This window comes from Salinicola sp. MIT1003 (assembly GCF_001858555.1).
Classification (GTDB): Bacteria; Pseudomonadota; Gammaproteobacteria; order Pseudomonadales; family Halomonadaceae; genus Salinicola; species Salinicola salarius.
On the sequence record NZ_MCAP01000059.1, the window covers coordinates 1 to 57,671 of the forward strand.

The 57,671-nt window shown below is 63.9% G+C and carries 49 protein-coding genes (1 of these 49 running past the window's edge); 16 read left to right on the forward strand and 33 right to left on the reverse strand.

What is annotated here, in order from left to right:
* Positions 1–315 precede the first annotated feature (315 nt).
* The 4 genes from BC443_RS16695 to BC443_RS16710 all read left to right on the forward strand — a co-directional run bounded on the left by BC443_RS16695 (position 316) and on the right by BC443_RS16710 (position 3,751).
* On the forward strand, positions 316–1,203 hold the full coding sequence (locus BC443_RS16695; RefSeq protein ID WP_071232978.1) for a sensor domain-containing diguanylate cyclase: 888 nt from the start codon (positions 316–318) through the stop codon (positions 1,201–1,203).
* Positions 1,204–1,416: 213 nt separating this feature from the next.
* Positions 1,417–2,049: a hypothetical protein gene (locus BC443_RS16700; protein WP_071232979.1), complete on the forward strand. Its 633-nt coding sequence runs from the start codon at positions 1,417–1,419 to the stop codon at positions 2,047–2,049.
* Positions 2,046–2,792 (forward strand): DUF3307 domain-containing protein, encoded by a 747-nt coding sequence (locus tag BC443_RS16705; protein ID WP_071232980.1) that lies wholly within the window; start codon positions 2,046–2,048, stop codon positions 2,790–2,792. The genes BC443_RS16700 and BC443_RS16705 overlap by 4 nt, the downstream gene beginning before the upstream one ends.
* A complete protein-coding gene (locus BC443_RS16710) occupies positions 2,789–3,751 on the forward strand; it encodes an N-acetylmuramoyl-L-alanine amidase (RefSeq protein WP_247643317.1) in 963 nt (320 codons plus the stop codon). The genes BC443_RS16705 and BC443_RS16710 overlap by 4 nt, the downstream gene beginning before the upstream one ends.
* Here BC443_RS16710 and BC443_RS16715 read toward each other — a convergent pair.
* The gene (locus BC443_RS16715) at positions 3,733–4,251 is read right to left on the reverse strand and encodes an XRE family transcriptional regulator (RefSeq protein ID WP_244179832.1); all 519 of its coding nucleotides are present in this window, start codon (positions 4,249–4,251) and stop codon (positions 3,733–3,735) included. The genes BC443_RS16710 and BC443_RS16715 overlap by 19 nt on opposite strands.
* A gap of 219 nt (positions 4,252–4,470) precedes the next feature.
* Here BC443_RS16715 and BC443_RS16720 point away from each other — a divergent pair, with 219 nt between their 5' ends.
* Positions 4,471–5,661: a benzoate/H(+) symporter BenE family transporter gene (locus BC443_RS16720; RefSeq protein ID WP_071232983.1), complete on the forward strand. Its 1,191-nt coding sequence runs from the start codon at positions 4,471–4,473 to the stop codon at positions 5,659–5,661.
* A gap of 88 nt (positions 5,662–5,749) precedes the next feature.
* On the opposite strand, the gene BC443_RS16725 is transcribed toward BC443_RS16720, so the two are convergent.
* Positions 5,750–6,172, reverse strand: a complete 423-nt coding sequence (locus tag BC443_RS16725; RefSeq protein WP_071232984.1) for a hypothetical protein — start codon at positions 6,170–6,172, stop codon at positions 5,750–5,752.
* A 134-nt stretch (positions 6,173–6,306) separates the two neighbouring features.
* A complete protein-coding gene (locus tag BC443_RS16730; RefSeq protein ID WP_208625334.1) occupies positions 6,307–6,912 on the reverse strand; it encodes a Yip1 family protein in 606 nt (201 codons plus the stop codon).
* A gap of 324 nt (positions 6,913–7,236) precedes the next feature.
* Between BC443_RS16730 and BC443_RS16735 the strand changes: the two genes are divergently transcribed.
* Both BC443_RS16735 and BC443_RS16740 read left to right on the forward strand, forming a co-directional pair.
* Positions 7,237–8,946 carry a proline--tRNA ligase gene (locus BC443_RS16735; RefSeq protein ID WP_071232985.1) on the forward strand — a complete coding sequence of 570 codons (1,710 nt, stop codon included), beginning with the start codon at positions 7,237–7,239 and terminating at the stop codon, positions 8,944–8,946.
* Between the two features lie 11 nt (positions 8,947–8,957).
* Complete coding sequence (locus BC443_RS16740; protein WP_247643318.1) at positions 8,958–9,590, forward strand: transglycosylase SLT domain-containing protein; 633 nt, start codon at positions 8,958–8,960, stop codon at positions 9,588–9,590.
* Positions 9,591–9,783: 193 nt separating this feature from the next.
* Here the strand turns inward: BC443_RS16740 and BC443_RS16745 are convergent, their stop codons facing one another.
* Both BC443_RS16745 and rfaH read right to left on the reverse strand, forming a co-directional pair.
* Positions 9,784–10,299 carry a peptidylprolyl isomerase gene (locus BC443_RS16745; protein WP_071232986.1) on the reverse strand — a complete coding sequence of 172 codons (516 nt, stop codon included), beginning with the start codon at positions 10,297–10,299 and terminating at the stop codon, positions 9,784–9,786.
* A 100-nt stretch (positions 10,300–10,399) separates the two neighbouring features.
* Positions 10,400–10,933: a transcription/translation regulatory transformer protein RfaH gene (gene rfaH / locus BC443_RS16750; protein WP_071232987.1), complete on the reverse strand. Its 534-nt coding sequence runs from the start codon at positions 10,931–10,933 to the stop codon at positions 10,400–10,402.
* Between the two features lie 405 nt (positions 10,934–11,338).
* Between rfaH and BC443_RS16755 the strand changes: the two genes are divergently transcribed.
* Entirely contained in the window at positions 11,339–12,793 is a 1,455-nt protein-coding gene (locus tag BC443_RS16755; protein ID WP_071232988.1) for an MFS transporter, read from the forward strand.
* Between the two features lie 47 nt (positions 12,794–12,840).
* On the opposite strand, the gene BC443_RS16760 is transcribed toward BC443_RS16755, so the two are convergent.
* Positions 12,841–14,661 carry an SEC-C domain-containing protein gene (locus BC443_RS16760; RefSeq protein WP_071232989.1) on the reverse strand — a complete coding sequence of 607 codons (1,821 nt, stop codon included), beginning with the start codon at positions 14,659–14,661 and terminating at the stop codon, positions 12,841–12,843.
* A gap of 238 nt (positions 14,662–14,899) precedes the next feature.
* On the opposite strand from BC443_RS16760, the gene BC443_RS16765 reads away from it, so the two are divergent.
* Genes BC443_RS16765 through BC443_RS16775 form a run of 3 tightly spaced genes read left to right on the forward strand, consistent with a single transcriptional unit; the run spans position 14,900 to position 19,873 of the window.
* Positions 14,900–16,813 (forward strand): hypothetical protein, encoded by a 1,914-nt coding sequence (locus BC443_RS16765; RefSeq protein ID WP_071232990.1) that lies wholly within the window; start codon positions 14,900–14,902, stop codon positions 16,811–16,813.
* Positions 16,814–16,856: 43 nt separating this feature from the next.
* Entirely contained in the window at positions 16,857–18,902 is a 2,046-nt protein-coding gene (locus BC443_RS16770; RefSeq protein WP_071232991.1) for a DNA topoisomerase III, read from the forward strand.
* Positions 18,899–19,873 carry a 2-dehydropantoate 2-reductase gene (locus BC443_RS16775; RefSeq protein ID WP_083387490.1) on the forward strand — a complete coding sequence of 325 codons (975 nt, stop codon included), beginning with the start codon at positions 18,899–18,901 and terminating at the stop codon, positions 19,871–19,873. The genes BC443_RS16770 and BC443_RS16775 overlap by 4 nt, the downstream gene beginning before the upstream one ends.
* Before the next feature lie 79 nt (positions 19,874–19,952).
* Here BC443_RS16775 and BC443_RS16780 read toward each other — a convergent pair whose 3' ends face one another.
* The 9 genes from BC443_RS16780 to cysM all read right to left on the reverse strand — a co-directional run bounded on the left by BC443_RS16780 (position 19,953) and on the right by cysM (position 32,181).
* Positions 19,953–21,380, reverse strand: a complete 1,428-nt coding sequence (locus BC443_RS16780) for a sugar porter family MFS transporter (protein ID WP_071232992.1) — start codon at positions 21,378–21,380, stop codon at positions 19,953–19,955.
* Positions 21,381–21,461: 81 nt separating this feature from the next.
* Entirely contained in the window at positions 21,462–22,148 is a 687-nt protein-coding gene (locus tag BC443_RS16785; protein WP_071232994.1) for a nucleoside/nucleotide kinase family protein, read from the reverse strand.
* 208 nt (positions 22,149–22,356) lie between these two features.
* Complete coding sequence (locus BC443_RS16790) at positions 22,357–22,665, reverse strand: chaperone modulator CbpM (protein WP_071232996.1); 309 nt, start codon at positions 22,663–22,665, stop codon at positions 22,357–22,359.
* Entirely contained in the window at positions 22,662–23,723 is a 1,062-nt protein-coding gene (locus BC443_RS16795; protein ID WP_071232998.1) for a DnaJ C-terminal domain-containing protein, read from the reverse strand. Before BC443_RS16795 ends, BC443_RS16790 begins: the two co-directional genes overlap by 4 nt.
* A 147-nt stretch (positions 23,724–23,870) precedes the next feature.
* Complete coding sequence (ppc, locus tag BC443_RS16800) at positions 23,871–26,558, reverse strand: phosphoenolpyruvate carboxylase (protein WP_071232999.1); 2,688 nt, start codon at positions 26,556–26,558, stop codon at positions 23,871–23,873.
* A 164-nt stretch (positions 26,559–26,722) separates the two neighbouring features.
* Complete coding sequence (gene mazG, locus BC443_RS16805; RefSeq protein WP_071233001.1) at positions 26,723–27,598, reverse strand: nucleoside triphosphate pyrophosphohydrolase; 876 nt, start codon at positions 27,596–27,598, stop codon at positions 26,723–26,725.
* Entirely contained in the window at positions 27,595–29,856 is a 2,262-nt protein-coding gene (gene relA, locus BC443_RS16810; RefSeq protein WP_071233002.1) for a GTP diphosphokinase, read from the reverse strand. Before relA ends, mazG begins: the two co-directional genes overlap by 4 nt.
* Position 29,857: 1 nt before the next feature.
* On the reverse strand, positions 29,858–31,282 hold the full coding sequence (gene rlmD / locus BC443_RS16815) for a 23S rRNA (uracil(1939)-C(5))-methyltransferase RlmD (RefSeq protein ID WP_071233003.1): 1,425 nt from the start codon (positions 31,280–31,282) through the stop codon (positions 29,858–29,860).
* Between the two features lie 2 nt (positions 31,283–31,284).
* On the reverse strand, positions 31,285–32,181 hold the full coding sequence (gene cysM, locus BC443_RS16820; protein ID WP_071233004.1) for a cysteine synthase CysM: 897 nt from the start codon (positions 32,179–32,181) through the stop codon (positions 31,285–31,287).
* A gap of 296 nt (positions 32,182–32,477) precedes the next feature.
* Here cysM and BC443_RS16825 point away from each other — a divergent pair, with 296 nt between their 5' ends.
* A complete protein-coding gene (locus BC443_RS16825; RefSeq protein ID WP_071233006.1) occupies positions 32,478–34,976 on the forward strand; it encodes a response regulator in 2,499 nt (832 codons plus the stop codon).
* A gap of 5 nt (positions 34,977–34,981) precedes the next feature.
* On the opposite strand, the gene pdxJ is transcribed toward BC443_RS16825, so the two are convergent.
* From pdxJ to BC443_RS16870, 9 genes are all read right to left on the reverse strand, one after another.
* Positions 34,982–35,785: a pyridoxine 5'-phosphate synthase gene (gene pdxJ, locus BC443_RS16830; protein ID WP_071233008.1), complete on the reverse strand. Its 804-nt coding sequence runs from the start codon at positions 35,783–35,785 to the stop codon at positions 34,982–34,984.
* A gap of 76 nt (positions 35,786–35,861) precedes the next feature.
* The gene (recO, locus tag BC443_RS16835) at positions 35,862–36,575 is read right to left on the reverse strand and encodes a DNA repair protein RecO (protein WP_071233010.1); all 714 of its coding nucleotides are present in this window, start codon (positions 36,573–36,575) and stop codon (positions 35,862–35,864) included.
* A gap of 5 nt (positions 36,576–36,580) precedes the next feature.
* Positions 36,581–37,480 carry a GTPase Era gene (gene era / locus BC443_RS16840; protein ID WP_071233012.1) on the reverse strand — a complete coding sequence of 300 codons (900 nt, stop codon included), beginning with the start codon at positions 37,478–37,480 and terminating at the stop codon, positions 36,581–36,583.
* Complete coding sequence (gene rnc / locus BC443_RS16845; protein WP_071233014.1) at positions 37,477–38,172, reverse strand: ribonuclease III; 696 nt, start codon at positions 38,170–38,172, stop codon at positions 37,477–37,479. Before rnc ends, era begins: the two co-directional genes overlap by 4 nt.
* Before the next feature lie 186 nt (positions 38,173–38,358).
* Positions 38,359–39,147 carry a signal peptidase I gene (lepB, locus tag BC443_RS16850; RefSeq protein ID WP_071233016.1) on the reverse strand — a complete coding sequence of 263 codons (789 nt, stop codon included), beginning with the start codon at positions 39,145–39,147 and terminating at the stop codon, positions 38,359–38,361.
* Between the two features lie 12 nt (positions 39,148–39,159).
* Positions 39,160–40,977 carry a translation elongation factor 4 gene (gene lepA, locus BC443_RS16855; protein WP_071233021.1) on the reverse strand — a complete coding sequence of 606 codons (1,818 nt, stop codon included), beginning with the start codon at positions 40,975–40,977 and terminating at the stop codon, positions 39,160–39,162.
* A 341-nt stretch (positions 40,978–41,318) separates the two neighbouring features.
* On the reverse strand, positions 41,319–42,734 hold the full coding sequence (locus BC443_RS16860; RefSeq protein ID WP_071233023.1) for a DegQ family serine endoprotease: 1,416 nt from the start codon (positions 42,732–42,734) through the stop codon (positions 41,319–41,321).
* 534 nt (positions 42,735–43,268) lie between these two features.
* Positions 43,269–44,330, reverse strand: coding sequence for a MucB/RseB C-terminal domain-containing protein (locus BC443_RS16865; RefSeq protein ID WP_071233024.1), 1,062 nt, complete (start codon positions 44,328–44,330; stop codon positions 43,269–43,271).
* Positions 44,330–45,118 carry a sigma-E factor negative regulatory protein gene (locus tag BC443_RS16870; RefSeq protein WP_083387491.1) on the reverse strand — a complete coding sequence of 263 codons (789 nt, stop codon included), beginning with the start codon at positions 45,116–45,118 and terminating at the stop codon, positions 44,330–44,332. The genes BC443_RS16865 and BC443_RS16870 overlap by 1 nt, the downstream gene beginning before the upstream one ends.
* A 35-nt stretch (positions 45,119–45,153) precedes the next feature.
* Here BC443_RS16870 and BC443_RS18725 point away from each other — a divergent pair, with 35 nt between their 5' ends.
* Positions 45,154–45,411 (forward strand): hypothetical protein, encoded by a 258-nt coding sequence (locus tag BC443_RS18725; protein ID WP_139284362.1) that lies wholly within the window; start codon positions 45,154–45,156, stop codon positions 45,409–45,411.
* On the opposite strand, the gene rpoE is transcribed toward BC443_RS18725, so the two are convergent.
* Entirely contained in the window at positions 45,398–46,003 is a 606-nt protein-coding gene (gene rpoE / locus BC443_RS16875) for an RNA polymerase sigma factor RpoE (RefSeq protein WP_071233026.1), read from the reverse strand. The genes BC443_RS18725 and rpoE overlap by 14 nt on opposite strands.
* Before the next feature lie 347 nt (positions 46,004–46,350).
* Here rpoE and BC443_RS16880 point away from each other — a divergent pair, with 347 nt between their 5' ends.
* Positions 46,351–47,433 carry a 3-deoxy-7-phosphoheptulonate synthase gene (locus BC443_RS16880; RefSeq protein WP_071233028.1) on the forward strand — a complete coding sequence of 361 codons (1,083 nt, stop codon included), beginning with the start codon at positions 46,351–46,353 and terminating at the stop codon, positions 47,431–47,433.
* Positions 47,434–47,525: 92 nt separating this feature from the next.
* Here BC443_RS16880 and dinG read toward each other — a convergent pair whose 3' ends face one another.
* Together dinG and rhlB are read right to left on the reverse strand one after the other, a co-directional pair.
* Positions 47,526–49,679, reverse strand: coding sequence for an ATP-dependent DNA helicase DinG (gene dinG / locus BC443_RS16885; protein ID WP_071233029.1), 2,154 nt, complete (start codon positions 49,677–49,679; stop codon positions 47,526–47,528).
* A gap of 103 nt (positions 49,680–49,782) precedes the next feature.
* Positions 49,783–51,072, reverse strand: a complete 1,290-nt coding sequence (rhlB, locus tag BC443_RS16890; protein ID WP_071233031.1) for an ATP-dependent RNA helicase RhlB — start codon at positions 51,070–51,072, stop codon at positions 49,783–49,785.
* Positions 51,073–51,457: 385 nt separating this feature from the next.
* On the opposite strand from rhlB, the gene BC443_RS16895 reads away from it, so the two are divergent.
* Both BC443_RS16895 and xthA read left to right on the forward strand, forming a co-directional pair.
* Positions 51,458–51,709, forward strand: coding sequence for a hypothetical protein (locus BC443_RS16895; RefSeq protein ID WP_071233032.1), 252 nt, complete (start codon positions 51,458–51,460; stop codon positions 51,707–51,709).
* Entirely contained in the window at positions 51,709–52,527 is an 819-nt protein-coding gene (xthA, locus tag BC443_RS16900; protein ID WP_071233033.1) for an exodeoxyribonuclease III, read from the forward strand. Before BC443_RS16895 ends, xthA begins: the two co-directional genes overlap by 1 nt.
* A gap of 295 nt (positions 52,528–52,822) precedes the next feature.
* On the opposite strand, the gene BC443_RS16905 is transcribed toward xthA, so the two are convergent.
* The 6 genes in view from BC443_RS16905 to BC443_RS16930 are tightly spaced (at most 11 nt apart) and all read right to left on the reverse strand, a layout consistent with a single transcriptional unit that may run on beyond the window.
* Positions 52,823–54,028, reverse strand: a complete 1,206-nt coding sequence (locus BC443_RS16905) for a hypothetical protein (protein ID WP_071233034.1) — start codon at positions 54,026–54,028, stop codon at positions 52,823–52,825.
* Between the two features lie 11 nt (positions 54,029–54,039).
* Positions 54,040–54,810 (reverse strand): energy transducer TonB, encoded by a 771-nt coding sequence (locus BC443_RS16910; RefSeq protein WP_071233035.1) that lies wholly within the window; start codon positions 54,808–54,810, stop codon positions 54,040–54,042.
* Positions 54,810–55,217, reverse strand: coding sequence for a biopolymer transporter ExbD (locus BC443_RS16915; RefSeq protein ID WP_071233036.1), 408 nt, complete (start codon positions 55,215–55,217; stop codon positions 54,810–54,812). The genes BC443_RS16910 and BC443_RS16915 overlap by 1 nt, the downstream gene beginning before the upstream one ends.
* A complete protein-coding gene (locus BC443_RS16920; RefSeq protein WP_139284363.1) occupies positions 55,210–55,743 on the reverse strand; it encodes a MotA/TolQ/ExbB proton channel family protein in 534 nt (177 codons plus the stop codon). Before BC443_RS16920 ends, BC443_RS16915 begins: the two co-directional genes overlap by 8 nt.
* Positions 55,727–57,148 (reverse strand): MotA/TolQ/ExbB proton channel family protein, encoded by a 1,422-nt coding sequence (locus BC443_RS16925; RefSeq protein ID WP_247643319.1) that lies wholly within the window; start codon positions 57,146–57,148, stop codon positions 55,727–55,729. The genes BC443_RS16920 and BC443_RS16925 overlap by 17 nt, the downstream gene beginning before the upstream one ends.
* A protein-coding gene (locus tag BC443_RS16930) for a DUF3450 domain-containing protein (protein ID WP_247643320.1) crosses the window boundary here: on the reverse strand, positions 57,145–57,671 show its 3' portion. It continues 271 nt past the right edge of the window; the window shows 527 of its 798 coding nt (coding positions 272–798); the start codon falls outside the window, past its right edge — the gene reads right to left on this strand; its stop codon occupies positions 57,145–57,147. The genes BC443_RS16925 and BC443_RS16930 overlap by 4 nt, the downstream gene beginning before the upstream one ends.

Here is a 57,671-nt window from a genome sequence, read left to right on the forward strand (position 1 = left end):
ATGAATTGCTGAAGAAGCTCCCTGGCGGCTAGCAGAGGATAACTTCTATAGGCGATCTGATCATCCGGGACCCTACAGTTATCGATAAGAGCGCTCTAAATCAATGATATCTAATTGGTTGTGCGTATCGAGAGTGAGATACAATTTCCCGCCCTGCCGTCGCTATTGAACGGAAGACTCGATTCACTTCAGGCTCCATACGAATGGATTCGATTTCCGGCGGTCTGACGACGCCAGGCGTTTTCGATGACCAGGACATCGGTTCAGGACATGACAAAAAAGAAAAGTCGCTTATCGACCCGTACGATAGTGGAATTGGCTGGAATCTGGCTGGGTTCCTCGCTGTTGATGCTGGGCGCGGCTTGGCTGGTTGGCGCCGGCGGGCCATTCATGATTGCCGTGCTGGTCTGCCTCTTCAGTGGGCTGTCGGGCCTGGTTGCCAGTTTCTGGCTATTCAATCGTCGACTGCTGGCCCCGGTCAGGCGGCTGGCAGATCACGTGCGCTTTGTGCATGAGTTCCGCGACACGCCGCAGCAGATGCCCTTCGATCTTTCCCGCCGCTCCGACGCCGTGGGCTTACTGACACGGAACCTGCAGAAGCTGATCGAAGAGTCGAGAAGTGACCACGCCGCTCTGCTGGAACAGACGCTGAACGATCCACTGACCGGACTCGGCAACCGGCGCATGCTGGAAAGCCAGCTCGACGTGCTCGTCCCTCTCAGCCGTCGCCTGAGCTGCACGGTGTCGGCGATGATGATCGATGTCGATCACTTCAAGGCATTCAACGACCACTACGGCCACCCGGCCGGTGATGTATGCCTCGTGGATATCGCTGGCGTGCTGAAAGACACCTTCCGTCGAGAAACCGATGTGGTGGTACGCCTGGGTGGCGAAGAGTTCCTGGTGCTGCTGATCAATACCGGCAAGGACGAAGCCTGGGCGCTGGCCGATGCCATGCGCGCCATGATTCAGGCGCTGGGCATTCCTCACGAATATTCCTCGGTGGCTTCCGTGGTCACCGTCAGCGTCGGGGTGGCCACCAGCCCTCATGGCTTGCTGATCGATATCGACGACATGATCGCTCATGCCGATGAGGCGCTTTATGACTGCAAGGCCCGGGGCAGAAACCAGGTGGCATCCAGGCTGATGGGGGCCGACACCACGCTCGAGGGATCTCAGCCGTCCATCGAATCCACGGCATGACCCGTTCGAGACAACAATCTTTGAAACAACAATCTTTGAGACAATAATCTTTACAGCAGAATACTGGATATAAATACAGTCTTTCTTTACCTTATCCTCATCGACGTTACCGATACCGCCATTGCGGTTATAGTGATTTTTGCGCATAAGCGCAAAAATAGCTTTTTTTGGCTATAGTCATGGCCGTATGAATGGCTATCGATGAGGAGCCTCATGTCAGTGATTGGCGTGCTCAGCGGGGATATCGTCGCGTCGCGCGATATCAGCGACAAGCGCAAGCTTAGGCGGGCAATAGATACCGGTATCGAACGCCTCGGACAGTCACTGGGCGCCGTGGGTACCCGGTTTCGGGGGGATGCGTTCCAGGTGGCGATTCCCGAGTCGCGGGATTCGCTCGCCGCCGCCGTGATCATGCGCGCCAGCCTGATCGAGCACTCCCCTTCCAGACAGCAGATGTGGGACGCAAGAATCGCGGTCGGTATCGGCGAGGGCACGGTGCCCACGCTCGAGAATTTCATCGATGCCGATGGCGAAGCGTTCATCCGTTCCGGGCAGGGGCTGGATGCGTTGAGCCAGGGCGATCGACGCCTGGGGCTGTTTCTGGCGACCCCGCAACCCGAACTGGACCTGCTGATCCGGTTTGCCGATGACATCGTCAGCCACTGGAGCCATAACGCCGCGGAAGTGATTCGCTTCAATCTGACGACCGACCATTCGCAAAGCGAACTTGCCCGGCGTCTGGGTCGTTCTCAACCGACGATCAACCGGCGCCTGAGTGCCGCACGCTGGCCGCTGATCCGTGACTTTCTGGCGTTCAGCCGGCAGCGCCTGGAGACACTGACATGAACGAGACGAGTCTGTCGCTGCTGTTGGCGTTGCTGCTGTCGCACACCATTGCCGACTTTCTGTTGCAGAGCGATACCTGGGCGGCTCGGAAGCAGCAGCACCATTTCCGCACGCTATCGCTTTACTGGCACGTCGGCATTCACATGTCGCTGAGCCTCGCCGTGTTGCTCGCTTTCGGTACCGGCGTGCACGCCGCACTGATCGCCACCTCGGGAATCGGCGCATCTCACTGGCTGATCGATACGTTGAAGAGCTACGCCCCGGCGCACCGGGTTCGCTTTTTCCTTCTCGACCAGTTTCTGCATCTGCTGATACTGGGACTCGTCTGGTGGTGGGTCGTGGACGGCGACATGGCCGTACCGATGGTCCAGCTGGCGCTATTGTGGCAACCCCGGACGCTGCTCGTCGCGCTGGCTTATCTGGTGGTCCTGCGCCCTGCGTCGATACTGATCGCGCTGATCATGCGGCGCTGGAGCGAAGGCGTCGACACACGCGGCACGCTGGCCGACGCGGGTGCCCGGATCGGCATGCTCGAACGCTTTCTCATTCTGACCTTCGTTCTCAGCCATCAGATGGCCGCTATCGGCTTTCTGCTGACCGCCAAGTCAGTGCTTCGCTTCGGCGATCTCTACGAAGACCGCGATCGAAAGCTGACCGAGTACGTACTGCTCGGCACCATGCTGAGTTTCTCGATCACGCTTACCCTGGGTCTGTTGACCCGTTATCTGCTGGGTGTGCTATGAAGCCTCGACGACAGGTTCATCCGCGCAGAGCCGGGAGCCTGCTGGCCGGCTGGATGCTGCTGACGATACTGGCCGGCTGTGCCGGCTCACCGACGATGGAGACCCGAAACGGTTATATCGCCGACCGCGCGCACCGCTCCGATGCCTACAACCAGCGCATTCGCTATCTGATTCTGCATTACACCGACTCAGAGGCGTCCCGGGCGATGCGCACCCTGCTCGGGCCCGATGTCAGCTCACACTATCTGGTGCCCCGCTCCCCCTCCCTGTCGGATGATCTGCCGCAGATCTGGCAACTGGTCGACGAGAAAGACCGCGCCTGGCATGCCGGCGTCAGCGCCTGGGAAGACCGCACCCAGCTCAACGACACCTCCATCGGCGTGGAGATCGTCAACCGTGGCCCGCAGGAGACGCTCGAAGGTCAGCGATGGGAGCCTTATCCCGAGGACCAGATCCGTGCGGTCATCGCCTTGGCGAAGGATGTGATTCGCCGCTATCGGCTGCCGCCGACCGCCATCCTGGGACACTCGGACATCGCGCCGTCGCGCAAGATCGACCCTGGCCCGCGCTTTCCCTGGAAACGCCTGCATGATGCCGGCGTCGGCGCCTGGCCGAGAGACGAGGATGTGGCCAGCTTTCGTCATCGATTCGCCCAGTGCTCGCCCTCGATCACGCAATATCAACGAGCGCTGAGCGCGTACGGTTATTCGCTGGCGGCGACGGGGGTGATCGACGGCGAGACACGGGACGTGACGCGCGCCTTCCAGATGCACTTTCGCCCGGCCAGCTATTCAGGCCAGCCGGATCGCGAGACGGCAGCGATTCTCTGGGCGCTGCTCGCCCGTTATCGACCGCAAGCGCTGCTGGATACCACGCTGGCCGAACCCGCAGGCTGCAGGAAGCCGGAAGAAGACGACCCATTCACGCCCGAAACGGCGCCTCAGCCGCTGAAGGGATAGTGAATCAGATCGTGGATTTTTGCCGGCTCCGGGTTGCGATTGCGGTACGCATGGGGCTGATCCGCGGGGAATCGGACCGCGTCGCCGGCGGATAATGCCTGCCAACCGCCGTCGACGAAGAGTTCCATTCGCCCTTCCAGCACGACCAGATGCTCCACCACGCCAGCGGCGTGGGGCGCGGACTCGCTCAAGGTATCCTGGAGCAGCTCGATCGCGAACATCTCGAACCCCAGAACCGGATCGAACGCAAACAGTGGAGTCACGATCATCCCCGAGGCATCGTGATGGCGAGGCATCGCCTCCATCCGCTGCAGCGCGAGGCCCTCGGGCACCAGGAATTGCGACAGCGGCACCTGCAGGCCACTGGCGATCTTCCAGAGCGTGGAGATGGTCGGCGTCGACTCTCCCCGCTCGATCTGCCCCAGCATCGCCTTGCTCACTCCGCAGATATCGGCCGTCCGGGATAGGCTCCAGCCACGCTCGGCGCGTCGTTTTTTCATGTGTCGGCCGATCGCCGAGACATTCGCGTCCATCTCTCCTCCGCCCGCTTCCTGTCATCGCCTGGTGCTTGCGCCCTGCCTGAATGCCGCCAGTGCGAAACTCGTATGCACTCACGTCTATAGGTTTTATTTGTGCTCATGTGCGTTATAGCGCACGTTGCCGAGATCGCGCAATGTACGTTATAACGCACATTCCTTCCGATTTTCAGGAATGTGTTCATGGCACGTTTACCGGCCGACCGTCGGCACGGCACGACGATAACGGCTTCCCACGTCACGGCGGGATTCGTCGCGGTCCTCGTCGGCTATACGAGTTCGGCAGCGATCATTTTCCAGGCGGCTGCGGCAGCTGGCGCGTCACCGATCCAGATCGGCGGATGGCTGAGTGCGCTGGGACTGGCCATGGGCGTCACCTCGATCGGCTTGTCGCTACGCTACCGGCAACCGATCCTGACGGCCTGGTCGACGCCGGGGGCCGCGCTCCTGGCCGTCAGCCTGCCCGACCTGCCATTGAGCGAGGCGATCGGCATCTTCGTTTTCTGCGCCGTGCTGATCCTGATCTGCGGCATTACCGGCTGGTTCGCCAGGTTGATGCAGATCATTCCGCAATCCATCGCCGCGGCCATGCTGGCGGGGGTGCTTCTGCGCTTCGGCCTGGACGCCTTCGGCTCGCTGAACGGCGACTTCGTGCTGGTGTCGTCGATGTTCCTGATCTATCTCGCCGCCAAGCGCTGGCTACCGCGCTACGCCATCGTGCTGGTGCTGCTGGCAGGGCTCGGCGTTGCGGGGCTGCTGGGCGAAATAGATACACGGCAGGCGCAACTGATCGTCAGCGTACCCCATGGGATCTGGCCGACCTTCTCGCTGTCGAGCCTGATCGGCGTAGGCATCCCGCTGTTCGTGGTGACGATGGCCTCGCAGAACGCGCCGGGCGTGGCGACCCTGCGTGCCGCGGGTTACGACGCGCCGATTTCTCCGTTGATGATCTGGACGGGACTGGCCACCCTCGTTCTGGCGCCTTTCGGTGCCTTCAGCGTCTGCCTGGCCGCGATTACCGCCGCGATCTGCATGGGGCCGGATGTCGACCCCGATGCCGACCGACGCTATCCGGCGGCGGTCTGTGCAGGAGGCTTCTATTTACTGGCGGGTCTTTTCGGCGGCTCGATCGGCACGCTGTTCGATGCCCTGCCCCAGGCGCTGGTGCTGGCAATCGCCGGGCTGGCGCTGCTCTCGACCATCGGTGGCAGCCTTCATCGCGCCCTGCTGGAGCCTCATCACCGCGAGCCGGCACTGATCACTTTCCTGGTTACCGGTTCCGGCGTGACGCTGTTCGGGGTCGGCGCTGCCTTCTGGGGCCTGGTAGCCGGCATGCTGGCGCTGCTCGTGGCGCCGAAATCGCGACCGGCCTGATTCGGAAGCCGTTCAGGCAAGCGGGAGCGATTCAGATAGACGGGTGCGATTCAGATAGACGGGTGCGATTCAGATAGGCGGGTGCGATTCAGATAGGCGGCGGCACTGCCGGGCCGAATTCGATTCTCGACACCGCCTGATCCAGCGTCGCGACCCGCTCGACGATGGGCGCTTGCGCCTCTGCAGCGAGATCGTGACCGGTACGTGTCTCGATCATCGAGGCCAGCGAGTCGGCGCTCAAATTGCCCTCGTAATGGACGCGATCGATCGACGCCTCATGGGAGCCCGGGAGATAGATGGTGTTGTTGGAAAAATCCACGGCATAGGCGATCACGCCCGGCACGATGAACAACAAAAGGCCCAGCCCGTCGGCAATCGCCACGCCGGGATCGATACGCCCCTGCAGTTGCCCCTTGCGCTCGGGATAGAAGAGCGTGCCGCAGCCGGTCAGCGGCAGAATCAGGCCGATCACGACAGCGCCAGCGATCAGGCGTCGAAACGGAGGTTGCATTGCGAAATCCCAGTGACGGAAAGGTAACGCGGAGTAACCTAATCCATCGACCCGGGTCGAGTCCAGATGCTGCCGACCCCAAAACGACGCCCGCCATAGGGGCGGGCGCCGAGCGTCAAAAGAATCGTCGGAAGTCAGACCAGCGAGGCGCCGTAACCCCACAGCAGCACGGTGATCGCCAGCAACGCCTCGAGCACGAGAATGCCGATCGCCAGCGCCGCACTCGAGGCACGTACGCCCTCGTGCTGATCGATACCCAGAAAGGATGGCAGGCCTGCATAGACGAGGTAGACCGTATAGCAGAGCCCCGCGATGCCGGCCAGCAAGCACAGCCATATCAGCGGGTAGAGCGCGACCACGCCGCTCAGGAACATCGGCGTCGCCATGTAGCCGGCGAACACCACGCAATGGCTGAGATCCGGTCGCTCCGGATAGCGACGCGCCAGCCAGTGAATCACGTTGCCCATCAGCCAGACGGCGCCCAGGATCAGGGCATAGAAGATGATCGCCAGCAGCACCGCAGTCGCAGGCGAGACAGTCACGGTCTTCGCCAGTCCCTCCTTGGTCGTGCCGAAGTGCCAACCGACCACCGTAGTGCCGATGAAGGCGCAGACCACCGGAATGGCTGCCATCACCAAGACATGGGAACCGTAAAAGTGCGATACGGTTTCGTTTTCGCCGCGGATCTGCTGCCACTCGCGATTGGGATGCGTAAGCAGTCCCCAGACGTGATGAATCATGACACACCTCCCTCCGGCGCGGGCCGCCAACGACGGATTTCCGATGGTGTCCTGTTCCGCTCGCCTTCCCGGCGATGCCGGATGCGACCCTGACTCTCACTATAGGAAAGATCGGCAAAGTGGGTAGAGCAATCGCGACGCCCGGCGCGAACTGCCATCCTCGGCCCTTGCACCACCTCGTTTGCGGGAGGTTTTTGCCGCTCGCCCTTCCCCGTCCGCTGCTCGCATCTCTATACTGACGACCCTACGAATGACTGCAGATCACGCCATATCGAGGATATGCCGCGTTCCGCTTACGCTGATGAATACAGGAAAGAACACTCAATGCGTGCCAGCCAATTACAGATCTCGACCCTCAAGGAAACACCGGCGGACGCGGAGATCGTCAGTCACCAGCTGATGCTGCGTGCCGGCATGATCCGCCGTCTGACATCGGGGCTCTACACCTGGCTGCCGGTGGGCGTGAGAACGCTGCGCAAGGTCGAGCGTATCGTCCGCGAGGAGATGGATCGCGCCGGCGCGCAGGAAGTCCTGATGCCGGCAGTACAGCCCGCCGAGCTATGGCAGGAATCCGGCCGCTGGGACGAGTACGGTCCGGAATTGCTGCGGCTCAAGGATCGTCATCAGCGCGACTACTGCGTCGGCCCTACCCATGAAGAGGTCATCACCGACCTGGTACGGCGCGAGATCAGCAGCTACAAGCAACTGCCGACCAACTTCTATCAGATCCAGACCAAGTTCCGCGACGAGATCCGCCCCCGCTTCGGCGTGATGCGCTCGCGCGAGTTCATCATGAAGGACGCCTACTCGTTCGACAGCGACGAAGCCGGCCTCAAGGCGTCCTATCAGCGCATGTACGACGCCTACGTGCGGATCTTCACCCGGCTGGGTCTGGATTTCCGCCCGGTACTCGCCGACAACGGCTCCATCGGCGGCACCGGCTCGCATGAATTCCACGTGCTGGCCGACTCCGGCGAAGATGCCGTGGTCTTCTCCACCGGCTCCGACTACGCCGCCAACATCGAAAAGGCCGAGGCGCTACCGCCCAGGGGCGCCGAGCGTGCCGCGCCGCAGGAAACCATGCGTCAGGTGCCCACGCCGGGCGTGCGCACCATCGCTGCGCTGGTCGAAGGCTTCGACCTGCCGATCGAGAAGACCGTCAAGACGCTGATCGTGCATGCCGCCGACGGCGGGCTGATCGCGCTGATGGTACGCGGCGATCATCAGCTCAACGAGATCAAGGCCGAAAACCTCGATGCCGTCGCCGCGCCGTTGACCATGGCCAGCGAAGAGGAAATTCGTGCCGCCATCGGCGCCGGCCCCGGCTCGCTGGGTCCGGTGAATCTGCCGCTGCCGTTGATCATCGATCGCAGCGTCGCGCTGATGAGCGACTTCGGCGCCGGCGCCAACGTCGACGATCATCATCTGTTCGGCATCAACTGGGAGCGCGACCTGCCGCTGCCGCAGGTCGCCGATCTGCGCAACGTGGTCGAGGGCGACCCGTCGCCGGACGGCCAGGGCCAGCTTTCGATCACCCGAGGCATCGAAGTCGGCCACGTCTTCCAGCTCGGACAGAAGTACTCCAAGGCGATGAACGCCACGGTACTCGACGACAACGGCCAGCCGACGACGGTCTGGATGGGTTGTTACGGTATCGGCATCACCCGCGTGGTGGCTGCGGCCATCGAGCAGAACCACGATGCCGGCGGTATCATCTGGCCCGATGCCATTGCCCCGTTCCAGTTGGCGATCGTACCGATGAACGCCCACAAGTCGGACCGGGTTCGCGAGACCGCCGACAGGCTCTACCAGGAGCTGACGGATGCCGGCATCGACGTGCTGCTGGACGACCGCGACCTGCGCCCCGGCGTCAAGTTCGCCGATCAGGAGTTGATGGGCATTCCCCATCGACTGGTGATCGGCGACCGCGGTCTCGACAAGGGCGAGCTCGAGTACAAGGGCCGCCGTGACAGCGAGGTCACCATGGTGGCGCTGGACGAACTTCGCGCATTCCTGGACGCCCGGTTCGCCTGATCGGAGGGATCGTGCCGGCGCGACTCACCGCGACACTGGCGACGGCGAGCTGGCTCGTCGTCGCCAGCCTGTTCACGGCAGGCGTGACGCTGGCCCAGACGAACGCGCCGTCCGTCGGCAGCCCGAGCGAGCCGCTATCCCCCGCGCTGCTGGAGTCGCTGTCGCGGGTCATGGCGGCACCGGACGGCTTCGAGGATGCCTTCGACGCCCAGGTGTGGCTGCTGGACATGCAATCCCGCCTGGCCCGACGCCAGCCCGAAGCCTATCCGTCACGCCATGATCGCCTGGCGCTGCTGGAGCGCATTCATGCCGAAGCGCGGCGTGCCCAGCTGCCGCCCGAGCTGGTGCTGGCACTGATCGATGTGGAGAGCCGCTTTCGACCGAACGCGGTCTCGTCGGCGGGTGCGCTGGGACTGATGCAGGTCATGCCGTTCTGGAAAGCCGAGATCGGCCGCCCGCAGGACGATCTGCACGATATCGATACCAATCTGCGCTACGGCTGTACCATCCTCGCTCACTATCTGGCACGCGAGCGTGGCGACTGGACCCAGGCCCTGGCTCGCTACAACGGCAGCCTGGGCCGCACGGTCTATCCGGAGCAGGTCATGCAGGCCTGGTTCACGCGCTGGTGGGTGGATCGCTGAGAACCCGTTCACAATCTGCTGCGCGTCGGCCAAACATTGTTGAGTCGGAGCCCTGCGGAGACACAGCCGGAGGCTGGCCCGCAGAGTGAGCAAAGCGAATCAAACGTCTTTTCAGGAAGAACTGGTCCGCTCAGAAAGAGCATGCCCCTCAGAAAATGCAAGTCCCCCAGAAAGAGCAACTCCCTCCGGAAAACTACCGTTTGCGATCTTCGACTTCGGTGTGCGAGGTTCCCGGCGGTAGCGGATGCCCCTTGGCCAGCTCGGCCCGCGTCGCCTCGCGTACCTCGAGAATCTCGATCTCGTAGGTCAGCGTTTCGCCGGCCAGCGGGTGGTTGGCGTCAACGGTGACCTGCGTCTCGTCGACCTCGACCACCGTCACCGTCCGCGGGCCGTCCGGCCCCTGCGCCTGAAAGCGCTGGCCGGCCTGCAATAGCTGATCTTCCGGAAAAGCCGACCGCGGACTGACGCTGACCAGCGCTTCGTCGCGCTCACCGTAGGTATCGGCAGGCGCCAGGGTGACGCGCAGCCGCTCGCCCGCCCGGCGCGCGGCCAGTGCCGTTTCCAGTGCCGGGAACAGATTGTCGTGCCCGTGGAGATACTCCAGCGGCTGCTGGCGTGCCCGGGAATCGTCGAGGGTGCGGCCTCGCTCGTCCGCGAGAACATAATGCAGGGACGCAACGAGAGACGGTGCGATGGCGAACTGGCTCATGATGCCTCCAGGGTGACGGTAGAAATTCGTGGCAGATGACGGATGATGGCGGCTTGGGGCGGCTTGGGGCGGCTTGCCGGAAGTTCGAGGAATCTTACGGCTAGGAGTGCTTGCGCAGGGCATCGACAGGCACTTCGAGGCGCTGGGTCTGCTGCAGCAGGTTGAGCAGCACGATGGCGCGCTCTTCGCCCTTCTGCGCCTCGAACACGGCCTGCAGGGCACGAAACGGCCCGTCGGTGATCTCGACGATATCGCCCTGGCGATAGTAGACGTTAGCGCGGTCGCGGCTAGCGTCGGCACTGACGCGATCCCGCAGGGTATCGACCAGCGCATCCTGCACGAACACCGGCTCCTGGCCGAAACCGACCAGTCGCAGAACCCCCCGCGTGGAGCGAATCGGCCGCCAGTTGCTGGCAATGCGATCGAGACGGATGAACAGGTAGTGCGGAAACAGCGGCTCGGCGACCCAGGTCAGCTTGCCACGCCGGCGCTTCTGCACCTCGAGCACCGGGTGGAACACTTCGTAGCCCTGGTTGTCGAGATGCTCACTGGCACGAAACGACTCGCCGCCCTTGCACTGGATCACATACCAGCGTGGCAACGACTCGCCATCCTGCGCCGATTCACTGGTCATCGATATACCTTCCCTGATCGCCGCCACTGATCACGACCTCTGATCATGACTACTAATCATGACCTTTAAAAAGACAATCCCTGTCATCGCCCGTTTCGACGAGGCAGAATCACGCGTTATTGCGAGATCGCCAGCGTGGCATTCGGGCCAGACGCGACAGGCCATCTAGCGTACCATTTTCGATCCGACACGTCCGCCCGCGGCGTGCCGATCCGGTTTATTGGAAACACTGAATAAATCGTCGAGCAGGATGAAGTGGGCGGCATTCCGTCGCAAGGCGCACGGAGCGCAGCAACCGGAGCCTATGGGGTGTAGTGAGGATCCGACCGGGCTGGCGCTCCAGCACCGCGCAACGCAGCGATTCGCCTGCGCAGACATTTAGGCAGCGTTTCCTTTGGAGGTTGCATGCAACGCAAGCCACGTGACTGGCTGACATCCTTGCGCGTCTACCTGCGGGCGCCGGTGGTGACCTTGCTGTTCTTGGGGTTTTCCGCCGGGCTACCCTATCTGCTGGTGTTCTCGACACTCACCGCCTGGCTCGAGGATAGCGGCGTCGAAGTCGCTGCCATCGGCTTCTTCAGCTGGGTAGGGCTGCTCTATTCGATCAAGCTGTTCTGGGCGCCGATCGTCGACCGGGTGAGGCTGCCGCTGATCGGGCGCTGGCTGGGCCAGCGTCGCAGCTGGATGCTGCTGGGGCAGACGCTGATCGCCGCCGGCCTGCTGGGGTTGTCCGGGCTCGATCCCGCCGGACACCTGCCGCTGGTGGCGGCCTTCGCCCTGCTCACCGCCTTCGGCGCGGCGACCCAGGACATCGTCATCGACGCCTACCGTATCGAATCCGGCGAAGCGGCAATCCAGGCCGCCATGGCCTCGACCTACATCATCGGCTATCGCATCGGTATCGTCATGGCGGGGGCCGGTGCGCTCTACATCGCCGACGCCGCGTCCTGGGCAGTAGCCTATCTGAGCATGGCCGCGCTGGTCGGCATCGGCATGGTCACCGTGCTGGTACGCCCGGAACCGCCGCGTCCGCAGAGCCTCACCGTAGTGCTGTTCCATCCTCGGGTGAAGCGCTTTCTCCGCCGTAGCGCGAACCGCCCCGGCTGGCAGCGACAGACCGGTGTCTGGCTGATCGCGGCTATCGTCTGCCCGATCGGAGACTTCTTCCAGCGCTATGGCCGCCTGGCGCTGTGGCTGCTGGTCTTCATCGGCATCTACCGCATCAGCGACATCTCGATGGCGGCGATGGCCAATCCGCTCTACCTGAGTCTGGGCTTCACCAAGAGCGACATCGCCAGCGTCACCAAGGTCTTCGGCGTGCTGATGACCATCGGCGGCGGCGTTCTTGGCGGGCTGCTGGTAGTCCGTTATGGTCTGGGCCGGATGCTGATCGTCGGCGCGCTGGCCGTGGCACTGACCAACCTGCTGTTCGTGCTGCTCGCCACCGGCGGCGACAGCCTGCCGCTGCTGATCGTGGCCATCACCGGCGACAACCTGGCCAATGGCCTCGCCAGCACGGTGTTCATCGCTTTCCTGTCGAGCCTGACCTCCCGCACCTATACCGCCACCCAGTACGCACTGTTTTCCTCGCTGATGACGCTGCCCGGCAAGTTCATCGGCGGCTTCTCCGGCGTGGTCGTGGCCGATGTCGGCTATGCCAGCTTCTTCGGAATCGTCTGCCTGCTCGGTCTGCCGGCCGTGGCGCTGGCCTGGTGGCTGAGCCGCCGGCTGTCGACGCTCGATACCAATAGTGAAGGCGACGAAGCGGCCGATGAGGCGGGGGCGGCCTCGAAAACCCAAGCACGGGGCAACGGACAGGAAAGCGGACGGGAAGACGGCGAGCCCGCCAGCACGCGCTGACGGGTACGGACAGAAATAAGAAATGAAGAGGCCGTTGCCAGCGAACCTCAGGAGAGCGCCCGACGCTGCCGGGCGAGCCAGTCCAGGGCGCCCTCCGAAGCGAGCCACTGGTCGCGCATCAGCTGACGATACTGCCACGCCTCCGCGCGCGTGCCCGGCTCCGGCATGTCGTCGCCGAGTCGTGCCGGCCGCGGGCGGTCTTCACAGAGAATCGGCAATATGTAGGGGTTGGCCGAATAGACCTCCCGCAGCACGGCGAGCGCGTCCTCCCGACGCGACAGGCGATAGAGCGCCAGTACCCGGCCCATCTGCACGCCCAGCATCTCGGTTCCTTCCGGCCCCTGTTCGCTGACCGCTAGCGCCTGTTCATCGTTGCCCTCACGCAGCAACTGGTCGATCACCAGCTCGCGCAGGCCCAGGCTGTCCTCCTCGTCCAGCGCCAGCAGCCGCTGCGCCAGCTTCCGCGCCTCCTGCCCCGCGCCACGCTCCATGCCGATGACCAGCGCCAGGCCGGTTCGCAGCAGCGTCGCATTGTCCGCATCGTGCCAGGAAAAGCTGCCACCGGCGTCCTCGAGCTGGTTGAGCCAGAAGCCGTAGCGCTCCGCCAGCGGCGTGAAGAAGGTATCGACCATCCAGGGCAGGCTGCCGAAGCGACTCGCCAGCGCCAGGGTCAGCGCCTGCATCACGCGCGGCGCGTCCAGCCATTCCGGGTTGGCGCACAGTGCCTGCAGCCACTGCGGCGCCGTTACCCACGGGTCGCCCAGAAACCCCAGCGCGGCATCTTCGTCGATCTCGACCTCGCAGGCATCGGCCCAGCCACTATAGAGCGATGCCTCGCGAGAGCTGGGTTCATACAGCAGCGCCCCTTCCTCGGAGTGGGCCAGTTCGAGACGGGGCGGACGCTGCTGGGTATGCAGCAGCGCCTGCAGCGCCGTCAACGGGCCGGCCAACGCCTCCTCGGAGTGGATGACCTGCTCCGCCAGCGCCGCCTGAGGGTCGTCGGCCAGCTCGGCGATGAATTCGAGCTGATCCGGGTCCAGATGATGCTGGCGCGACAGCCGTCGCCACCAGAAGGCCGCACGCTGACGCGCCTTGCCGACATTGCCCTCGTGGAGCAGCACCATCGCCTCGATATACGCCAGCGACGGTGAATCCGGCAGGGTTCGCTGGGCGCTCTGGAAGGCATCCCGCGCGCTGGCCAGATCGCCGCTGTCCAGATGCATCAGGCACAACCGCTCGAGGGCGGCACCCCGCAGGAATCCCGGCCCCTCGGCCATCACTCTCTCGACCAATGCCGCCCGCTTGCGATGAAAACCGCGCTCCTGATAGAGATCGACCAGGATTTCGAAGGCCGGCTCGATCTGCTCTTCCAGCACCGCCCAGTCGCGATCGCCGGCAAACAGCGACTCCAGAATCTGCTGGGCGCGGCCGTTGTTGCCGCTCTCCGCCGAGACGATGCCGGCTTCCAGCAGCGCCTGCGGTGGCGCCTTGCGGCTGTCCAGCGCGGTCTTCAGCGTCTCGCCACGCCATTCGCGCAGCGACAGCATCCACATCAGGTGTCCGGGAATGACGCTGGGCATCTCGACCCGCGCACAGCAGTCGCGATAGAGCCGCCCCGAATCGCACCAGCAGGGTTCGTCCCGCTGCGGCTCCGCCAGCGGCTCGGTATCGAAGTCGCGCCGAACCAGCGGAGTCTGGTTCCAGATGAGCGGAGCGAGCGCCTGAGCCAGGTCGAGACTGCCGCCGCAATGCTCGACCCCCTCGGCTCGGGCCCATGCCATCATCGTCGGGTAATATTCATTGGCGCGAATCGTCTCGAGGGCGCCACTGGCAAAACCCAGCAGCTGTTCGACCCAAGCTGTCAGCATGGCATTCCTCCATTTGCTCGCTCCATCCTAGCATGCCGGGCAACAGCGCTGGCGAGTGCCGGCATGGGGTGATAATTTAGCCGCCGCTTGCCCTGTCGGGGTCGGCAGGGCCATCGTCGCCGTCAGCCCGGATGCCGGTGCCAACCCGGTCGTCGCTGTCAGCCGGTCGCCGTGACCAGCCGACCGTCGTGACGAGCCGACCGTACCCATCCATCGTCGTCACCAGAGAGGAGCGCCCGTGCTCTTGCCGATTCCGTTTCGTCGCCCTTCGCAGTCGGCCGCCAGCGATGCACCACAGGTAAGGCTGGAACGGGAAGGCCGTGACGAGATTCGGCGCATCACCGCGGCGGTCGAGAAAGTCCCCTGGACCGTCAGCCTGCTGCAGATCCTGTGGACCGCCGGGCCGGTCACCCTGCTGGGCGCCTGGGGCGGTTACCTGCTGGGATACGGCAAGGCGCCGACGCTCGAGAACTACATCTTCTTCATTTCGTTCACGGTCATCACCGGCGCGGCGGGGATCATCGCCAATCTTCTGCATCACCTGACGGGCGGGAGACGGCTGGAACGAACCTCGAGTCGCATCGAGCGCGTCATCAAGACGCTGCCGGAGCTGCTGCTGGCGACGCGCAATCTCATCGTCGAAAGCCTCGAGGGCGATGCCCGGCGCCGTGAAGCGGCCGCCATGCTGCTGCGCAAGCAGGATCTGTCGCCGGAAGGCGTCGAACTGGCGGCGCTAGAGTTGCTGGACGATCAAGAGAGCGCTCGCGTGATCGGCCAGATCGATGTCTACCGCCGGGTGGGCCTGCACGCGCGCGTCAGCGATCTGGTCGAGATCTACCGCGACGACATCGAACCCCGCCTCACCGAACTGTACGAGCTCGCGCCGGTGGCGATCACCCTGCTGCGCGAGCGCTTCGAGGGGCACGCCCCGGACCCGCGCTACGGCGTGCCGCGGGACGAGCACTTCATCGAACGTGTCATGGCCGCCATCGAGCACGACAACGACCTGCTGATGACGCTGCAGGACGTCGAGGAGATGGTGATCCTGGCGTTCGAGCTGATCAGCGGCCGGGAGATTCCGGTGCTGTCGTTCGAATATCGCGGACGCTGGAAGCTGGCGCGGGCGTTCGACAGCCTCGAGGAAGCCCGTGCTCGTCACCGCATCGCCCAGGCGACCGGGCTATCCCGCCTCAAGGCGCTGAACACCTATCTGATCGAGCATTCGGTGACCCCGCTTGCCGAGAACGTCTCCGGCCAGCGCGCCGATGCCCTGCTGGCCCACAGCGTCGCGGCCATCGACGAATTGAGCGAGCAGATCCAGACGTTGGCCCATGCCATCCACACCGGGCGCAGCGACGATCGCCAGACCCTGCGCCACCAGGCAGAGGTGCTGACCAACGCGATCAAGCTCTACAAGAGCGTCTCCAGCGCCTACAACGAAGTCGGGCGCAGCCACGCCCATCGCCTGCGCATGGCCCAGCGCTGGGAGGCGGTGAGCGCCGATCTCTCGGACGACACCACCCGCCTGCGCCTGGGGCCGGGACGGCGCGGCCTGCGCATTCGCGAGAGCAAGATCGCCCTCAACGACGAGGCCAAGGCAGTGGTGTGCAAGCATCTCGGCCGCCATCTCGAGAAAGCCAATATCGGTACGCTGCGCGAGCGTCTGCGTCAGGCCGAGCGGGACACCCAGCTCAGCGTGGGGGTCGAAAGTGCCAAGCGCGTCGCGGTAGAGATATTCCTGGCGCTGGAGCCCCACGTGCATCTGTCGCGCCCGGCCGTCCAGCGCGCCATCAACAGCACCAACGCCGCGGATTTCGGCCAGCTCGAACCCAACCTGTCGATCGCGGCGAAAGCCGCGATGGGATCCGCCATGGTCCGCGAGATCGAGACCGACCTGTCGCGCACGGCGGAGTCGCTGGCCCTGGCCCTGGTCAAGCACTACCGCGTCGCGCTGGAACCGGAAGCGATGGCGTTTTTGCAGCGTCAGTACGGCGCGCGGGAAACCACGCTGCAGATGCTGACCAACGTCAACCTCGACCGTGGCGAAACCCCCAACGTCAGTTACCTCAGCATGGCGCCGCCCGCCGTGGGTATGCCGCATCGCCAGTGGTATCGGGCACTGGTTCGCGCTCGTCGCCATCTCGAAAAATGACTGCCGAACGGATCGACCACCGCCACCTGCCGGAGCCCGCGCCATGCGTTTGATCGTCGCCGAAAAGCCGAGTCTCGCCCGGGCCATCGCCGATGCCCTGCCGGTCAAGGCGACGCGCCGCGATGGCTATCTCGAGGCCGGCGATACCGTCGTGAGCTGGTGTCTCGGCCACCTGCTGGAACAGGCACCGCCCGAGCGCTACGACCCGAGATACAAGCAGTGGAGGCTCGATGATCTGCCGATCATTCCCCAGCGCTGGCAACTGGTTCCGAGAAGCCAGGCAAGATCGCAGCTGGCCGTGCTGCGCAAGCTGATCAAGAGCGCCGACAGCGTCGTGCACGCCGGCGACCCGGATCGCGAGGGCCAGTTGCTGGTGCAGGAAGTGCTGGATCATCTGGGCTGGCGTCGGCAGACCCAGCGGCTGCTGGTTCAGGATCTCAATCGGCCTGCCGTAGTCAAGGCGCTCGCCAGCCTCGAGGACAACCGCCGCTACCAGCCGCTCCATGCTGCCGCCGAGGCCCGTTCCCGCGCTGACTGGCTGTACGGCATCAACCTGACTCGCGCCTGGACCTTGATCGGTCGTCAGGCCGGCTTCGACGGGCTGCTGTCGGTGGGTCGCGTGCAGACGCCGGTGCTGGGGCTGGTGGTTCGGCGCGATCGTGATATCGCCGTGTTCGAACCCAAGCCCTTCTACGTTCTGTGGGTCGACCTTCAGGTCGCCAGCGGCTCGCTGCGGGCCTGGTGGCAGCCCGGCGAACACCGTCCGCTGAACGGCCGGTCTTTCGATGGCTCGTGTTTTGATGGCTCGTGTTTTGATGAGCAGGGCCGCCTGCTCGATCCGCGTCCGGCCGAGGCGCTGGCGCAACGGCTCGTCGGCGCCCGCGGCCATCTCGCCGAACTCGACCAGAAGCGCAAGCGTCAGGCCGCGCCGCTGCCCTACTCGCTGTCCGCGCTACAGGTCGATGCCGCACGACGCCACGGCCTCTCCGCGCAGCGAGTGCTCGATGTCTGCCAGTCGCTCTACGAGCGCCACCAGCTGATCACCTATCCCCGCTCGGACTGCCGCTACCTGCCCGCCGCGCACCATCGGGAAGCGGCCAAGACCCTGACCAGCGCCTGTCACCTCGACGACCAACTGCAGGAATGGGTCGAGCAGGCAGACTTCGGCCTGCGCTCCAAGGCCTGGGACGACACCAGGGTTGGCGCCCACCACGCGCTGGCGCCGACGGGCCGGCCGGCGGACATGGACAGGCTGAACCGCGACGAGGCCAACCTGTTCCGATTGATCGCGCGCAACGTCCTCGCCCAGTTCTATCCGGCGCTCGAGACCTACGAGACGCAAGCGATCTTCGAACTCCTCGATGAACGCTTCAAGGCCCAGGGGCGGGAGATCCTCGAACCGGGCTGGAAGCCGCTGTTCACCACTCGCGACGACGTCCCCGCGCTGCCTCCGCTGACGCGTGGCGAGCCGGCCACGGCGACCGATGCGAGCAGCGAGGATCGCGAAACCCGGCCACCGGAGCCGTTCACCGACGCCAGCCTGATCAAGGCGATGATGAACATCGCCCGCTACGTCGAGGACCCCGCGGTCAAGCGTACGCTGCGCGAGTCCGACGGTCTCGGCACCGAAGCGACCCGGGCCGGCATCATCGAGACGCTGCTCACGCGGGGCTATCTGGTTCGCGACAGAAAAGCCATCAAGGCCACGCGCACCGGCCATGCCCTGATCGACTCGCTCCCGCCTGCGGCGACCCGGCCGGAACGTACCGCGCTGTGGGAGCAGCGGCTTTCGGCGATTGCCGACAATCAGGACGCGCCGACGCCTTTTCTGGAAGCGCTGGTCAGCGACCTGCGCGCGCTGTTGGGCCAGGCAGACGCCAGCCGGCTCAATCAGGCGCTCAAGCTCGCGGCGCAGGGCAGCGCGCCGGAAGCCCCGGCAGCAAAGCGCGGCGGACGCAAGACCAGCGCCGGCCGCCCACGACGACGATCGACGGGAACTCGACCAAAGGCCGCGACATCGAAAAGCGGACAGTCGAAAACGCCTGCCAAACCAGTACGCGCCCGCCGTGCCAGGAAACCCGGCTCATGACGACTCGACCCAAACACTCCAGCCCCGAACACTCCCGACCCGCGACGTTAGCCGCCGGCGGCCCGTGGCTGATCGTCGGTGCCGGCGCGCTCGGCCAGCTGTTTGCCGCCGCCATCGCGCCGACGCATCCCGTGATCCTGCTCGGTAGACGCCCGGCTCCGCCGGCGATCCGGCTGCGCACGCTGGAAGGCCGGGATCGGCAGATAGCGTTGCCACGTGGGCAACTGAATGATTGGGCGGATCGGCCCGCCGGAAACGAAGCGCCGGCGCTGGTGGTGCTGGCGACCAAATCGCACGATGCACAGGCGGCTTTGGACGCGCTGGCGCCCCGTCTCGCGCCGGCCACGCCACTGCTGCTGTTGCAGAACGGCTTTCGCAGTCAGCCGGACATCACCGAACGCTGGGCCGGACCGGTACTCTGCGCCTCGACCACCGAAGCCGCCTATCGTCCCGGACCCGACCCGGATAGCCTTCTACCCGATGTGGTGCATGCCGCCGCCGGCAAGACCTGGATCGGCGATCTCGCCGCCCGCCACCGCGCCCTGGCGGCCAGCGTTGCCGAGCGCCTGACCCGAGCCGGCATCACGGCCGCGCCATGCCGCGATATCCGCCAGCGACTCTGGCAGAAGCTCGCGATCAACGCCGTGATCAATCCGCTGACCGCCAGTCATCGTGTTCGCAACGGCGAACTGGCAGCGCCCCGATTCCGGCCTCGAATCGTCGCGCTGGTAGCGGAGATCGCCCAAATCATGCAGGCCGAAGGCGTCTTACCACCCGACGCGGGCTGGCAGGCATTCGTCGACGCCGTGATCGAAGCCACTGCCGCCAATCGGTCTTCGATGCTGCAGGACGTGCTCGCCGGACGCCCCACGGAGCGTGATGCGATCCTGGGGCCGCTGATCGAGGCGGGGCGCCGCCATGGGCTCGAAGTCGCCACGATCGATGCGCTCTATCGAACGACGCCGCGCTAGCGTCGAACCGATGGCGGGAAACGAATACGGCCGGTCAATATGACCGGCCGTATCGTTCATCGTTGAGCGCGTCAGGCGATCATTCTGCAGCGCTGGCCGCTCCAGAAGTCTCATTTGAATCGACCTTGGCCCTGTCCGCCGGGAAAAAGATGCCCTTCTTGAGATCGCTCTCGATCTCTTCGAGCGAGCGCCCCATCGTCTCGGGTACGTAGCGGATGATGAAAACCAGGGCGATCGCAGTGATCACGGCATAGAGCCAGAACGTGCCGGAAGTGCCCAGCGCGCTGATCAGCGACAGCGTGGTCAACGTGACCAGCAAGTTGAATACCCAGTGGCTCAGCGCGCCCATGCTGGCGCCTTTTCCCCGCACGAACAGCGGATAGACCTCCGCGTTGATCAGCCACAGGCAGACACCGAAACTGCAGTTGAGCGCCATGTAGATCGCCAGGCACGCCACCAGCGCATACTGACTGAAAGCGTCCTCGGGTGCGCCACCGATAAACAGTAGTCCCATAAGGAACAGCGCCACCGCCGAACCCGGCACCATCCACAGCAGGAACCGCTTGCGGCCAATGCGGTCAACCAGAAAGATGCCCAGGATCGTCGCCAGATTGATCAGCACCGCGCCCCCGATGGCCGCCAGCACCGAGGCACTGTCACCGAAGCCGGCCTGGCTCAGGATGGTCGGCGCGTAGTAGATCAGCGCGTTGTTGCCGGTGATCTGCGAAAACATGGCGATCCCCACGCCGGCCACCAGCGCGGGGCGGATCCAGGGCTGGAACAGATCGCGCCAGGAACCTTCGGGGCGCGCCGAGACCTCCTTGATCTCGTCCATCTCGGATTGAGCCCCTTCCCGACTGGCGCGCACGCGTTCGAGAATGGCCAGCGCTTCCGGTTCACGCCCCTTGCCTACCAGCCAGCGGGGACTCTCCGGCAGAACCAGCATGCCCAGCATCAGAATCACCGCCGGGATGATGCCGAGACCGAACATCCAGCGCCACTGCTCGCCCAGGCCATAGCCCACGAGATAGGCGACGAGAATGCCGAATACCACCATGAACTGGAACATCACCACCAGCTTCCCGCGGTGCTCCGGCGGCGTGACTTCGGCGATGTAGACCGGAATGATCTGCGTGGCGCTACCGGCGGAGAGCCCGAGAATGAATCGCGCCGCGATCAGCATGCCGACGCTGGTCGAGGCCGCCGACAGGATCGAGCCGAGGATGAACACCGCACCGACCAGCACGATCGTCCAGCGGCGGCCGAGACGGTCGGACAGCCGCCCGGTACCCACGCAGCCGAAGATGGCACCCAGGATGATAGCGCCGGTGACGAGCTGCTTGAGGGTATCGTCGAGGGCGAACTGCTTCGACAGCCCCAGCAGAGCCACACCGATGATGCCGGTGTCGTAACCGAACAGCAGGCCACCCAGCGCGGCCACGACAGATACCATGACGACCAGCCCCTTACGCTGCGGGCCGCGACTGGTGGAAGCATTTGCGTTCATGTCTCTCCTTGCCTCTTTCCTTATGTTTTTCCATAAACACCGAGCAAGCCGGATGACGCGTTGGCTTCGCCCGGCGGGCGATCACACCGATTTGAACCGTATGCTGGAACCGTTCCACCACAACTGGCGATCCGCGCTGGCAGCCATGGCCTCGATGCGTTCGGCGTTGGGGGCATCGGTCGTTCGCACCCACTCCCGTGCCTGCCGTTCGGTACGGCCGAACTGCATATGCCGAGCCACCAGGCGCTCTTCCCGCAGTTCCTGATCGACGTCGAGAAACCAAACTTCGTCCAGCATGGCACGCACTCGAGGCCAGGGTTCCTCCTCGAGCAGCAGATAGTTGCCTTCGGTAATGATCAGAGGCGATCCCGGCGTGACCGCGATACTGGCGGCGATGGGTTCCTCGATTTCCCGATAGAAGCCGGGGGCATACACGGTTTCGCGATTGCGATAACTAGCGCGAAGACGATGCAGCAGATCGCGGTAGCCGAACGCATCGAAGGTGTCCGGCGCACCCTTCCTCTGGGCACGCCCCAATGCGTCCAGTTGGCGATTGGAAAGATGGAAGCCATCCATCGGCACGACTTGCGCCTGATCCCCCAGCGCAGCGAGCAGTGCCTCCGACAGCGTGCTCTTGCCGGAACCCGGGGCGCCGACCAGGCCGAGGATTCGACGCTTTGATGAATCGATTAAGCTACGGGCGGCATCGAGAATCAGCGGGTCGATATCGATCGATAGCGCCCGCGTTTCCATTATCGTGATTGGCATGGGGGAATCGCAGAAAAGCGGGAAGTCAAAACAAGCGTAGCATGCTCATTTTGATGACGAGAGTGGTTTTTCTGCGACAAGACTATAGTCGTAAACTTACCAACATAGCCCATGACCGGGAGCTATTTGGCGACTCTACCGGCCGATATTCAGGCTATTCAGCTGCAAAGCCGTTTCATGACGCGGCAACGATATCGAAAAACCGCCCCTAGTTTTCACCGACTTTCTGACGCAATCTTGCCACCTCATCCATCAGTTCGAGCGCCAGCGCCGCCCCGGCCAGATTGACACCGAGATCCCGTTGCAGTCGCTTTACGACCTTCACGCGGTGCAGGCTAGCGCCATAGAAACGCCACTGCTCGCGCCGACGCCCGCTGGGCTCGATGATGCCTTCGTCGACCAGCTCGATGACCCACTCCGCGTGGACCGTGCAGGCTCGGCATAATTCGCCCAGCGTCAGAACGGGGGTTTCGTCGAGATTGTCGACCGGCATTTCAGTGAGGTCGTGGATGGTCATGATCCGTTCTCCGCGTCCGCTCTGGGGTTGAAACCTGCCACCGCCGCCAGCTGGCGATAGGCTGCCTTGACGTCGTCACGCTTCGCCGAAGGCAGGACGACCTCCAGGGTCACGTAGCAATCCCCCGGCGGCTGACCGGGTATACCGCGACCCTTGAGTCGCAGGCGCCGCCCGCTCTGGGAGTCCGGTGGAATCTTCATCTCCACGGAGCCTTCGGGCATCGGGACCGTAACCGTGGCGCCCAATGCCGCCTCCCAGGGCGCAACGGGGAGCTTCACCGTGACGTCGCGCCCTTCCACCTGATAGCGCCGATGCGGCTCGAATTCGATCTCCAGGTAGAGATCGCCGGCCGGCCCGCCTCCAAGGCCCGGCTCGCCCTGCCCGCTCAATCGGATCCGCTGGCCCTGCTTCACACCCTTGGGAATGCGCACTTTCAAGGTGCGATGACGGGACCGCAGCCTGCCCTGCCCGTCGATTTCGCCGCTCTGGAGCGTCAGCGTCCGCGTCGCACCGCGATAGGCATCCTCGAGTGCAATCGAGACCTTGGCGTGATGATCCTCGCCGCGCACATTCGCGCCGCGGGTACGATACCGGGCACCGTCGGACTCGCCATGCGCGAAGCCGTCCGAACCAAAGCCCGTCGAATCAAAACCCGTCGAATCAAAACCCGTCGAACCAAAGCCCGTCGAGCCATAACCCCGGCGCTGGCCGAACAGGGACTCGAAGAAATCGCTGAAAGCCGCACTATCTTCCCGGGCATAGCCTTCCTGCGTGTAGCCACCGCCTCTGAACTCGAATCCGGTATCCCAGTCCGGCGGCGGTCGGAAATCCTGCCCGGCCCGCTGGCCTCGACCCACCTGATCATAGGCGAGACGCTTTTCCGGATCCTTCAGCACCTCGTACGCCTCGCCCAGCTCCTTGAAGCGGGCATCGGCGTCGGCTTCCTTGCTGACGTCCGGATGATACTTTCGCGCCAGCTTGCGATAGGCCCGCTTGATCTCATCCTGGGTGGCATCCCGCTCGACCCCCAGCACCGCATAGTAATCCTTGAACTCCATGCCGCACTCCCCGTGACCGAACCAACGGTGACCGCGCCCGGATGACGGAGGACGGACCGACCAGCCGTCGGTACGCCCTCGATCGCGTCTCGCAGTCACTATCCTTATAGCAGGATTCCCTATAGCAGGATTGGCAAAGCTCGGTGGCTAGCCGGTGTTACGAAGGCCAGCGGCGATGCCCGCCATCGTGACCATCAGCGCCCGCGTGAGCTCCGGGGTAATGTCGCCGTCCGCATCGCGGTTGCGTTGCAGCAGTTCGGCCTGAAGGCCATGCAACGGGTCGATGTAGGGGTTGCGCACCTCGATGGCCTGACGAATCAGCGGCGTGTTCTCGAGCAACTGGCGCTGATCGAGTATTCGCAGCAGCACGGCCTCCAGATCCACCAGGCGCTGACGCAGCGACTCGCCCAGGTGCGTCAGGGCGGGATCGTCGACCAGGCGGTTTTCGTAGTAGGCGGCGATGAGCGGATCCGACTTGGCCAGCAGCATCTCGAGCATGTCCAGGTAAGTGCCGAAGAATGGCCACTGCTCGCGCATCTCGCGCAATCTATCAAGCCCGCCATCTTCTTCCAGCCGCTGCGAGAATGCTTCGCCGCTCCCCAGCCAGGCCGGCAACATCAGGCGGGTCTGCGTCCAGGCGAAGATCCAGGGAATGGCACGCAGCGTTTCGATACCGCCCTCCTGACGCCGCTTGGCGGGACGCGAACCCAGCGGCAGCCGGCCCAGCGCGCCTTCCGGCGTTACCGCCCGGAAATAAGGCACGAATTCAGGATCCTCGCGCACGACGCCAACGTAGGCGCGGTGGGCGATACCGGCCAGGCGGTCCATCTCCTCGCGCCAGACCGGCTGCGGCGCGGGCGGCGGCAGCAACGTCGCTTCCAGCACCGCGCAGACGTAGATTTCCATCGAGCGCAGGGCGATATCGGGCTGGCCGAACTTGAAGCGGATCATCTCGCCCTGCTCGGTCACCCGCAGGCTGCCGTTCACCGAGCCGGGCGGCTGCGACAGGATCGCGGCATGGGCCGGACCGCCGCCACGACCGACGGTGCCGCCACGGCCGTGGAAGAGGGTCAACGACACGCCGCCTTCGCGGCACACCTCGACCAGCCGCTCCTGGGCCCGATACTGGGCCCAGGCAGCGGCCAGCTGGCCGGCATCCTTGGCCGAATCCGAGTAGCCGATCATCACTTCCTGGTGATCGCCGGCGACCTCGCGATAGCCCGGTAGCGCCAGCAGGCGTTCGATCACGTCGCCGGCCCGATCCAGATCGTCCAGCGTCTCGAACAGCGGCGCGATGGGCAGACGCACGCCGTTGCCGGCTTCCTTCATCAGCAGCGCCACCGCCAGCACGTCGGAAGGTTGCTGCGCCATGGAAATGACGTAGGTGCCCAGCGCCTGACGATGCTCGCGGCCGATGACACCGAAGGTATCGAGCACTTCCCGCGTCTCGGCCGAGCACGCCCAGCGCGAGGGAATCAGCGGTCGCGGCGAGGCCAGTTCCTCGAGCAGAAACGCCTGCCGCGCCGGTTCGTCCCAGTCCTGATAATGGCCGATGCCAAGGTATTGGGTCAGCTCCTCGAACACCTGAGCGTGGCGGGCGCCATCCTGGCGTACGTCGAGCTTGGCCAGGTTGACGCCGAAGATCGCCACCCGTCGCAGTGTGTCGAGCAGCACGCCGTTAGCGATGGTTTCCAGCCCCACGTCGCACAGCGAGCGATAGCAGGTCAGCAACGGCGCGAAAAGCTGTTCGCGCGTTTCGATGATCGGCGCGTCGCCGGGCGGTTCACCGTCGAGTCGCGCGCGCGACCAGGCCCGGGTCGCCTCCAGCCGGGTCGATAGCCGCTTGAGCAGGGCGCGATAAGGTTCTGCTGCTTGTCGAGAATCGCGCTCGGGATCGTCCCCGATCTCGGCCCGCAGCGCATCGCTGGCCTTCCACATCGACAGCTCGGCCTTGAGCTGTTCGAGATCGCGCAGGTAGAGATCGGCCGCCATCCAGCGGCCCAGCAGCAGGACTTCTTCGGTCACGCTGGCCGTGACATTGGGATTGCCGTCCCGGTCGCCGCCCATCCACGAGGCGAAGCGGATAGGCGAAGCTTCCAGCGGCAGGCGCTCGCCGGCGGTCTCCATCAGCAGCGTGTCCAGGTCGCGGTGGAACGTCGGCACCGCTTCCCACAGCGAATTCTCGATCACCGCAAATCCCCATTTCGCCTCGTCGACGGGCGTGGGACGTTCATGCCGGATCTCGTCGGTGTGCCAGGACTGGGCGATCAGTTCTTCCAGGCGGCCGTGCGCGCGCTGCAGCACTTCCGGATGGTCGGCGCTGGTCTCGATGATCTGCAGGCAGTGATCGATGGCGTCGTATTTCTGGATCAGGGTGCGGCGAATGACTTCGGTGGGGTGCGCCGTCAATACCAGGTCGATTCGCATGTCGGCGATGGCATCGACCAACTGGCGCGGGGAATGTCCCGACGACGCCGCCCGATGGAGCAGCTCGCCAAGATCGGGCTGGGTGCCGGGCTTGTAGTCCTCGACCCGCCGAAAGCGCGCCCGATAGTGCTGTTCGGCGATATTGGAGAAGTTGAGAAACTGGTTGAACGCGCGGGTGACCGGCAGCAGTTCCTGCTCGGGGAGCGCGCGAAGGTAGTCGATCAGCTCGCGGCGGTCCGCCTCCTCCGCGCTCTGCCGCCCTTTCTTGGCCAGGGCGCGGATACGTTCGATGCGGTCCACGAACTCACTGCCGAGATCCTTGGCAATAGTGCGGCCGAGACTATCGCCCAGCAGCCTGACATTGTCCCGCAACGACTCATGCAGCGACGTTTCCGTTTCCGAGTTCATGGCATCCCTCCCAAGATGGTGGCGCAGGGACACCGCGTGGCGACCCTGCCCGGACAGACCGATATCGTCAGAAGCCCTTTAGGGTTCAGCATAACGATCTGCGGGACGGAGTCGACCGGCAGGAAAACGACATTAGTCGTAAATTTACAACATCAATGAAGGATTCAGGCGTTTTCGTCCTGCTTCGCCGCCTGCCAGTGGCGCTCCATCTCTTCCAGCGAGGCATGCTCGATGAACAAGCCGTCTTCCGCCAGCGCCCGCTCGACATGACGAAAGCGGCGCTCGAACTTGCCATTGGTACGGCGCAGCTGCTGCTCCGGGTCACACCCCAGACGGCGCGCCAGGTTGACCACGGCGAACAGCAGGTCGCCGACCTCTTCCTGGGCGTGGGCTCGATCGTCTTCGGCCAGCGCCGCTTCGACCTCGGAGAGCTCCTCGCGGATCTTGTCAATGACCCCACGCTCATCCGGCCAGTCGAAGCCCTGGCCGGCCGCACGTTTGCTCAGCTTGGCGGCACGGCTCAGAGCCGGCAAGGCGGTCGGAACGTCGTCCAGCGCCGAGGCTCTGCCTCGATTCGAAGTATGGCGAACTTCGCGCTCCTCGGCCTTGAGCGCTTCCCAGCGCGCCTTCACCCGGCTCTCGGCGATCTCGTCATCGCCTCGCCGGGACTCCAGCGTGCCGTCGGGGAAGACGTGCGGATGGCGGCGCAGCATCTTCGCCACCAGAGTATGGACGACATCGTCGAAGTCGAAGCGCCCTTCTTCACTACCGAACTGGCTGTAGTAGACGACCTGGAACAGCAGATCGCCCAGCTCGCCGGGGAGTTCGTCGAAAGCCCGCCGCTCGATGGCATCGGCGACCTCGTAGGCTTCCTCGAGCGTATGCGGGACGATGGTGTCCCACTCCTGCTTGATATCCCACGGGCAGCCGTGCCGGGGGTCTCTCAACACGGCCATCAGGGTCAGCAGGTCATCGAGCGTATGCCGCCGAGAATCCTGGCGGCCAGCCTCGGGCGATAGTGTCGTGTCCTCGTCCTTCATTGCGATGCCTGTCCCTGAGCATGGCCCTGGCGCAGCCGTTTGACGTCGATCACGTTGGGCAACTGCTGGATGCGCGAGAAGATGCGCTCCAGTGCCTCCAGTCCTTCGATTTCCAGGGTGATCCGCATCCGCGCGATGTTGTCCAGCTTGTCCGTCACCGTGTTGACCGAGGTCACGTTGACGCGATCGCTGGAGAGCACGTGGGTGACATCGCGCAGCAGCCCGGAGCGATCCCACGCCTCGATCTCGATATCGACCGGATACTGGGCACGCACTTTCTGCCCCCATTCGACATCGACGATCCGCCGTGGCTCCTCGCTGCGCAGCTGCAGCACGTTGGCGCAGTCCTGGCGGTGAACGGTGACACCGCGACCCTGGGTGATGTAGCCGATGATCTGGTCCCCCGGCACCGGGTGGCAGCAATTGGCCATGGCCGTCTTGAGATTGCCGACGCCGAGTACGGTGATGCCGTCGCTGGGCTCCTTGCCCTGGTGCCGCCTGGGCTTGGTCAGCAGGCGGTCGAGCTGCTCCTGGTCGTCGCTCTCGCCGAACAACTGCTGTGCCTGATGCAGCACCTGGCCGATGCGAAGATCGCCGGCGCCGATCGCGGCGTACATGTCATCCACCGAGGTGTAGTTGACCGCCCCTGCCAGGCGTTCGAGATCGACGCCATCGATATCGAGCCGGCGGAATTCGCGGTCGAAGATCGCCTTGCCCTCGTCGAGGTTCTGCTCCCGCGCCTGCAGCTTGAACCAGGCCTGGATCTTGGAGCGCGCGCGCGAGGTGCGGACATAGCCCAGGTTGGGGTTGATCCAGTCGCGGCTCGGCGCACTCTTGGTCGCGGTCAGGATCTCGACCTGCTGGCCGGTCTTGAGCAGGTAGGTCAGCGGGACGATTCGGCCATCCACCTTGGCCCCGCGGCAGCGGTGGCCGATTTCGGTATGGACGCGGTAGGCGAAATCGATCGGCGTGGCGACCTGCGGCATGTCGATGACGTGGCCGTCCGGAGTGAACACGTAGATCCGGTCCGGCGCCACATCGCTCGCCAGCCCTTCGCGGAAATCGCCGACGTCGCCGACCTCCTCCTGCCACTCGAGCACCTGGCGCAGCCACGCGATCTTCTCTTCGTAGCTCCGGCTCTTGGCGTTGGTGTCCATCCCCTTGTAGCGCCAGTGCGCGCAGACGCCGAGCTCCGCCTCCTCGTGCATGGCGAAGGTACGCACCTGGATCTCGAGCACCTTGTTCTCGGGGCCGATGACCGCGGTATGCAGCGACTGGTAGCCGTTCTTCTTGGGATTGGCGATATAGTCGTCGAATTCGTTGGGCACATGGTGCCAGCGCGAATGCACGATACCGAGGGTGGTATAGCAGTCGGCGATTTCCGGCACCAGAATGCGGACTGCGCGTACGTCGTAGACCTGGGAGAAATCGATACGCTTGCGCTGCATCTTGCGCCAGATCGAATAGATATGCTTGGCGCGACCGTCCAGGTGATATCGCAGTATCCCCTGACGTTCGAGCAGCGTTTCCAGAGTATGCACGACCTCCTGGATATAACGGTCTCGATCCAGCCGTTTCTCCGCCAACTGCTTGGCGATCGATTTGTATTCGGTTTCGTGCAGGTAGCGGAAGGCCAGGTCCTCCAGCTCCCACTTGATCTGGCCGATGCCCAGCCGATGGGCCAGCGGCGCATAGATATCGAATACTTCGCGCGCCACGCGTAGCCGCTTCTCACGCGATGCATCCTTGACCTGACGCAGCATGCAGGTGCGTTCGGCGATCTTGATCAGCGCCACGCGGACGTCGTCGACCATGGTCACCAGCATCTTGCGCAAGTTGTCCTGCTGGTTGTGCTGCGACAGACCATGCTTGGGGGCCTGCAGCTGGCTGATCGCGGCCATGCTGAGCACACCTTCGATCAGCTTGGCGACTTCGCCACCCATCTGCTTGGAGACACTATCGAGACTCAACAGGCCGCGGCGGACACTGCGATACAGGATCGCGGCTTCCAGCGTGGGTTGGTCCAGCTTGAGCTGGCTGAGAATGTCGGCCATTTCCAGGCCAGTGAGCAGCGTCTGATCAGAGAGCGCTCCGGGCACGCCCTGGGCATCCCGCTCGCTGGCCCGGAGAGCCAGGTCGCAGGCCTGGCGTATACGCTCGGGCGCTCGCAGCTCGACATCCTGCTGCAGTCGTTTCAGCCACAAATCCAGATCGACGCTGCCATCGACCAGCGGTTCGCTCTCTCGCACTTTTACCATGCTAGTGCTTGCCTCCCGAAATCGGACTTTCGAGACCGCCAACCCGCCGCCGTGGCCGCTCGAACAACGCGAGCGACTCCAGATGGGCGGTATGCGGAAACATGTCGGCCATTGCCAGACGCGACAGCGAATAGCCGCCCGCCAGCAGATGCGCCGCGTCTCGCGCCAGCGACGCGGGATCGCAGGAGATATACGCCACCCGCGCCACGTCGCTTTTCGCCAGCCGTCGGCAAACGGCATCGGCGCCGTCCCGCGGCGGATCCAGCAATACCGTATCGTGCTCGGCAATCAGGGCGTCGATCGTCGTGCCCGGCGCGCTGAGATCGGCCTGCAATGCCGAGACGTTCAGGCCGTTGCGGCTGGCATTGTCTCGCAGCCGTTCGACCATCTCATTGCTACCTTCGACAGCCGTGACGCTGGCAACGTCATCGGCCAGCGCCAGCGAGAAGTTGCCGATGCCGGCGAACAGGTCGAGCAGCCGTTCCTCGCCACGAGGTGCAAGCCAATCTCGCAGCGTGTCGACCAGGCGCTGGTTGATCTCGGCGTTGACCTGCAGGAAATCCCCCGGCGCCAGCGAAAGCGACACCGGCCGGCGACCGTCGTCGTCGACCGTCGTGACCAGCTCCGGGCGGTCGCCAAGCCAGACCAGGCTGGTCGACTCGCGGCCTCGGCGCAGCGCGCAGGCGAAGCCGTCGCGGGCGGCGAACGCTCGCCAACGCTGCTCGTCTCCGGGTACGTCGCGCAACTGCCGCACCACCACGGTGACCACGTCGGCATCGGTCAGCAACAGTTCGAGGTGCCCGACATGACGCGGCGCCTCGAGAGACTCCAGCTGTGCGCGCAGGCGCGGCAGCAGGGCCGCCAGCGGCGGCGCCAGCACATGGCAGCTGTCGATGTCGACCAGTTGCTCGCTGCCTCGCGCGCGGAACCCGAGATGCACCTGACCTTGCGCATCGCACTTGACGCCCAGCCTGGCGCGACGACGATAACCGGCATCGTTGCCAGCCAGCATCGCGATGGCTTCCGGCGAATCGATGGCTTGGCGCTTGAGCAGATCGACCAACGCTTGGCGCTTGTGCTCGCGCTGGCCCGCGACGCTCAAGTGCTGAAGATCGCAGCCGCCGCAGCGCGCCGCGTAGACACAGGGCGGTTCCACACGCTGTTCAGCTGCGTTGAAGCGCTCACGGACATGAGCCTCGTCATAGCGCTTGCGCTGACGATGAATCGCGATATCGACCCGCTCTCCCGGCAACGCGGCATCGACGAACACCGTCTTGCCTTCGGCGTTTCGCGCCACGCCGCGCCCGTCATGCGCCAGTCGCTCGATGGTCAGCGAGCCGTCGTCGGCTTTCGCTGCCGGCGCATGCCGCGACGGCTGGCGTTCACGGCGCACGGACGGTGATCGTCTTTTTCCCAGCATCGCCATGATCAGGCGTCCGGCGCGTAGAGGCCGGTGGAGAGATAGCGATCGCCACGGTCGCAGACGATGAACACGATCACGGCATTGTCGACCTGCTCGGCGATCCTCAGCGCCCCCGCCAGCGCTCCGCCGGAGGAGACACCAGCGAGAATCCCCTCTTCCCGTGCCAGGCGGCGCATGTGCTCCTCGGCTTCCTGCTGGCCGATGTCCAGCACGCTGTCGACCCGCTGCGGTTCGAAGATATCGGGCAGATACGCCTCGGGCCAGCGCCGGATGCCGGCAATGCTCGCGCCGTCTGCCGGCTGCAGGCCGACGATCTGGATCGACGGATTGCGTTCCTTGAGATAGCGCGAGGTCCCCATGATGGTGCCGGTGGTTCCCATGGCGCTGACGAAATGGGTGATGCGCCCTGCGGTCTGCTCCCACAGTTCGGGGCCGGTAGTACGGTAGTGGGCCAGCGGATTGTCGGGATTGGCAAACTGGTTGAGCGGTTTGCCTTCGCCCCGGGCGATCATCTCGTCAGCCAGATCCCGCGCCCCTTCCATGCCGGCTTCCTTGCTGACGCCGATCAGCTTGGCGCCGTAGGCCGCCATGGCCTGCTTGCGCTCGCTGGAGGCGTTGTCCGGCATGATCAGGATCATGCGATATCCCATCACCGCGGCGGCCATGGCGAGCGCAATGCCGGTATTGCCGGATGTCGCTTCGATCAACGTATCTCCCGGCGAAATATCGCCTCGGGCTTCCGCTTCGCGAAGCATGGACAGCGCCGGACGATCCTTGACCGAACCTGCCGGATTGTTGCCCTCCAGCTTGGCCAGAATCGTATTGTCGCGTCCGGCATTGATGCGGGCGAGTCTCACTAGTGGTGTATTGCCAACGGTCTGCGCAAGCGTGGGGAATGCCATAGAAAAGTTCCTGGAGCCAGAGCTTGTACGGTTCAAGGCCAGACCGACGAAGAAAACGGCCGGCCGAGAACGGTAAATGGAATGGTAATAGTATATCGAAGCCAGCGGGGGACATGACAGCGATCATCCAGGACACGGCAACGACTCGTGTGTTGGTATCGCGCCCTGATTCAATGATGGGCGATCCTTTTTATGGCATCGCCTCATGGCACGGCAGGTTCGAATCACTGACAGGGCTATGGTTTTTCGGACCTTCGCCGATAAACTTGATGGAAACGCAATAGCTGCAGGGTTTAATGATTACACGCTGGCTGGTCATTTTTTTCCTACTATTTTCTTCGCTGCTGCTCGGCTTGGCCGGGTGGCACGCCTGGGAATGGCGCCGTGCCAACGATCAGATGCTGTCTCGGCGACTGCAAAGCATCAATCGTGTCTTCACGCCGTCGCTGGCCGAGGCCGCGCAGAACGAGGACATGGCTCGGGTGCATGAGCTGCTGGCCCGCCTGACCAGCGATCCGGCGATCGTCAACGCCACCCTGCGGGATGAAAGCGGTAACGTTCGGGATTTCACGGGGGCGATTCCTCCTACCATGCCATTGGAGGCGCTTCCTTCGGCATTGCACATCGGGAATCACGAAGGGATCCAGCGCTGGATACAGCCTCTGGAGACCTTCGTTGTCCCGCAGTCATCGCACCGCTACTGGCTGGATCTGAGTCTCGATCCTCTGCGTGCCAGCGCCATCCCTGACCACCCTTTCTTCGGCCCCTGGATGTCGCTGCTGGCACTGCTGCCACTGTTCGCGCTGGCGCTGACCTGGCGGCGATCACGCCATCTTGGCCGTACGAGGCGTGGCCGCACGGCATCCGATACCAGAGCGCCGCTTTTCCCGGCGTCATCGTTGGCTCACGCATCGGCAGTGAGCGCGGACAACGATCTTGCCTACGTGAGTCATGAACTCCGCGCGCCGCTGTCCGGGGTGCTGGGGTTCTGCCGCCTGCTGGAGAACAGTCCTCTCGATGCGCAGCAGCGGGAATGGCTGCGCCACATTCATCTGGCTTCCACCGGGCTGCTCGATACCGTCGATCATGTGCTGGGAGACAATCGCGGTCGGGCAGATAATGTGTTCGATATTTCAGAGGTGCTCTGGGAAATCCTGTGTCTGCAGACGCCGTTGGCGCAAGCGAAGCGCATGACCTTGCTGGCTACCGTCTATGACGACGTTCCCCCTCGCCTCGTCGGTGCCGACATCGGCATCCGCCAACTGCTGACCAATCTGATCAACAATGCCATCAAGTACGGCGAGGAAGGCGATATCGTCATTCGCGTCGTTCTCGAGAGCCGTGAAGGTAGCGCGGTCCGCTTGCGCTTGAGTGTCAGCGATGGCGGCAGCCGCGATCCATCACATCGTCAGCGCCTGAAGCGAGCGCTCGAAAGAGGGCGAGCCAAGGCAGTCGATGCCGAAACCGGCATGGGTATCGCTATCTGCCAGCGGCTGGCAGCGGAGATGAACGGGTCGCTGGCCCTGGGGGCCCGTTCGGGCAAGGGCAACACGGTCATCGCCAGCATCGGACTGGAGGCCTGCGAGCCCTATGTTCGCCCTGCGGAATTCGATCTGGAAGGCGCGGAGATCGCGATATGGCAACCCCATGCCCGGCTGGCGTATAGGCTCGACTATGCGCTCAAACGCTGGCGTGCACGCCCGAAATCACTGAGCGAACCGGATTCCTTGAGCGCGACGGGTGACACGAGTCAGCTATCGATCATCGGCATCGATGAGAAGGCTCTCGAGCCCGAGGCCCACCGAATCTGGCAACAGCGCTTCGATGCCATGCGTCGCCCTTGTCTGCTGATGGCCAACCTCGCCCCGACGAGGCCGATAACCTGGCGCCTGCCGGAAGGAAGCACCATTCTCCGACTGCCGATATCCCGATACAGCCTGGGGCGAGCCCTGGCCAGGATGCTCGCCGAGCATCGTCAGCGGGATTTCCCCCCGCGCCCTCGAGTGCTGGTCATCGATGATGACGAGGTGTCGCAGCATTATCTCGATACGGTACTTACCGCCATCGGCGCGGAAGTCGTGGCGGCGCGTAACGCCGCCGAGGCCGTTGCCCTTGCCTCGGAACTCACCATCGATCTGGTACTGGTGGATCTGCATTTGCCCGATGCCAGCGGCTTCGAAGCGACCGATCGTCTACGACGATCGAATCGGGAATGGGAGCGCAAGCCCGTCATCGCCATGACCGCCGAACCGAACGCGCACCAACGAGGCCGATCGACGGACGATATCGACGAGATACTGATCAAGCCGCTGGAAGAAAGTCTGCTGAGAAGCGTGCTGGCGCGGTACCTGACGATGCCCCTGCGCCCGCCCTCGCCCTCGCAACAGATGCTCTCGGCGTCAGATACAGATGTCCCCCGAACGCCGCCCCCCTTGCACGCAGGCGACCTGCCGGTCGTCGACAAGGCCCAGGCCCGCCGGATCAATGGCGATCGCGAGGTGCTCGCCGAAGAAATGCTGGCATTGCTGATGGCAGACTTGCCCAGATATCGACGCGAACTGAACGCGGCATGGCACCACCGCGATACCGAGCAGCTTGCCGAAATCGCGCACCAGCTCGGCGGCGGTTGCTGCTACTGTGGCGCGCTCCAGCTGGCCGCGGCTTGCGAGACATTGGAGAGCCGCGCTCGCCGACATCCGCTGGACGCGTGTGGCGAAGCATTTCGTGAAGTGATGACCGCTTGCGACCGTCTGGTCATATGGGCCGACGACCAGACGGCCACGAACATTCATTGACCCGCTTATGCGTGGTCGTGGTCGTGGTCGTGGTCGTGGTCATGCTCGAAGGATTCGATCTGGGCGACGAGCCCCGACTCCTGGCCGGCCACCATCAGCCGTTTCATTTCCGCCACGGCCTCCTTGAGCCCGACGAACAGCGCTCGCGCAATGATCGCATGGCCAATGTTGAGCTCGTGGATGCCGGGAATCGCCGCAATCGCCTCGACGTTGTGATAGTGCAGGCCGTGCCCGGCGTTCACCACCAGGCCCAGTTCGTCGGCGAATTCCGCCGCCGCGGTCAGTCGTTCGTACTCGAGGCGCTGCGCCTCGCCGCTGGCTTTCGCATAGCCACCGGTGTGCAACTCGACGACCGGGGCGCCGACCTCGAACGCCGCCTGAATCTGTGCCGGCTCGGGATCGATGAACAGCGAAACCCGACACCCTGCCGCCTCGAGTCGACGACAGACGCTGGCGATGGCATCGCGACCGCCCACGACATCAAGCCCGCCTTCAGTGGTCAACTCTTCCCGCTTTTCCGGCACCAGGCAGACGTCGGCGGGTTGCAGCCGCTCGGCCAGGGCGACCATCTCCTCGGTGACCGCCATTTCCAGGTTCATGCGCATGTTGAGCACGGCGGCGATCAGCTCGACGTCACGCTCCTGGATATGGCGCCGATCTTCGCGCAGATGCAGGGTAATGCCATCGGCACCGGCCTCCTCGGCCAGCAGCGCGGCCTGGACCGGGTCGGGATAGCGAGTGCCGCGCGCCTGACGCAGCGTCGCGACATGGTCGATATTGACCCCCAGTTGAATACGAGTGGCGATCATGGACTCGAACTCCTTGATGTAATAAGCCGTGGTGAAAACGTCGTCGCGGCGGGGTTGCGAATTCGGCGCCGCCGTATCAGGTATCACTGCCCTGACGGCGGCGCTGATTGAGGCGCTGCATCAGCTCCCGGGAACGCAGTGGCTGGTTGCCGATCAGCGGCGCCAGGGCGGCACGGGTCAGTGCCTTGCTCAAGCCCGCCAGCCCCGGCACGTCCCAGTCACCCCGCGCCAGCAGCTTGAGGCTGCGACCATCCCAGCCGGGCTGCTGGGCCGCGATCGGCATGAATCGGCGATTATCGGGCAGGTAGGTATAATGCGTGGCGGGATCGAGCGGCCGATCCTCGAGGTCGAGAAATACCGGCTCGGCGTCCAGTGTTTCCAGCAGCGTGATCTCGAGACGCCTGAGGCTGGTCGCGCGCTCGGCCGGCCGCGTCAGCCGCTCGATCGCCCAGGCATAGATGGCGAACACGTCCGCCGCGGGCAGCCCCACCGGCAGCGCTCGCGTCAGCAGCTCGTTGGCATACAGCCCGCAAAGCAGCCCCTCGCCGGCCAGCAGCACTGCGCTCTGCGTGGTTTCCATCATGCGCAGGCGCTTGAGATCGCCATCCCCGACCCAGGTCAGGTGCAGGGGCGCGAACGGCTGCAGCTTGGCCCGGGACTTGCTCCCCGCGCGCTGCACGCCCTGTGCCACCGCCCGCACGTGACCATGTTCCAGCGTAATGACATCGACCAGCGCGCTGGTTTCCCGATAAGCCCGCTTGTGCAGCAGATAGGCCGGCTGAGGTTGCATGCCGCTCAATCGAGGTCGTAGCCCAGGCTCTTGAGCGCTCGATCGTCGTCTGACCAGCCGCGTTTGACCTTGACCCACAGGTTGAGCATGACCTTGCTGTCGAAGGCTCGCTCCATCTCCTGGCGCGCCTCGATGCCGATCTTCTTGATCCGCTCTCCCTTGTCGCCGATCAGGATTTTCTTCTGGCCCTGGCGCTCGACCAGCATCAATGCGCTGATATGGATGACCTTGCCTTCGTCGCGAAACTCCTCGATCTCGACGGTCATCTGGTAGGGAAGCTCGTCGCCCAACTGGCGCATGACCTTTTCGCGGACCAGCTCGGCAGCCAGGAAGCGCTGGCTCTTGTCGGTGATCTGATCGTCCGGGAAGTAGTGCACGCCTTCGGGCAGGCGCTTGCCGACTTCGCCTTCGAGTTCCGGCACGTTGGTTCCGTGCTTGGCGGAGATCGGCAGGATCGCGGCGAATTCACGCCTGGCGGAAAGCGACTCCAGCCACGGCAGCAACGTCGTCTTGTCCTCGAGCCAGTCGACCTTGTTGACCGCCAGAATCACCGGCGCCTCGACGTGGGTGAGCTTGTCGAGAACGACCTGATCCTCTTCCGTCCAGCGCGTGCGGTCGACCAGAAACACGACGCAATCGACATCGCGCAGCGCCTGTGACGCAGCCTGGTTCATGAAGCGATTGATCGCCTTGTTGCGATCGCGGGTCTGCAGATGGATACCGGGCGTATCGACGTAGATGAATTGCGCTTCATCTACCGTCTTGATGCCCATCACCTGGTGGCGTGTCGTTTGCGGACGCCGCGAGGTGATGGAAATCTTCTGCCCCAGGATGCGGTTCATCAGGGTCGATTTACCCACGTTGGGACGCCCGACGATAGCGACGAAACCACAGCTCTGTGTCATTGGCGCTTGCCCTTTGATGGTTCGAGTTTGGACAACGCAAGCTCAGCGGCCTGCTGTTCGGCAAAACGTCGGCTCGTCCCCTCTCCCAGCGTCGGTGACTCGCCCAGCATGGCCACGTGACACTCGACGCTGAAGGTCTGGGCATGAGCCTCGCCTTCCACCGAGATCACTTCATAGCGCGGCAGTGCCTGCTGACGTGACTGCAGAAACTCCTGCAGGCGCGTCTTGGGATCCTTCTGCGTATTGTGCAGGTCGATCGCTTCCAGACGGGTCCCGAACCAGGCCAGTACGCGACTGCGCGCCACGTCCATGCCGGCATCGAGATAGATCGCCCCGATCACCCCTTCCAGCGCATCGGCCAGGATCGAATCGCGCCGATGACCGCCGCTCTTCATCTCGCCGGACCCCAGTCTGAGACACTCGCCCAGGTCGAATTCCCGCGCCACCACGGCCAGCGTCTGCCCCTTGACCAGCCCGGCTCGCAGGCGGGACAACTGCCCTTCCCGCGCGGCCGGAAAGCGCTTGAACAGCGCCTCGCCGATCACGAAATTGACGATCGAGTCGCCCAGAAACTCGAGCCGTTCATTATTGGCGCCGCCGACGCTGCGGTGCGTCAGCGCCAGTTCCAGCAGCGCCGGATCACGAAAGTCGTGGCCAATTCGGCGGCTGAAGCCTTGCAGAGGATCACTCACGTCATTCCCATTGAGTCGTTATCTTTGAAACAAAGAATCGTTGTCTTTGAAGCAAAGCGGGCGCGGGATAGCCCGTCGCCCGCTTTGCGAGTTGCGTGTCTTGCCGCTGCTTAAAGAACGGGACCGTCATGGTTCCGCAGCCAGAGCCGGCGGCCGACACGCTTGAATTCACCAGCTATATAAGAATCAGTTTATCTGGCGTACCGTGCTGAAGCTAGGCAATCCACCATCCCAGTGCATCCAGACCGCAAACGCCTTGCCGACGATGTTCTTTTCCGGGACGAAACCCCAGTAACGGCTGTCGTTGGAGTGGTCGCGGTTGTCGCCCATCATGAAATACTCGTGATCGGGAACGACGATCTCCCGCATCTGGGGCCCGGGACTCTGGGGGTTGTTGAAGATACTGTGCTCGACGTCACCGAGGTGCTCCTCGAACAGTTCTTCGCCCGGTGCTTCTGCCGGGTCGGGATCGGTCATCGACTTGGGCACCGGCTTGCCATTGACGTAGAGCTGCTTGTTTTCGTAGCGAATGTGATCCCCCGGCAGGCCAATGACGCGCTTGATGAAATTGACCGACGGATCCTGCGGGAAGCGGAAGACCATGACATCGCCGCGCTCCGGCTCACCGATATCCACGATTTCGGTGTTGACGACCGGCAGACGGAGACCGTAGCTGAACTTGTTGACCAGGATGAAATCGCCGACCTCGAGTGTCGGCCGCATCGAGCCCGAAGGGATCTGGAACGGCTCGATCACGAAGCTGCGCAGCACCAGGACGACCAGCAACACAGGGAAAAAGGAGCGGGCGTAGTCGACCGGCCAGGGGTCCTTGTAGTCGACCGACTTTCCGCCGCCCAGTGTCTCTGCGGCGGCCTGCTGGCGCTGGTGACGCGAGCGTCGCCAGAACAGGCTGTCGAGCAACCAGACGAGCCCCGTGATGGCGACAGCCAGCACCAGTAACAACGAAAAATCCATGAGGTGTTTTTCCTACTCGTTCACTTTGAGAACGGCAAGGAACGCATCCTGGGGGATTTCGACACGGCCCACCTGCTTCATGCGTTTCTTGCCGGCTTTCTGCTTCTCCAGCAGTTTCTTCTTGCGCGTCGTGTCGCCGCCATAGCACTTGGCCGTCACGTTCTTGCGCAGTGCCTTGACCGTCGAACGGGCCACGACATGGCCGCCGATCGCGGCCTGAACCGCCACGTCGAACATCTGACGGGGGATCAGCTCTTTCATCTTGTCGACCAGGATTCGACCCCGGGAATGGGCGTGGTCGCGATGAATGATCAACGCCAGTGCATCGACGCGATCACCATTGATGAGAATGTCCAGGCGAACCAGTTTGGCGGCCTCGAACCGCTCGAAGCTGTAGTCGAGGGAGGCATAGCCCTTGGAGATCGACTTGAGCCGATCGAAGAAGTCCATGACGACCTCGGCCATCGGCAACTCGTAGACGAGCTGCATCTGGCTGCCCAGCACCTGCATGTTCAACTGCACGCCACGACGATTGACGCACTCGGAGATGACGTTGCCCACATACTCCTGCGGCACCAGGATGCTGGCCCGCACGATCGGCTCGCGCATCTCGGCCACGTTGGCCATGTCGGGCAGCTTCGACGGGTTGGAGATGGTCAGCAACTCGCCGTTGTCCATCAGCAGCTCGTAGTTGACCGTCGGCGCCGTGGTCAGCAGGTCGATATCGTATTCGCGCTCCAGGCGCTCCTGGACGATCTCCATGTGCAGCGTGCCGAGGAAGCCGACGCGAAAGCCGAACCCGAGCGCATCGGAGTTTTCCGGCACGTAATCGAGCGAAGCATCGTTGAGCGCCAGCTTCTCGAGCGCATCGCGGAAATCTTCGTAATCATCGGAGCTGACCGGGAACATTCCGGCGTAGACCTGCGGCTTCACTTTCTGGAAGCCCGGCAGCCGCGGTACGTCCTTAGTCTTGGTATGGGTGATGGTATCCCCGACCGGCGCACCATGGATGTCCTTGATGCCGGCGATGACGAAGCCGACTTCGCCGGCCCGGAGGATGCCGGTGGAGTTCTGCTTGGGCGTGAAATAGCCGATGTCGGTCACTTCCCAGTCGCGACCGGTCGACTTCATCTGGATCTTGTCGCCCTTCTTCAAGGTGCCGTCGAACAGCCGCACCAGCGACACGACGCCTTGATAGTTATCGAACCACGAATCGATGATCAGGGCCTGAAGATTGCCCTCGCGATCGCCTTTGGGCGGCGGAATATCGCGTACCAGACGCTCCAGCAGGAGATCGATGTTGAGACCGCTCTTGGCCGACACCCGTACCGCGTCATGGGCATCGAGACCGATGATCTCCTCGATCTCGTGCGCCACCTTCTCCGGATCCGCCTGCGGCAGATCCATCTTGTTGAGGACCGGAAGCACTTCCAGATCCTGCTCGATGGCGGTGTAGCAGTTGGCAACCGACTGCGCCTCGACACCCTGAGCGGCATCGACCACGAGCAAGGCCCCCTCGCAGGCGTAGAGCGAGCGCGACACCTCGTAGGAGAAATCGACGTGCCCCGGCGTGTCGATGAAATTGAGCTGATAGGTATGACCGTCCTGCGCCTGATAGTCGAGCGTGACCGACTGCGCCTTGATGGTGATACCGCGCTCGCGCTCGAGATCCATCGAATCGAGCACCTGCTCCTTGAGTTCACGATCCGTCAGGCCACCGCAGAACTGGATGATTCGGTCTGCCAGCGTGGACTTGCCGTGATCGATATGGGCGATGATCGAGAAGTTGCGGATGAACTTCAGTTGCTCGTTGCTTGCAGCGTCTGCCATTGAAACCTTACCGGTAATTTGTACGCGCGCGGTCCGCACGATGTGCCATAGCCAGGAAAACACCAACTGATTCGTCGAGCGGGATGAAACGCGCGACACGCGGTGCGGGAAACGCCGGCCATGACGCGGGGTCCGGTCAGTAGCCGAGCAGCGCACGACGCAGCGATTCGCCCGCGCCGCCACTGAGATACCGTTGTTTTCCAGTCGCGCGGTTGATTACGAATTTGGCGCATTGTACCGACATGGCCGTGGCAAAGACAGCGACAACCGGAACGCACACAGCCTCGCAAAGCGAGGCTGTGTGACGGGCTTGGCCCGGACCTGTCGTCGTCCGGCGCGACTCAGTCGCCGGCCTTCAAGCGCAACGCTACGAACAGCGAAGTTCCATCCCGGACGATACGCACCGGAATGGCACGATCGCCGTCGGCCTGCTTGACCGCATCGATCAATTGATCGGCGCTGTCGACCGCTTTCTGATCGAAACTGACGATGACGTCACCAGGCTGAATGCCCGCCGCCGCCGCCGCGCCACGCGGGTCGACGCGACGCACCAGGGCGCCATTGTCGATGTCCAGCTGTTGCTTCTCCTGATCGCTGATATCGCTGATCGCGATTCCCAGCTTGCTCTGGTCATTGGTAGATCCGCTGGACGGCGAGCCATCGTCCGCCATCTGCTCCGGCCAATCACCCACGGTCACTTCGATCTTGCGCTGGTCACCGTCGCGCATGACCTGCAGAGTGACTTCATCTCCCGGCGCCACCTGGCCAATCAGACGCGGCAGGGTCGTGGAGTCATCGATATCGGCCCCATCGGCGCTCAGAATGACATCACCGGCCTTCAGACCCGCCTTCTGTGCCGGGCTGTCATCGCTGACATCGGAAACCAGTGCTCCCTCGGTGCCATCGAGCCCGAACGATTCGGCAAGATCCTTGGACACCGGCTGAATCACCACGCCCAGCCAGCCGCGGCTCACATGACCTTCGGTGCGCAGCTGATCGGCAACGTTCATGGCAACGCTGATCGGCACGGCGAACGACAGCCCCATGAAACCACCGCTACGCGTGTAGATCTGCGAATTGATTCCCACGACTTCACCGTCGAGGTTGAACAAGGGGCCACCGGAGTTACCCGGGTTGATCGCCACATCGGTCTGGATGAAGGGTACGTAGGTCTCGCTCGGCAGTGTGCGGTTGATCGCGCTGACGATGCCGGCCGTTACCGAATGATCGAAACCGAACGGAGAACCGATGGCGGCGACCCATTCGCCGGCTTCGAGGTCATCGGAGTCGCCGATCTTGAGCGTGGGAAGATCGTCGGCATCGACCTTGAGCAAGGCGACGTCGGTTCGCGCATCGGCGCCCACCAGCTTGGCCGGCAGCTCCCGCCGATCGTTGAGACGCACCATGATCTCGTCGGCATCCTTGACCACATGGGCGTTGGTCAGGATGTAACCATCCTTGCGGATGACGAACCCGGAGCCCAGTGACTTGCGCTCTTCCTCGCCCTGCGGCGCGCCAGGCATCGGTGGCATCTGATCACCGAAGAACCGGCGGAATATCTCGGGGACGTCTTGCTGACCATAGGGCCCATTGGGCGCACTGACGCTACTGGTGGTGGCGATGTTGACCACGCCGGGAGCGGCCTGCTTGACCAATCCGGTGAAGTCCGGCAAATCGCGGGCCTGCGCCGTCTGGAAAGATAGCAACGTGACGGCCATCAATAGCCAGGGAGCAAACCATCTTGTCATGCGTTCCATTAAATACTCCTAACATTCGATGAAGACTCTGGCGAGTCGCACGTAGATAGATCGATGTTCATAAGGGATAAATCGGCGATAACGAACCTCACGCCATCGAATCGTCGCCGCGCCCGGTCAAGGCACGGCGACCACTTTCATTGATGCGAAAATACGCCAAGAGTTCAACGGGATGTAAAGTTTCTTTGCGCTGAAGAGCGAAAAGCCCCCGTCACCGACTGACTGCAAAACTGGCTGAAGAACTGACCAAAGAGAAAAGGCGAGAGACTAGGGGCTGTTGACGTTTCAGCGCGAACCGCGTTGCTGCGCCAAATGGCGCCAGGCCAGGCGCGGGATGCAGAGAAGGGTGGTTCCCTTTTCCAATCCCGCAACGCCGCATAGCGCCATTTGCCGCGCAACCCGAAGGGCCGGGCCAGTTTTTGCACGGTGCTGCGTTATTCGTCGTTCATTTGGAATGACCAAACTACGCTCCTCACGCCTTGCCCCGCACAAAAACTGGCTCCGGCGCGGCCGTGCATGAAACGTCAACAGTCCCTAGGAACCGGCGGCGGGAGCACTCGCTTCAGGCTCGTCCCGAGACCCAGAGACATCGGCGGACGGTCCGACATCGCCTTCGTGCCAGGTCACTCGCGCAGCGATACGTGCCAGAACCTCGGCCGGTGCCTCGCCCAATACCAGTATCTGCATGGGCCGGCCCTCATGATTCACATGACGAACCGCTGCATAGGAGATACCCAGTCGATGCATGCCGGGCAACAAGGAACGCCGGTTACCGGTAATGGGTTCGACGAACAAGCTGATGCTGGTCAAACCGTCGCTGTAGAGCTGGTGCTCTATCCGTGCGCTCTGATCAGGGCTATCAGGCGGGATCGGTTGGGAGGTAAATCCGGCAGGCAGCCACTGCGCGTGCCACGGAGAATTCGCCGCTGACTGGCCAGGGCCGAGACGGAGCGTATCAGGATAAAGCGTGGGGGCACGCAGATCGGTTATCTGAAAGGTTTCGAGAATCTGACCATCGATACCGATCATTTCACGCTTGAGCGGCAGCGATGTCTCGCGATCCAGCCAGAGACGGTAACCGTAGCGGAGCTCGTCCTGCGGCTCGATGTCGAGACGCCATGCCGCGCGTCCGGCAATTCGCTCGATTTCCATCGGCTGGAGGTCGTAATGTCCGGCGATCTGCCGGGTCAAGGCGCCAGGCGCGAGACCGGCGGTGAAATCCAGCATTCCCTGCCCCGCGGCATCCTGGCTCACGCTACCCCGCTTTTCCACAGCGACGGGCGGGCCATCCAGAAATCTCGCGGCCTCGGTCTCCACCCCCTGCTGCACGCTATGCGTCAGCGCCAGGGTCCTGACGCCATCGAAACTGATACGCACGGCCCGTGCACTGAAGTTATAGCAGTGGCTGGCCCAGAGACTGCGTTGAAACAGCGCCTCGGGGGAGATATCGCTATCGCTCGCCGCGGCCAGATCGCGACAATCGAAAGTCTCCGGCACCGCCCGCTCGTCGGCGGACGCTTGAGCCTGAGCGGTACCGGAAACCGCAAGCAGAGGAAGTATCGCAGCCAGGGAGGCCCGGGGAGAAAACCGAAACATCAACGCGCTTCCGTGGCTCCGACACCGTCGACCTGAGCGGACAACGCGCCCGGCGTGCGCAGCAATGGCATCCAGTTGTCGCCAGTGCTGTAGGCAGCCCCGACGGAGTGACGCTCCAGATACGATTGCAGCGTCTGCGCCTGCTCCATATCGACGTTGGGGGACTGGCGCGTGCTCGGCGACAGGAACATCGGCTGCATCACCTGCTCGCCGACCGTCATCAGGCCGCTGTTATTGCCAGCGCCGAGACTTCCGCCGCCAAAGCTGCCGCTGCCCAGCGAATAGGGCAGCCCGCTGGAGACCGGCGCCTGCATGGAAGCCTGCATCGCCCCGCTCTGGTCGTCGGCAACGCGTCCGGAAGCCAGCGAGGCACGGGCACTTTCATTGACCGCAGAAGTACCTGTGGCGGCCGCCACATCCGAGGACGTGGTGGTGTCGCCACCGAAGCGGCCGTTGTAGACCTGAACGCCGGTAATCACCATGAGCGATACCGCCGCCGCCACGGCAGCGCCGCCCATCATGGAAAACGAGTGGCGCCTGACCGGCTCGCTGGCCGGTTCCGCGACGGGCCGGGGTTCGTCCGCCAGCGCCGCCATCACGTCGCCGGAGATATCGATATCGACGATCGCATCCCGCTCGCGCCGCATCATGCTGCGGGCCAGGTGATATCGACGCCAGGTATCGGATTCCTGCGGCGACGTGCCCAGCGTCTTGAGCGCTCGCCTCAGATCGAATTCATCGGCCTCGTTATCCATCAATGCGGAGAACGATTCGTGTACCTGCTTCATAGTCACACCCTCACACTCGCCTTGCGGCTTGCCACGTGTTGAATGACGGCGACACTCAGGGCGACATCTGGGGGCATGCCATTGCGATCCTCGAAGGCCGCAATGCCCTTGCCCGCTACCTGCGTCACCGGCCCGTCGTCGCCGGATTGTCTCCAGCCGACGACGGCTTGGCTATTACCTGCCCCACTATGACGACAGAAATCGATGACAGTTCATTTTCGATTCATCTTTCTCGATTCGATCCGCCGTCAGCGCCCGGATCCGATGGTCCTGCATCGCTCAAGCGTCGTTGATCGCGTCTCGCCCACCGTGCTCCAGCAACGGTTCGATATGCTTGTCGACTGCCTCGCGCGCCCGGAAGATACGCGATCGGACGGTTCCCACCGGGCACTCCATGATCGTGGCGATATCTTCATAGGAAAGCCCGTCGAATTCACGCAGCGTGATCGCGGTGCGCAGATCGTCCGGCAGCTGTTCGATCGCTTCGAACACGGCCGCTTCCAGTTGATCGCGGGCGATCGCCGCCTCCGGCGATTCGATATCCGACAGACGCCCGCTCTGGTCGACGATCTCGGCATCGCTGATATCCAGATCGCTACCGGGAGGACGCCGCCCCCGCGATACCAGGTAGTTCTTCGCCGTGTTGATGGCGATGCGATACATCCAGGTATAGAAGGCGCTTTCGGCACGAAAGCTGCCCAGGGCACGATACGCCTTGATGAAGGCTTCCTGGGCAACGTCCTGAACTTCGGAATGGTCCTGAACATAGCGGCTGATCAGACCGAGAATCTTGTGCTGATACTTCTTGACCAAAAGATCAAAAGCTCGGGTGTCCCCTTTCTGGGCGCGTTCGACGAGTTGCTGATCGGTCTCTCGGACACCCATTCAACGCCTCCCCGTACGACTGGGCACCGGAAGCTGCAGGACCTGGAGCAGGGAAATGACACAGCGATGACGAGTGTGGTGACTAGGAGATAATACGCTCATGATCCCACCTGGAGCCCTTTGAGCTCACGATTCAATGACAGGCGTGCAAGTTATAACAGAAACGATGGATTAGCACGCGAAGCCGGCCAGTGTTCCTGTTTTAGCCCGCCTCATCAAGTCGCGCCTCGGCGCCGAATCCCCCGACATGCAGGGCACAACCGGGCCGGAAAGTTGATTTTTGTACCTTGCAGCCCCCATAGTACGCGCTCCACGCGCAGTCACTATCAGAGTCAACGGGCCCCAGCATGTCGGAACAGCAGGTCAACAATCTCAACGTTCTTTCCCAGGATGTCCTGATTACCCCGGAAGCGTTGAAACAGAACATTCCGCTTTCGGAATCCGCCGAGCGCACGGTCATCGAAGGACGCCAGACCATCCAGCGCATTCTCGATCGCGAGGATCCTCGCCTGCTCGTGGTCATCGGCCCGTGCTCGATTCACGATCCGGAAGCCGCACGCGACTACGCCAGGCGCCTTCGCAAGCTCGCCAATGCCGTCAGCGACAGTCTGTATATCGTGATGCGTGTCTACTTCGAGAAGCCGCGTACCACGGTCGGCTGGAAGGGTCTGATCAACGATCCGCACCTGAACGACTCGTTCGAGATCGAGGAAGGCTTGCATATCGCTCGCCGGCTGCTGGTGGATCTGGCGGAAATCGGCCTGCCGCTGGCCACCGAGGCGCTCGATCCGATTTCGCCGCAATATCTGCAGGACTGCATCAGCTGGTCCGCGGTAGGGGCTCGTACCACCGAATCCCAGACCCACCGTGAAATGGCTTCCGGTCTTTCCGGCCCGGTCGGCTTCAAGAACGGCACCGACGGCAGCCTGGACGTGGCGGTCAATGCATTGCAGTCGGTCGCCAGCCCGCACAATTTCCTGGGCATCGATCAGGCGGGCCAGGTCGCGGTGATCCGGACTCGGGGCAACGCCTACGGCCACGTCGTCCTGCGGGGTGGCAACGGCAAGCCCAACTACGACAGTGTCAGCGTCACCCTGGCCGAGCAGGAACTGCACAAGGCGGGGCTGAAAGCCAACCTGATGGTCGACTGCTCCCACGCCAACTCCAACAAGGACCCGGCGCTGCAGCCGCTGGTCATGGAGAACGTGACGCACCAGATCCTCGACGGCAACCGCTCGATCATCGGCCTGATGATCGAATCGAACATCGGCTGGGGCAGCCAGAAGATTCCCGAAGACCGCAGTCAGCTCGAATACGGCGTCTCGATCACCGATGCCTGCATCGACTGGCCGACTACCGAGCGCACGCTTGTCCAGATGGCCGAGCAATTGAAGCCCGTGCTCCAGTCGCGTCAGCGTTCCGACGACTGATCCCGGGACGACGACCGTTCAAGCAGAACGCCCGGTGCCGCAATTCACGGCACCGGGCGTTTTCGTTGGCGGCAGCGGCAACGCGGCCCGCGTCAGTTCCTGGCCGGCTCGCCCGCTTCCACCCCTTCGATCTGGCGCCGAAACGGCGGCAGCGCGTCCAGCAGCGCCTTGCCGTACCGCCGGGTCAGCACACGCCGGTCCAGCAGCGAGATGCGGCCGCTGTCGTTCTCCTTGCGGATCAGCCGCCCGCACGCCTGCACCAGCTTGATCGACGCGTCCGGCACCGATATCCGCATGAACGGGTTGCCGCCCTGGCTCTCGATCCACTCGGCGAGCGTGGCGCCGACCGGATCGTCCGGCACCGAAAACGGCAGCCGGGTAATCACCACGTGGGTCAGGTAGCGACCGGGAAGATCGATCCCCTCGGCGAAACTCGCCAGCCCGAAGATCAAGCTGCCGCTGTCGGCGTCGACCGCAGCGCGATGGCGCTCCAGCAGTTCGCGCTTGGGCAGCCGATCCTGTGACAGCAGGCGCGACGCCCAGGGTTCCGGCAACGCATCGGCCACACTGCGCAGTTGCTTGCGGGAGGAGAACAGCACCAGCACGGCTTCGTCGTCTTCCAACCCTTCGATGAACTCGACGATGGAACGGTCGTGCGCCTTGGCGTCGCCGGGCTCCACCGCTTCCCGCGGCACACTGAGGATGGCTCGGGAATAGTCGAAAGGGCTCGGCAGGCGCTGATAGCGATAGCGGTTGGCCAGGCCGGCCCGCTCCTGCAGCCGCTCGAAACGATTGAGCGCCGTCAGCGTCGCCGAGGTCACCACCGCCCCGTAGCAGGTTCCCCAGAGATGTCGGGCCAGCGTCTCCGCCGCCGATACCGGGCTGGCCGAAAAGGTCAGCTCCGGCTCGCCACCGAAGTTCTGGAACGTCAACCACCGCGCTTGCGGTGCCTGCCCCGCCGGATCCGGCTTGGCCATGGCCGACCACAGCGCATGCGCTTCCAGCGCGCGGCCGTGGAGCAGCGCCGTCAGCGGCAGCCACGGTTCCGCCTGCTCCCGCGGGAGACCGGTGGATTTGTCCGGGTCGAGACTCTCGCGAAGGATATCGCTCATCGTTTCCAGATCGCGCGATAGCTCGGCGAACGGAATGACCAGCTGCTGGGCCAGATCGACCAGCGGCTCCGGCGCCCGGCCATTGGGGAAGCGGAAATGCTGCGTCTCCTCGCCCGCCCCGGAGCCGAGTCCGGCAATCTGATGTCCCATGGCGTAGGCGTCGCCGAGCCTTGGCTCCAGCGCCGCGATGCGTTCGGGAAAAGTCGCCAGCAAGCGGCCGAGTGTCGGCTGGGCGCCGAGCGCGGTGTTCAACTCCGTCAGCGACTTCTTCAACGTCCGCAGCCAGCGCAACGTGCCGTTGATTCCGAAGCGATGATAGAAATGATCCAGCGCCTTGTCCGGCAGGTGATGCCCCTCGTCGAAGACGTAGATACAGTCCTTGGGCGACGGAAGCACCATGCCTCCGCCCAGCGCGAGGTCCGCCAGCACCAGATCGTGATTGGCGACGATGATGTCGGCCTGCTCGAGATGCCGGCGCGAGCGGAAATAGGCACAGGCGCCGAAATGGCCGCAGCGCCGATTGGTGCACTGACGATGATCCACGGTCAGCCGTCGCCAGTCGCGATCGTCGATGGCGACCGGCCAGCTGTCCCGATCCCCTTCCCAGTTACCCGAGGCATAGGTATCGGCCATCTCCTGGATCAACTGCGGGAAGTCACCGCCGGCGTCCGTGGCGATGGTCTGCTCGAACAGCGACAGCGTCGGGTTGGGCTCGGCGCCTTCCAGCGCCTGATCGAGCTTGGCCACGCACAGGTAACGTCCCCGGCCCTTGGCCAGCGCGTATTCGAAATCGAGCCCGCTGTGCGCCTTGAGCATCGGCAGGTCCTGATTCAGCACCTGCTCCTGCAGCGCCACCGTCGCGGTGGCGACCACCAGTCGCTTGCCCCGCGCCTTGGCCACCGGCAGCGCCGCCAGCAGGTAGGCGAGCGTCTTGCCGGTGCCAGTGCCCGCTTCCAGCACGCAGACGTGTTCGTCGGAGGTCCGCCGCCCCTGCTCGTCCTGCTCGATCGACGCCAAAGTGCGCGCGATCTCCGCGATCATCAGGCGCTGGCCATAGCGCGGCGTGAGCTCCAGCCCTTCGAGTACATGCCGGTAAGCCTCCTGGATCTCTTGCTTGAGGGGTTCGTCGAGCATGCGCATTCCGGGGAAGGAAGGTCAGAAACAGATCGCCCACCGACGGTGGACGATCGAGAGAGCCGAACCGTTGTCGATGTCAGCCGCTCAGGACAGCATCGGCTCACGACATCATGGACTCGGGCGGATGCTCGCAGGGCAGCTTGCCGTTGATGTAGTTCTCGATCTCCGGCAGCGAGAAGGCATCCTCTTCGCCGACGAAACTGATCGACACGCCCTTGGCACCGGCGCGGCCGGTCCGCCCGATACGATGGACGTAATCCTCGGGATCTTCCGGCAGCGTGAAGTTGATGACGTGGCTGACATCTTCGATGTGGATGCCACGACCGGCGACATCGGTCGCCACCAGCACGGTCACTTCGCCTTCCCGGAAACGCTCCAGCGTCTTGATCCGCTGGCTCTGCGGCACGTCGCCCGAGAGCATTGCCGCATTGACGCCCTGATCGCGCAGCATCTGATCCAGTTCACGCACCAGATCGCGACGGTTGCCGAACACGATCACCCGCTCCATCGCTTCCTGGCTGACCAGGTTGAACAGCAGCTTGCGCTTCTCGCTGTCGCTGACCAGATAGACCCGCTGGTCGATATTGGCCGCGTTGTCGGTGGTCACCTCGATCTCGACGTGGGCCGGATTCTGGGTCCACTGCTCGGAGAGGTTGAGGATATCCGGCGTGAAGGTCGCCGAGAACAGGAAGGTCTGGCGTTCCTCGCGCTTGGGCGTATAGCGGATGATGCGCTTGACGTCCGGAATGAAGCCCATCGACAGCATACGGTCGGCCTCGTCCAGCACCAGTACCTCGACCTGGGAGAGATCGATGTCGCGCTTCTGCTGGAAATCGAGCAGACGCCCCGGCGTGGCCACCAGAATGTCCAGGTTCTTGCTCAACTGATCCCGCTGCTTCTGGTAGTCCATGCCGCCGACGACGCTGGCCACATGCAGAGACGTGAAACGGGCCAGCGCCTTGGCGTCCTTCTCGATCTGCAGCGCCAGTTCGCGGGTCGGCGCGATGATCAGCGCCCGCGGCGTTCCCGGCTTCTGGCCATCCGGCGCTTCCTCTTCCAGGAAATAGGCCAGCATCGAAATCAGGAAAGCTGCGGTCTTGCCGGTGCCGGTCTGCGCCTTGCCGACCACGTCGCCACCGAGCAGCGTATGCTTCAGCGCTTCGGCCTGGATCGGCGTGCAGTATTCGAAACCTTCTGCCTGGATCGCGCGCATCAATGATGTCGGCAGGTCGAAATCATGAAACCGCCAGCGTCCGGCAACGGGCTCGACCTGAAACTGTTTCAGCGACCAGCTGGAAGCGTTCCGCGACTGCGATTTACGTGGCTTGCGCCGACGCCGCTTGGGTCTGCGGTTCTGTGCCGGGGCCTGGGTGTTGTCAGACTCACTCATAGTTATGACGAATGTCCGAAATCGATTGACGGTTTGACTCGCGACGGCTGGCGTTCTGCTCGGCGGCGCCACAACCAAGGCACGGCGGGCCGGCATTCACGCCATCAAGGACGAACCCTCGACGCGACGATGATCGACTTCGCCGGGGCCATGCCCGGCGCGAGCCGAACGTATTGTACCAGTTCCGGCCCGCTAACGTCGCGAGCCCAGTGGTCCAACGTCGCGAGCCGTGATCGGCAAGCCGATGGCACAACCCCCTTCCCCTGTTAGAATGCGGGCTATTGTTGGCTCGGGAACACCGCCCTCATGGTCGAGAGTTTCCCCATGCTGATGCCTATATCGCCATATCGCCGGATTTCCCGCTGAATACTGACAGGTTGCGCGCATGACTCGCAGAAAAAAGACCCGGTCGCTGGCCGACAAGGTGACGATCCGTACCGGCAAGCGCAAGGACTATCGCCGCTGGCGCCATGACAATCCCGATGAAGTCGCCCCATCGCGTCGTTACGTCGACAAGAAGACCCAGCAGCGAAAACTGCAGGCCGAACGCAAGCGCCAGCGTCAGAGCGCTCCACCGCTGCCGCTGCATTCCGCCAGCACCAATGGCGACGCCTCGAAGGATGAGGGCTCCGATTGATGCGACTCGTCTCTTTCAATATCAACGGTATCCGCGCTCGTCTGCACCAGCTCGAGGCACTGATCGAGAGCCATGCGCCGGACGTCATCGGCCTGCAGGAGACCAAGGTCCAGGACAGCGAATTTCCCCGTGACGCAGTGGAAGCCTTGGGCTATCACGTTCACTTCCATGGTCAGAAAGGCCACTACGGTGTCGCGATGCTGACCCGGGCGGCACCGGTATCCGTTCATTATGGATTGCCCGACGATGGCGAGGAGGCGCAGCGCCGCCTTATCGGGGTGACGCTCGACATGGACGATGGTAAACCGCTGACGGTGTGGAACGGTTACTTCCCCCAGGGCGAGAACATCGCTCACCCTACCAAGTACCCCAACAAGCGGGCGTTCTACGCCGGCCTCAACGCGCTTCTCGAAACGCAGCACCAGCCTTCGGAGCGCATCGCGATCATGGGCGACTTCAACATTTCGCCGGCGGATATCGATATCGGCATCGGCGAAGACAATCGCAAGCGCTGGCTGCGCGAAGGCAAGACCAGCTTCCAGCCCGAGGAGCGCGAATGGCTGGAGCGCCTAAAAGCGTGGGGGCTCGAGGACAGTTATCGGCTTTGCCACCCGGACAGTAGCGACTACTTCAGCTGGTTCGACTATCGCTCCAAGGGTTTCGATCGCGAGCCCAAGCGCGGCCTGCGCATCGATTACATCCTGGTCACCGAGCCGCTGGCTCGCGCCACACGTCGCTCGGGTATCGACTACGACCTGCGCGCCATGGAACGGCCTTCCGACCACGCCCCGGTGTGGAGCGAGTTCGAGCTGGCGTGAGTTTCGTTTCCTATGGCGACAAATTCACTATGGCGACAAATTCAAGCAGGACGAACTTACCACTGACCGAGCACCAACTTTCCTTTTGCTCGTCAATGCGAGGGGCAAGCCCCTCGCGCTCCCCTTTTTGACGCCACAGACGGCGGCAAATTCCAGTGCCCCGGCTTTATTGACCAACAAACAAGAACGCTGACAAGGACCACTGGCGATGGTCAGTGGAGAACTGGTCAAACGACAATCTGTCACCCTGTCTCGCCACCTTGCCAAAACCGACCAGCGCGTGAGCCAACCACCGCTACGCCGATCCCAGCGAATCCAGCCACTGCTGCGCCTGCTCGACACCCGCTGTCCTGGCCTGCTGGAAGGCATTGCGGGCCGCCTCCCGATCGCCGAGCTGCAGCGAGGCGATGCCCTGCAACAACCAGTCCCGCCCGGAAATCTCGCCGCCGGCCTCCCGCAGACGGGAAAGCGCGTCCCTTGTCGTCTGCCACTCGCCCCAGCCGTAAGCGAGCTCGGCCAACTGCTGCCAATCCTCTGCCCGGCCGCTCTTTTCGGCCAGCGTCTTCCAGGCCGACAGCGCACGGCCATGATCACGAGCGGCCGTCCAGGCCTGGGCGATCAGGCGCAGGTTGGCGCCGCCGGAATCCAGCCGACCGCTATCCAGCCAATCCTCCAGATGCTCGGCGGCACGCGCCGGCGTCCCCCCGGCGATATGCAGCCTGGCCAGCTGCACCAGATCGTCGTCCGATGTCAGCACACCTCGGCGCCAGCCGCTTTCCCAAATCGCAGCGGCACGACCGTCATCACCGGCTTGCTGGGCAAGTCCCGCGGCCCGGCGCCAGACGCCCGGCGAGCTCGCATCGTCGCCCAGCAGCGTCAGGGCGTCGTCGAAGCGTCCCGCCTGCTGGTAGACCGTACTTGCCAATTGCCGTTGCGACTGGCTCCAGCCCTCGGTGCCGGACGCTCTCAGCCGATCGAGCGAGTTGGCCGCGGCCGACCACTCTTCGAGCGACGCCCGCGCCTGAACCAGCAACCAGCGCGAAGCGTCGTCTCCGCCGCTGCGTTCGACCCATCGGGTGAGCAGATCCGCGCCCTGTCGTGTCTGGCCGCCGCTCAAGCGCAGCCGTGCCTCCTGAAGCAGCCACGAGAGACGGCGCGCGTCGGGAACATCGTCGATGCGCCGCGCCTCGGCCAGTTGCTCCGCGGCCTGGAGATCGTGGCCCTGGCGGGCGTTGGCCGATGCCGCCAGTTGCAGGAACAGGGCGCGCGCCCAGCGGTCGGCCGCATTGCCGCCTTCGAGGCGCGAAGCCGAGTCGGCAGCGCGCGAAGCCACCGCCGCGTCGTCGCCGGACTCGAGCTGCGACTGCATCGACTGCAGCGCCTGGATCATGTCCGCGCGCAGCGCCGGACCCTCGGCCCGGGCCAGCGAGATACCGCCGCAACCGATCAGGCCCACCAGCACCAGCGACAGACAGCGCTTGCTCAGGCGACGAACCGTCATTGAACTCACGATCAGCCCTCCAACTGGAACTGGATACGCTGCGTGGCCCGCCGCACGTCATCGGCCGGCGGGAATCGCCACTGTGATACCGCCTCCTCGACGGCACGGTCGAACACGTTGGCGGGATCGGCGTCGATTACCCGCAAACTGTCGGTATCGACGCGTCCATCAGGCTGAATGATGAAACTCACCTCCACGTAACCTTCCAGGCCACGCCGGCGCGCACGCATCGGATAGGACGGATTGACCCGGCTGGTAGGCTGCAACTGGCCGACATCGCGCGGCGATGCCTGCGTTCCTCGCGGCGGTTGCTGCGGTGCGGGTTCCGACTGCGTCGGGCCAGGCTCGGATTCCGGCTGCGGCGCTGCTTCCGCCACGGTTTCCTGCGTTGGCTGCGGTTCCGGCTGAGCCTCGGGTTGCGGTTCAGGACGCGGCTCCGGCTGCGCCTCGCTCAGCTCGGGCAGCGATTCATCCAGCGTCACGTCCGGTGCCTCCATGGGCGGCGTCTGCGGTTCCGGAATCTCCACCGGGCTCGGCGTCTCCGCCGCTGGTACGGGCGCCGCCGCAGGGGGCGGCGGTGGCACACTCGGCGGCGTCGGTAACGCCGGCGACGTCGGCGTCGGTTGCGCCTGCTCCTGCTCCGGCGCGTCGACCATCGAGATCGCCGTCGGCGTCACGATCTGGGTGCGATCCGGTTCCGGCGGAGCCACCAGCAGCGCCAACAGATAGAACAGCAGCAGCGCCAGCAGCGCGCCGCCGACCAGGCCTGCCACTCTACGCATCAGCCGGCATCCCGGTTGGCGGCCACGGCGACGTTATCGACGCCCGCCTGGTGAATGCGATCCATGACCTCGATCAGCAAGCCCGTCGTCGAGTTCTTGTCGGCCTGCACCACGACGCTGCCATCGCCGGAAACCAGCTGCGCGACACGGGCACCGACGCGATGGGCATCCACCGCCTCGCCGTCGACCCAGACCGCGCCTTCGCCGGTGATGGCGACGAGCACCTGGGTATCCTGGCGCGCCGTGGCCTCGCTCGACTCGGGCCGCTGGATTTCGACGCCACTCTCCTTGATGAAGCTGGTGGTGACGATGAAGAAGATCAGCATGATGAAAACGACATCCAGCATCGGCGTCAGGTCGATGCCGGTCGAATCGTCACTGGCTTCCCGCAAGCGGCGCCTACGCATGAGAGTCCTCCACGGCGCGGGCCATGCGGTCATGCAACCGCTGGTCCTCGCGCCGAATGATCTGTTCCAGACGAGTGACGAAAAGCAGGCCGACCACGGCAACGGCCATGCCGCACAGCGTGGGCAGCGTGGCCTGGGCGACGCCGTCGGCCATGGCGCGGGCCTGGTTGCTTTCGGTGAGAGAAAGACTGTCGAACACCTGGATCATGCCCGTCACCGTCCCCAGCAGACCGAGCAGCGGGCAGACCGCGATCAGCAGCTTGAGCCACGGCAACGGCAGGCGTAACCGGGCGATCAGTTCGCTCGTCCACACTTCGCGCAGGGTGAGCGCGCTCCAGCTCGAGTGATCGCGACGCTGGATCCAAGCTTCGATCAGCACTCGCCGCGCACGTCGATGGGTGAACTGCCAGTAGAACAGCCGTTCCAGCGACATCGCGAACAGCGCCATCGCCACCAGCATGATCACCACCAGCACCTCACCGCCAGCGCCGATCAGCCAGCGGATCGGCTCAAGCGTGGGCACCATGACGGCGCTCCTCGGCGTGGGCGACAGCGGCCGTCTCGGCCTCAAGATGTTCGGCGAGCACCGCACTGGCACGTCCTTCCAGCAGGCCGATCAATCGTCGGCTGCGGCTGCTCAAGGCGGTATTGACGAACAGCAGCGGCACCGCGGTGATCAGGCCCAGCACGGTGGTCACCAGCGCCTGGCTGATGCCGCCGGCCATCAGTTGCGGATCGCCGGTGCCGAACACGGTGATCGACTGGAAGGTGACGATCATCCCGGTCACCGTACCCAGCAGCCCCAGCAAGGGCGCGACGGCGGCGATCAGCTTGACGACCGGCTGGCCCCGCTCCAGGCGCGGCTGCTCCGCCAGCAGCGCCTCGTCGAGTCGAGCTTCCAGCGCTTCCGGCGCGTGATCACGGCCCAGCGCGGCGAAGCGCTGGAGTACGCGCCCCAGCGGGTTGTCGTCGCTGAGAGACTCCGGCGCCCGCATCTGCCGACGCATGCGTGCGCTGACCCGAAGCAGGTAGACATACTGCACTAGCGCCACCAGCAGCCCGATGATCCCCAGCGCAACGATCACGTAACCGACGTAGCCGCCCTGCTGGAACCGCTCCCACAGGCTCGGCTGCTGGGCGAGCGCGTCCAGCACGTCGCCGTCGGTGGGATCGACCACGATCTGGTTGCCCTCGCCCTGCTGGAAAGCCTGCAGGGCCTGGCGAGCATCACCCGGGATTGCCGTCACGACGGAAAGACGGCCGTCGTCGCCGATTCGCTGCAGCAGATCGCCGTTGCTGAAGGCGACGGTATCTCCCAGACGGATCACGGGGCGCTGGGCGACATCGCCGTCCGACCCGGCAACCGGCGCCTGGAACCGCACGCCTCGGCCGCTTTCCGCGATCAGGCCCGCCAGATCCTGGCGCACCCGGTCCAGCGTCTGCAGGTCGATCAGCCCGCGATCGTCGAGCCGCGGAGGCAACCGTGCATCACCGCCGACGGTCAGCCAGCTCTCGCCCAGCGCATCCCGAAGCTCGCTGGCCTGCTGCTTGACGATTCCGGAGATATCGCCAATATCACCGGCGTCTTCCGTGCGCTGCCGCTGTAGCGCCGCCAGTTGCTGCTGCTGTTCCGCCTGGCGCGATTCCAACTGGTCGCGCTTGTCCTGGGCGACCTGCAGCCGCTGCTCGGCATCGGCAAGTGCCTGCTGCAATGCCTCACGATCATCCAGCAGCGTCTCCAGCCGCTGGGTATCGCGCTGTTCCGCGGCCTGGCTGTCGGCCCGGAACGTCTCGAGCACCTGTTGTATCGATGGCGCCCCGCCACCCGACGCGTCGCCGGACTGAGCACTGGCGGCGACGGGCAATAGCGTCATCGCCACGAAAGAGAGCGCTGACCACCACGCATGGCGCTTCATGACTGTCCGTCTCATGACTGCCCCTCCGCCGCTGACTGCCCGTCTTCGACGACCAGCGACGCCGGCAGATGCAACAAGGCCGGCGCGCTCTGATCCTGCGCGATGCGAATGCCGCGACGGACCTCGTCGATCTGATCGCCGTCCAATGCTTCCCACTCGCCGTTGGCAACGCTCCAGACGCCACCGGCCTGATCGTTCGGCGTGACGTAGTACCAGCCCGTTCTTCCGACCCGTAGATAGTCGACTTCCCGCGCGAGCAGGCTACCCTGACTCGCGGCGTCGGATTGCGCCCCCTCGAGCGGGCCGCTCCATTGGTCCATTTCCCGCCCGTAGGCGAGCTCGGTACGCCAGGCGGAAAAGATTCGCTGCAGCTTGTCGGCCTGCGAGGCATCATCGCGGGACAGCATCTGCTCCAGATCATCGACGCGGGCCAGACGCTCGTCACGCAGGAACGGCATGTCCGCTTCGACCATCGCGCGCAGTTGCTCGACCATCTCGCGCATCTCCCCCGGCAGTGCCTCGCGGGTCACGGAGATCT

Excerpts from the sequence above, each read along its gene's own strand:
- BC443_RS16925 (WP_247643319.1), bottom strand. The coding sequence starts at position 57,148 with ATGAGACGGACAGTCATGAAGCGCCATGCGTGGTGGTCAGCGCTCTCT.
- BC443_RS16710 (WP_247643317.1), top strand. The coding sequence starts at position 2,789 with ATGAAGCCTCGACGACAGGTTCATCCGCGCAGAGCCGGGAGCCTGCTG.
- recO (WP_071233010.1), bottom strand. The coding sequence starts at position 36,575 with ATGCAACCTCAGCCGGCCTATCTGCTGCACAAGCGGGCTTATCGGGAA.
- BC443_RS16700 (WP_071232979.1), top strand. The coding sequence starts at position 1,417 with ATGTCAGTGATTGGCGTGCTCAGCGGGGATATCGTCGCGTCGCGCGAT.
- BC443_RS16715 (WP_244179832.1), bottom strand. The coding sequence starts at position 4,251 with ATGAAAAAACGACGCGCCGAGCGTGGCTGGAGCCTATCCCGGACGGCC.
- BC443_RS16785 (WP_071232994.1), bottom strand. The coding sequence starts at position 22,148 with ATGCCAATCACGATAATGGAAACGCGGGCGCTATCGATCGATATCGAC.
- BC443_RS16735 (WP_071232985.1), top strand. The coding sequence starts at position 7,237 with ATGCGTGCCAGCCAATTACAGATCTCGACCCTCAAGGAAACACCGGCG.
- BC443_RS16920 (WP_139284363.1), bottom strand. The coding sequence starts at position 55,743 with ATGGTGCCCACGCTTGAGCCGATCCGCTGGCTGATCGGCGCTGGCGGT.
- BC443_RS16725 (WP_071232984.1), bottom strand. The coding sequence starts at position 6,172 with ATGCAACCTCCGTTTCGACGCCTGATCGCTGGCGCTGTCGTGATCGGC.
- rpoE (WP_071233026.1), bottom strand. The coding sequence starts at position 46,003 with ATGGGTGTCCGAGAGACCGATCAGCAACTCGTCGAACGCGCCCAGAAA.
- BC443_RS16780 (WP_071232992.1), bottom strand. The coding sequence starts at position 21,380 with ATGAACGCAAATGCTTCCACCAGTCGCGGCCCGCAGCGTAAGGGGCTG.
- rhlB (WP_071233031.1), bottom strand. The coding sequence starts at position 51,072 with ATGAGTGAGTCTGACAACACCCAGGCCCCGGCACAGAACCGCAGACCC.
- BC443_RS16795 (WP_071232998.1), bottom strand. The coding sequence starts at position 23,723 with ATGGAGTTCAAGGATTACTATGCGGTGCTGGGGGTCGAGCGGGATGCC.
- BC443_RS16825 (WP_071233006.1), top strand. The coding sequence starts at position 32,478 with ATGATTACACGCTGGCTGGTCATTTTTTTCCTACTATTTTCTTCGCTG.
- dinG (WP_071233029.1), bottom strand. The coding sequence starts at position 49,679 with ATGCTCGACGAACCCCTCAAGCAAGAGATCCAGGAGGCTTACCGGCAT.
- BC443_RS16880 (WP_071233028.1), top strand. The coding sequence starts at position 46,351 with ATGTCGGAACAGCAGGTCAACAATCTCAACGTTCTTTCCCAGGATGTC.
- BC443_RS16760 (WP_071232989.1), bottom strand. The coding sequence starts at position 14,661 with ATGCTGACAGCTTGGGTCGAACAGCTGCTGGGTTTTGCCAGTGGCGCC.
- mazG (WP_071233001.1), bottom strand. The coding sequence starts at position 27,598 with ATGAAGGACGAGGACACGACACTATCGCCCGAGGCTGGCCGCCAGGAT.
- BC443_RS16870 (WP_083387491.1), bottom strand. The coding sequence starts at position 45,118 with ATGAAGCAGGTACACGAATCGTTCTCCGCATTGATGGATAACGAGGCC.
- BC443_RS16865 (WP_071233024.1), bottom strand. The coding sequence starts at position 44,330 with ATGTTTCGGTTTTCTCCCCGGGCCTCCCTGGCTGCGATACTTCCTCTG.
- relA (WP_071233002.1), bottom strand. The coding sequence starts at position 29,856 with ATGGTAAAAGTGCGAGAGAGCGAACCGCTGGTCGATGGCAGCGTCGAT.
- pdxJ (WP_071233008.1), bottom strand. The coding sequence starts at position 35,785 with ATGATCGCCACTCGTATTCAACTGGGGGTCAATATCGACCATGTCGCG.
- BC443_RS16915 (WP_071233036.1), bottom strand. The coding sequence starts at position 55,217 with ATGCGTAGGCGCCGCTTGCGGGAAGCCAGTGACGATTCGACCGGCATC.
- BC443_RS16790 (WP_071232996.1), bottom strand. The coding sequence starts at position 22,665 with ATGACCATCCACGACCTCACTGAAATGCCGGTCGACAATCTCGACGAA.
- ppc (WP_071232999.1), bottom strand. The coding sequence starts at position 26,558 with ATGAACTCGGAAACGGAAACGTCGCTGCATGAGTCGTTGCGGGACAAT.
- BC443_RS16770 (WP_071232991.1), top strand. The coding sequence starts at position 16,857 with ATGCGTTTGATCGTCGCCGAAAAGCCGAGTCTCGCCCGGGCCATCGCC.
- lepA (WP_071233021.1), bottom strand. The coding sequence starts at position 40,977 with ATGGCAGACGCTGCAAGCAACGAGCAACTGAAGTTCATCCGCAACTTC.
- BC443_RS16720 (WP_071232983.1), top strand. The coding sequence starts at position 4,471 with ATGGCACGTTTACCGGCCGACCGTCGGCACGGCACGACGATAACGGCT.
- BC443_RS16905 (WP_071233034.1), bottom strand. The coding sequence starts at position 54,028 with ATGACGGTTCGTCGCCTGAGCAAGCGCTGTCTGTCGCTGGTGCTGGTG.
- BC443_RS16910 (WP_071233035.1), bottom strand. The coding sequence starts at position 54,810 with ATGCGTAGAGTGGCAGGCCTGGTCGGCGGCGCGCTGCTGGCGCTGCTG.
- xthA (WP_071233033.1), top strand. The coding sequence starts at position 51,709 with ATGCGACTCGTCTCTTTCAATATCAACGGTATCCGCGCTCGTCTGCAC.
- BC443_RS16755 (WP_071232988.1), top strand. The coding sequence starts at position 11,339 with ATGCAACGCAAGCCACGTGACTGGCTGACATCCTTGCGCGTCTACCTG.
- lepB (WP_071233016.1), bottom strand. The coding sequence starts at position 39,147 with ATGGATTTTTCGTTGTTACTGGTGCTGGCTGTCGCCATCACGGGGCTC.
- BC443_RS16895 (WP_071233032.1), top strand. The coding sequence starts at position 51,458 with ATGACTCGCAGAAAAAAGACCCGGTCGCTGGCCGACAAGGTGACGATC.
- BC443_RS16730 (WP_208625334.1), bottom strand. The coding sequence starts at position 6,912 with ATGATTCATCACGTCTGGGGACTGCTTACGCATCCCAATCGCGAGTGG.
- BC443_RS16705 (WP_071232980.1), top strand. The coding sequence starts at position 2,046 with ATGAACGAGACGAGTCTGTCGCTGCTGTTGGCGTTGCTGCTGTCGCAC.
- BC443_RS16745 (WP_071232986.1), bottom strand. The coding sequence starts at position 10,299 with ATGAGCCAGTTCGCCATCGCACCGTCTCTCGTTGCGTCCCTGCATTAT.
- rfaH (WP_071232987.1), bottom strand. The coding sequence starts at position 10,933 with ATGACCAGTGAATCGGCGCAGGATGGCGAGTCGTTGCCACGCTGGTAT.
- era (WP_071233012.1), bottom strand. The coding sequence starts at position 37,480 with ATGACACAGAGCTGTGGTTTCGTCGCTATCGTCGGGCGTCCCAACGTG.
- cysM (WP_071233004.1), bottom strand. The coding sequence starts at position 32,181 with ATGGCATTCCCCACGCTTGCGCAGACCGTTGGCAATACACCACTAGTG.
- rlmD (WP_071233003.1), bottom strand. The coding sequence starts at position 31,282 with ATGGCGATGCTGGGAAAAAGACGATCACCGTCCGTGCGCCGTGAACGC.
- BC443_RS16860 (WP_071233023.1), bottom strand. The coding sequence starts at position 42,734 with ATGGAACGCATGACAAGATGGTTTGCTCCCTGGCTATTGATGGCCGTC.
- BC443_RS16775 (WP_083387490.1), top strand. The coding sequence starts at position 18,899 with ATGACGACTCGACCCAAACACTCCAGCCCCGAACACTCCCGACCCGCG.